The organism is Puia sp. (assembly GCF_035546395.1).
GTDB lineage: Bacteria > Bacteroidota > Bacteroidia > Chitinophagales > Chitinophagaceae > Puia.
The window spans coordinates 346,028-391,881 of record NZ_DASZXR010000008.1 but is presented as its reverse complement, the minus strand read 5'-3'; the positions used below and the strand labels follow the sequence as shown (position 1 = coordinate 391,881).

Annotated in this window: 32 protein-coding genes (1 of these 32 cut by a window edge); 21 read left to right on the top strand and 11 right to left on the bottom strand. The window is 54.0% G+C overall.

Annotation, left to right across the window (positions count from 1 at the left end; genetic code table 11):
- Positions 1-463 precede the first annotated feature (463 nt).
- From VHE34_RS09975 to VHE34_RS09950, 6 genes are all read left to right on the top strand, one after another.
- Positions 464-1,951 (top strand): hypothetical protein, encoded by a 1,488-nt coding sequence (locus VHE34_RS09975; RefSeq protein ID WP_325587303.1) that lies wholly within the window; start codon positions 464-466, stop codon positions 1,949-1,951.
- A 158-nt stretch (positions 1,952-2,109) separates the two neighbouring features.
- A complete protein-coding gene (locus tag VHE34_RS09970; RefSeq protein WP_325587302.1) occupies positions 2,110-2,553 on the top strand; it encodes a hypothetical protein in 444 nt (147 codons plus the stop codon).
- Between the two features lie 8 nt (positions 2,554-2,561).
- A complete protein-coding gene (locus tag VHE34_RS09965; RefSeq protein ID WP_325587300.1) occupies positions 2,562-3,134 on the top strand; it encodes a hypothetical protein in 573 nt (190 codons plus the stop codon).
- Positions 3,131-3,421 (top strand): hypothetical protein, encoded by a 291-nt coding sequence (locus tag VHE34_RS09960; protein WP_325587298.1) that lies wholly within the window; start codon positions 3,131-3,133, stop codon positions 3,419-3,421. Before VHE34_RS09965 ends, VHE34_RS09960 begins: the two co-directional genes overlap by 4 nt.
- Positions 3,406-4,569: a hypothetical protein gene (locus VHE34_RS09955; RefSeq protein WP_325587296.1), complete on the top strand. Its 1,164-nt coding sequence runs from the start codon at positions 3,406-3,408 to the stop codon at positions 4,567-4,569. Before VHE34_RS09960 ends, VHE34_RS09955 begins: the two co-directional genes overlap by 16 nt.
- A gap of 126 nt (positions 4,570-4,695) precedes the next feature.
- Positions 4,696-5,631, top strand: coding sequence for a hypothetical protein (locus VHE34_RS09950; protein WP_325587294.1), 936 nt, complete (start codon positions 4,696-4,698; stop codon positions 5,629-5,631).
- Positions 5,632-5,657: 26 nt separating this feature from the next.
- Here VHE34_RS09950 and VHE34_RS09945 read toward each other — a convergent pair whose 3' ends face one another.
- Positions 5,658-6,671 (bottom strand): hypothetical protein, encoded by a 1,014-nt coding sequence (locus VHE34_RS09945; protein ID WP_325587292.1) that lies wholly within the window; start codon positions 6,669-6,671, stop codon positions 5,658-5,660.
- A 162-nt stretch (positions 6,672-6,833) separates the two neighbouring features.
- On the opposite strand from VHE34_RS09945, the gene VHE34_RS09940 reads away from it, so the two are divergent.
- Entirely contained in the window at positions 6,834-9,170 is a 2,337-nt protein-coding gene (locus VHE34_RS09940) for a TonB-dependent receptor (protein WP_325587290.1), read from the top strand.
- Positions 9,171-9,175: 5 nt separating this feature from the next.
- The gene (locus VHE34_RS09935) at positions 9,176-9,970 is read left to right on the top strand and encodes a DUF4249 domain-containing protein (protein ID WP_325587288.1); all 795 of its coding nucleotides are present in this window, start codon (positions 9,176-9,178) and stop codon (positions 9,968-9,970) included.
- 16 nt (positions 9,971-9,986) lie between these two features.
- On the opposite strand, the gene VHE34_RS09930 is transcribed toward VHE34_RS09935, so the two are convergent.
- From VHE34_RS09930 to VHE34_RS09920, 3 genes are all read right to left on the bottom strand, one after another.
- On the bottom strand, positions 9,987-11,243 hold the full coding sequence (locus VHE34_RS09930) for a hypothetical protein (RefSeq protein WP_325587286.1): 1,257 nt from the start codon (positions 11,241-11,243) through the stop codon (positions 9,987-9,989).
- Positions 11,244-11,362: 119 nt separating this feature from the next.
- A complete protein-coding gene (locus VHE34_RS09925) occupies positions 11,363-12,547 on the bottom strand; it encodes a hypothetical protein (protein ID WP_325587284.1) in 1,185 nt (394 codons plus the stop codon).
- A 101-nt stretch (positions 12,548-12,648) separates the two neighbouring features.
- Positions 12,649-13,806: a glycoside hydrolase family 172 protein gene (locus VHE34_RS09920; protein ID WP_325587282.1), complete on the bottom strand. Its 1,158-nt coding sequence runs from the start codon at positions 13,804-13,806 to the stop codon at positions 12,649-12,651.
- Positions 13,807-14,108: 302 nt separating this feature from the next.
- Here VHE34_RS09920 and VHE34_RS09915 point away from each other — a divergent pair, with 302 nt between their 5' ends.
- From VHE34_RS09915 to VHE34_RS09905, 3 genes are all read left to right on the top strand, one after another.
- Complete coding sequence (locus VHE34_RS09915) at positions 14,109-15,698, top strand: alpha-amylase family glycosyl hydrolase (RefSeq protein ID WP_325587280.1); 1,590 nt, start codon at positions 14,109-14,111, stop codon at positions 15,696-15,698.
- Positions 15,699-15,918: 220 nt separating this feature from the next.
- Complete coding sequence (locus tag VHE34_RS09910; RefSeq protein WP_325587278.1) at positions 15,919-17,100, top strand: efflux RND transporter periplasmic adaptor subunit; 1,182 nt, start codon at positions 15,919-15,921, stop codon at positions 17,098-17,100.
- A 1-nt stretch (position 17,101) separates the two neighbouring features.
- Entirely contained in the window at positions 17,102-20,257 is a 3,156-nt protein-coding gene (locus VHE34_RS09905; protein WP_325587276.1) for an efflux RND transporter permease subunit, read from the top strand.
- A gap of 3 nt (positions 20,258-20,260) precedes the next feature.
- On the opposite strand, the gene VHE34_RS09900 is transcribed toward VHE34_RS09905, so the two are convergent.
- A complete protein-coding gene (locus VHE34_RS09900) occupies positions 20,261-20,848 on the bottom strand; it encodes a DoxX family protein (RefSeq protein WP_325587274.1) in 588 nt (195 codons plus the stop codon).
- Positions 20,849-20,887: 39 nt separating this feature from the next.
- On the opposite strand from VHE34_RS09900, the gene VHE34_RS09895 reads away from it, so the two are divergent.
- A complete protein-coding gene (locus VHE34_RS09895; protein ID WP_414709868.1) occupies positions 20,888-21,412 on the top strand; it encodes a DUF6933 domain-containing protein in 525 nt (174 codons plus the stop codon).
- Here VHE34_RS09895 and VHE34_RS31115 read toward each other — a convergent pair.
- The 3 genes from VHE34_RS31115 to VHE34_RS09885 form a co-directional block, all read right to left on the bottom strand.
- Positions 21,299-21,667 (bottom strand): helix-turn-helix domain-containing protein, encoded by a 369-nt coding sequence (locus VHE34_RS31115; RefSeq protein WP_414709867.1) that lies wholly within the window; start codon positions 21,665-21,667, stop codon positions 21,299-21,301. The two genes, VHE34_RS09895 and VHE34_RS31115, sit on opposite strands and share 114 nt — an antisense overlap.
- Positions 21,668-21,835: 168 nt before the next feature.
- Positions 21,836-23,416, bottom strand: coding sequence for an ArnT family glycosyltransferase (locus tag VHE34_RS09890; protein ID WP_325587270.1), 1,581 nt, complete (start codon positions 23,414-23,416; stop codon positions 21,836-21,838).
- A 131-nt stretch (positions 23,417-23,547) separates the two neighbouring features.
- Entirely contained in the window at positions 23,548-23,835 is a 288-nt protein-coding gene (locus VHE34_RS09885; protein ID WP_325587268.1) for a hypothetical protein, read from the bottom strand.
- On the opposite strand from VHE34_RS09885, the gene VHE34_RS09880 reads away from it, so the two are divergent.
- Positions 23,834-25,444 carry a TPR end-of-group domain-containing protein gene (locus VHE34_RS09880; RefSeq protein WP_325587266.1) on the top strand — a complete coding sequence of 537 codons (1,611 nt, stop codon included), beginning with the start codon at positions 23,834-23,836 and terminating at the stop codon, positions 25,442-25,444. The two genes, VHE34_RS09885 and VHE34_RS09880, sit on opposite strands and share 2 nt — an antisense overlap.
- 5 nt (positions 25,445-25,449) lie before the next feature.
- Here the strand turns inward: VHE34_RS09880 and VHE34_RS09875 are convergent, their stop codons facing one another.
- Positions 25,450-26,823, bottom strand: a complete 1,374-nt coding sequence (locus VHE34_RS09875) for a hypothetical protein (RefSeq protein WP_325587264.1) — start codon at positions 26,821-26,823, stop codon at positions 25,450-25,452.
- A gap of 151 nt (positions 26,824-26,974) precedes the next feature.
- On the opposite strand from VHE34_RS09875, the gene VHE34_RS09870 reads away from it, so the two are divergent.
- The 7 genes from VHE34_RS09870 (at position 26,975) to VHE34_RS09840 (ending at position 42,107) form a co-directional block, all read left to right on the top strand.
- Positions 26,975-29,074 (top strand): tetratricopeptide repeat-containing sensor histidine kinase, encoded by a 2,100-nt coding sequence (locus VHE34_RS09870; protein WP_325587262.1) that lies wholly within the window; start codon positions 26,975-26,977, stop codon positions 29,072-29,074.
- Positions 29,075-29,091: 17 nt separating this feature from the next.
- Positions 29,092-29,847 carry a LytTR family DNA-binding domain-containing protein gene (locus tag VHE34_RS09865; RefSeq protein ID WP_325587260.1) on the top strand — a complete coding sequence of 252 codons (756 nt, stop codon included), beginning with the start codon at positions 29,092-29,094 and terminating at the stop codon, positions 29,845-29,847.
- Between the two features lie 111 nt (positions 29,848-29,958).
- A complete protein-coding gene (locus VHE34_RS09860; protein WP_325587258.1) occupies positions 29,959-30,477 on the top strand; it encodes a hypothetical protein in 519 nt (172 codons plus the stop codon).
- 374 nt (positions 30,478-30,851) lie between these two features.
- Positions 30,852-32,303 (top strand): hypothetical protein, encoded by a 1,452-nt coding sequence (locus tag VHE34_RS09855; protein ID WP_325587256.1) that lies wholly within the window; start codon positions 30,852-30,854, stop codon positions 32,301-32,303.
- A gap of 17 nt (positions 32,304-32,320) precedes the next feature.
- Positions 32,321-36,076 (top strand): hypothetical protein, encoded by a 3,756-nt coding sequence (locus tag VHE34_RS09850; RefSeq protein ID WP_325587254.1) that lies wholly within the window; start codon positions 32,321-32,323, stop codon positions 36,074-36,076.
- A 5-nt stretch (positions 36,077-36,081) separates the two neighbouring features.
- Positions 36,082-41,427 carry a DUF6443 domain-containing protein gene (locus tag VHE34_RS09845; protein WP_325587252.1) on the top strand — a complete coding sequence of 1,782 codons (5,346 nt, stop codon included), beginning with the start codon at positions 36,082-36,084 and terminating at the stop codon, positions 41,425-41,427.
- 11 nt (positions 41,428-41,438) lie between these two features.
- Positions 41,439-42,107: a hypothetical protein gene (locus tag VHE34_RS09840; protein WP_325587250.1), complete on the top strand. Its 669-nt coding sequence runs from the start codon at positions 41,439-41,441 to the stop codon at positions 42,105-42,107.
- A gap of 260 nt (positions 42,108-42,367) precedes the next feature.
- Here the strand turns inward: VHE34_RS09840 and VHE34_RS09835 are convergent, their stop codons facing one another.
- Positions 42,368-44,854 (bottom strand): outer membrane beta-barrel protein, encoded by a 2,487-nt coding sequence (locus VHE34_RS09835; protein WP_325587248.1) that lies wholly within the window; start codon positions 44,852-44,854, stop codon positions 42,368-42,370.
- Between the two features lie 116 nt (positions 44,855-44,970).
- On the opposite strand from VHE34_RS09835, the gene VHE34_RS09830 reads away from it, so the two are divergent.
- The gene (locus VHE34_RS09830; protein WP_325587246.1) at positions 44,971-45,321 is read left to right on the top strand and encodes an AraC family transcriptional regulator; all 351 of its coding nucleotides are present in this window, start codon (positions 44,971-44,973) and stop codon (positions 45,319-45,321) included.
- Here VHE34_RS09830 and VHE34_RS09825 read toward each other — a convergent pair.
- Positions 45,269-45,854, bottom strand: the 3' end of a protein-coding gene (locus tag VHE34_RS09825; RefSeq protein WP_325587243.1) for a glycoside hydrolase family 2 protein. The gene runs 1,247 nt beyond the window's last position; 586 of the gene's 1,833 nt are visible here — the last part of the coding sequence; the start codon falls outside the window, past its right edge; its stop codon occupies positions 45,269-45,271. The genes VHE34_RS09830 and VHE34_RS09825 overlap by 53 nt on opposite strands.

Genomic DNA, 45,854 nt, shown 5'->3' with positions numbered 1-45,854 from the left:
CCATTGTAAATGTTGTTTGACGCTGACTATCAATTCTCTCGAAATGACGGTCATATTGTCGATTTTCTTTCGCTAATATAACCCTACCTAAAAAATTACTTCTTTAGTGCTATTGCTTCCATTCTTTCAAAGAACTTTTGGTCGTTTCCGAACCACCCTTTCGCTTTGAACCCGAAGGCTTTATTTCGATTGGGAGTGCAAAGGTAGGGGGGTTTGACATTCGCGCCAAATGTTTTTAAAAGATTTTTCGTTTTCAGGGGCTCAAAATCTTCTCAAAATTCTCGCCCGGCTCTTATAGTGTTGGTAATCAATAAAGTAACAGATTTTTCGCAATGAATCAACTTAACGCTGACCAGTCCTACTTCAAAAAGGGTGTTTTCACGGTGGACGCCTGCATACCATAATTTGTATTTTCAGCCGTCGAATAAAGCAGCATCTCAACTGAACATCCAAACCGAATCTTATGACCGGATTAACGGCAACAATCTTACTGACAACGCTTGTCGGATTGGCGATCTACATTATAATAGCCCAAAAACAAAAGAATGATAAGATAGAAAAATTCTTCCTTGCCGGCCGCAATATCGGGAGCAATCTGTTCGGCCATACAACCTGGGCCACCAGCAACGGCTCAGCCAACGGCATTTGGTATGCAATATGGCTGGGCTACACGATCGGTCTCGCAGGTATCTGGCTGCAGGCATTCTGGATAATCGGCATCATCCTCTACTCTTATCTGATTCCCAAGATCGTTCCACACTCAGACAAATATACCTTGCACGGCTTCTTAGGCGCGAACTTCGGCACAGGCGCCCGATTGATCGCATCCTTCGTATCCTTAACTGGTTTATTCGTATGCATCGGCTTTGAAATATCCTATGTATCAGGCTTTTATACGCAAGTCCTTGGAGTTAACAAAGAAGCGATCGTCCCCATAATCTTCGCTTTCTCCCTATTCATCTCGGTGTTTTGTACCATCGGAGGCTTTAGCGCCAATGCCAAGACAGACAAGATATCAAATATTCTGGCTACCACCTCATTACTGATACTATTCGTCCTGCTGCTCTCGCATGTCACCACTCACCATATTCAAATCAAGCACCTCACCTATATGCCTCTAATGAACAACCCCACCAGCTTCTACTGGGGTGTTGTATTCTTTGGACTCTACCAACTGATCGATATGACCAACTGGCAAACGGTGTCTGCAAATAGTTTGCATGTAGACGACAAAAGCGTCAAAAATATGCAGCGGGTGATCAGAAAAGCTGCACTGGAAATATCCGTGTTCCCGATCGTCCTGGGAACTGTTTCAGGATTTATTCTCAAAAATATCGTCGAGAATGTCTCTCAAAACTCCATTCTTTCTGCAATTTCTGTCAACTACATGCCAGCCAGTGAGGTTGTCTCGCTGGTTCTGCTCTCGTTTGTCTCTTTTAGCTTCTTTGCAGCAAGCCTTTCAGCCACAGACTCATGGCTCCTTGCGTCGTCTCAAACCCTTTCTTGGGATTTGACGGATTATCGATTGTTCAGCAAACACGCCTTTAACGTTAAGCGCCTTAGTGATGAAGAACACCAGACCGTACTCCGCAAGGCCCGAATGCTCCTGATCCTCATTGGCGTTGCTGTCACAGGCTTCATTTATTGGGTTTCCGTCCGATGGGACCAGGTTTTTGCCCTCCAATTCGTCATGTTTGGTGCGGGCCTCTCCATGATCCCCGCATTGCTATATGGACTGTTCCTTTGTAAGAATGAATCCGATGGACAAAGAATAAAAGCCTTCGCATTCATGTCGATAACAGCTGGGTTTTTAACAGCGATAGGAATTTTCATTTGGTCGATCTATATCAATGACCCCAATATCGTCAACTGCATCCCCTATGTTACTCTTGGGATATCCTCGTCAATCATCATATTCGGATTGCTAATAAATAGAATGTTTAATCGATGATAAAAAGAACTATACAATTGTTGCTACTTGTATTTGCGCCGTTGGTGACTTTCATTGTAATCAATCGTGTCACCAATCACAGCAATTCGCAGGTAAGTCTTGTGTGCTCGTATATGATATTCATTTTACTTCTGGCATATCTTGATATTGAGACTTATATGTACACCCATGAGCTTAAAGCCTATTGGGATCATGAATCCAAGAAAGACATTGAGATCCACCTGATCGATTCAACTTTTGAAAACAAAGTATTGAAAACAAAGCCGAACATCATCTGCTCCGCAAAACCCATAGACACGCTTTCCAAGGTCAAACTCTACACTACGGACAGTAATTTATTTGTGACTACATTAAGAGACAACCTGATCTGGATTCTTCTAGTCAATACGGTAGTACTATTTGCGACGTATTATATCGCGGAAGACACGATATTGCCCGGACCCAAAGACACCGGTACGCTGCCGGCGACCCTTAGCGACCTGATCAAAAAGACTCTTGGTTTTTTTGCCGTTATCCTCCAAATAGTCTTCTTCGCTTCCCAACTTATTCTGCACAGGACCCGGAATAACAGGTTGCATACCGAATTGAACACCCTGAAATAGAACTGAGAATGCCGGACTACGATATGCTGGATAAATTGGTAGTTCATCTGCAACAATATGCCTTGCAGGTCGTGTTCGTGGCAATTGATGACGACCGGGTGGCAATTGCCGAACTAACGCAACATAAGATACTGGTAAACACCTCCTCACGGGCTCCCCTGGAAATTGTCTTCACAATTGCCCATTTATTCGGCCACTATATTCAATTTGCGAACTACGAAAAATACCGGTCGCTGATTCAAAAGGTTAAGGAGGAACCGAAGCCCCTCCAACTGCCGAAGGGATTTAAGGCAGGTTTTTATGATTATGAGATGGAAGCCTTTCAGATAGGCAAGAAATTGTTGGAAAACATTCAAAAATTCGATCCGGAATTGGAGCGAAAATATCAACTCTTCTTTGAGACCGACTTTGAATTATTTTGGCAATTCCTTACCGTAGGCACCAAACAATCCGCGGAAAGCTTCAACCGGGAACTAAACCAAAGGTATGAGACAGACAAAAAAGATCGGGCACCGCTCGTCCCAATCGATTATCCATCCACGCCAGTAAATCTCCATCACATCAATTTGATCGTCTATTGAAGCAAAAAAAAGAGCGGGATTTTTCCCGTTTTTCAACCCGTAAGCCCATTATATTTTCACCGCACAATCAAAATTTAGACGGAATGAAAGCAAAAATCCTCCTCTTTGTTCTTTTGATAACCATAGGTGCTGGCGCCAAAGCTCAGGTTGGCGCTGTGGTCGCGGCCGTAGGCGGAGATTTCGTTGTAAAGGATGTCCTCAACAAATTCCGGCAGGATGCCGAGTTATTGCTAGCCAGGCCAATAATTATGGGAACGCCCTGGTCACGCGGATGGCAAACGAAATGAACGTCGCCGTAGCCAACGCAGACCTTTTGATGGAGAAAGATCTGAACAATCTGGTCAGCAAGCTTTCCGATCAGAATTCAAGGATCCTTATCTCCATAGCTCAACTTAACAAGACAGCGCAGGAGACGGTCAAGGCAGCCTATAATCTCAAGGACGCTACCGTATTGGACCTGAGAAAGATCCTCGGCGACTATCTGCCCCTCGGCAAGTCATACTTCTATGTACAACGGGTAGATGGCATCACCCAGTTGTTCAGCGCTCAGAACGACAACAAGTTCTCCATCGCCGGCATCGGGTTTGGGTTCGATTCTGAGAAGTTCAAATCCCGAATCATCTCGATCGACCAAATGAAACCCACCGACTTCACCGAAACAAAGAATGACGCAAATCTATCCGGTCTTGTTATCAAGAGGGAAAGGATCAGTGCCCTGATTCAAAATCCAATTAAGATCGCACAGATCAAATTGAATATTACCATCCAGATAAGGCGCCAGACCGGGTTAATCATTCATTCTTGGGAAACAAAGACCTTCACCCTCCCCATTACCTTGTCGATCGTTCCCGCCGTTCTACCCGATCTAAAGGTGAAATACAGCATGCCGAAGTATGACTGGGTAACAGTGCCCGGCCAGGATCCCATCTCCTACTCGCACACGACGGCGGACCATGACCAGCACGATCAGCGGCACGACAATATCCACACGTTCACTGAGGATGATGTCAGGACGATACCCAACAATTTTCGCTACGTAAACCCAAGGCCCACGTCCCCCGCCTCGGGCAACGGCTGTCCCTGGACTCACCTGGAGTTTATCCACATCGAAGAGGGAGGCACAAAGATCCACGCACAATTTTCGACCTGGGGTCTACCATGCGCCTATAATTTCGGGGCAACCGTCCAGCAGTACCAACAGGTAGGGGTCATTGAAGATAACGTCCAAAGCATCACCGGGATAAAATACGGATCGAACATCGTCGTAACCTTGCCAAAGGCCTGCCCTTATTGGGAGTTGACGGGCAGGACAATCGACAACAATGATATCAACATCATCGGCGAAAAAATGTACGGCAGTCTGATTGTCTATAGTGACGCGCTCGATGATGGCGTAAATAAGAAGATTGTCTATACCGTAGGGTATCCATTTTAGATGAAAGATTCTTGAGAATCAAGCCGCGGCGACACACAAACCGCCGCGGCATGAAAAAATTGTACTCCTTGGAATAGGGGTAAGTCGATCCTGGGTTGTTGACTTCATACAAGCTTAGAAAAACGTATGAAATACAAATCAACAATACCCTTCGCCGCGGCTTTTTTATTCCTCCATGGCCTCGCCACCACCACCACCGCGCAAACGAAGGACAAAAGCACCTTCAACATCGGCCTCGTCCCACCCCTCAGCACCAACGGCACCCACGCCACTCAACGCGCCAACTTCCTCTCCCTCAACGCCATCGCCGGCGTCTCCCGCGCCGAAACCGGCGCCACGATCGCCGGCTTCGCCAATATCGTCCTCGACCACGCCTCCGGCGCGCAGATCGCGGGATTTATGAACACCACCAAAAACAGCTCGAACGGCGCGCAGATCGCTGGCTTTATGAACAAAGCCGGCGACGCCAACGTCCAGGTCGCAGGCTTCCTCAACATCGCCAGGAAGGTAAAAGGCGTGCAAATCGCCGGCTTCATCAACATCGCCGACAGCAGCGACTGCCCCATCGGCCTCATCAATATCATCAAGAACGGCGAAAAGTCGGTCAGCCTCAGCATCGACGAGACCCGCACCGTCCTGCTCTCCTTCCGCTCCGGCGGCCGCAAACTCTATGGCATCCTTGGCATCGGCTATAACGACCGCACGCACACGCTCCAAAGCATCCAGGCCGGCAACGGCAACCTGAAACTGGCCACCGCGGAAGCCGGCATCGGCGCGCACTGGAACCTCACGGACGCCTTCCGGGTAAATACCGAGCTGGCCGCCATCACCGGAACCGACTTCGAACACGGCGACTATCAAAAGGATGTCTTCCGGCTCCTGCCCAGCCTGCATTTCCAACATTTCGAAGTATTCGCGGGCCCGACGTTCAACTATGTCTCCTCCGAAAAAGGCCTCGGCGCCGACCTCATCAAACACTACACCTGGAGCAAGAACGCCGGCGCAAAGGATTTCCAGGCGCTCTATTTCGGCGCCATCGCGGGTCTCAGCTACCGCTTCTGATCAAATGGAACCCAGCCCGTCGATGCCTACGCCAACGCGTGAAGCTTGTGCAGCTTTTTAATCGGCCCTTCAGGCCCTTTCACGGCATTGGAGTACTGAAACTGGATGGGCACCGTCCCCGTTCCGTTGGCGAGCGGCACCTCCTTCATGACCAGGCCGAGATTGCTTCCGGCCTCTTCCATAGGGAAATCCCCACACTCGTTGCCGCTGCGGGAGACCCAGCCACAAAATTGATCCTTTTTGGTGCGGATCGCATCGTCGACATCGGCATCGGTCCTGGCCTCGCAAAGTTCGTGGTAAAAAGTAGCCACCACGTTTTTCCAGGGCGCGTCGAAGGCGACGATGCCGTTGTCCGTGCCGTCGTCCCGTCGAAAGGAAAAGACGCCTATCGCATAGTACACGGCGTTCGTGCCGATACGCACCGAACCATGATACCCGCCCAGTCCCTGCAGCGAACTATCCTCGTCCTCCGCCGGAATAAACGGCTTGTGTTTTATTGCTGCTACCGGATTGTGCGGAGCCACATCGGTTGTGAGAATTGTGCCCTTGGGAAGCATGAAACAGATGACGGTGTTTGCCAGATCGAAACTATCCAGGGCATTATCGGAAAAAAGGCTGGCTACCAGGGCCTTTGCATCTCCTTCCGAGAAGGCCGCAGGCGGTGGCCCGTCGAGAATGGTAGAGGGACGAAAGTCGGCCGTGATGGGTTTATTTTCGAAATACTGCCGCATGACATTGTTCAGATGCTCGTCATTCATAGCCGCGTTGAGTGCAGCATCGATATTCTTGCGATCTGAGGGATCCCAGGCCGCCTCGCCGCCGATGTAAAAATTGGTATAGGTGAGATCGGCAATCGTTTTCCCACCCTGGAATACCAGGTTTTCCTTTGGTGTGGGTGGGAAACCCGCCGCAAGCGCTTCGGGACGCAGCGCCTCTTTTTCCACTTTTTGGCCCGAATAGCCGGCTGAAGACAAATGGGATTTCGCGGCCCGGCTACCGCCCTTGACGAATACCCGCAACGGGATAAAGGAGTTTGCCATAAAAAAGGGTTTTGTTGTTCTCAAAGGTAGTGTCGCCCGATCCCCGGTGTCAAGGGGAAAAACACCCATTAACAAACGGGGCGCAATCCTGATGAAAAAATGTATAAACCGAAATAGGGGTAAGCCCAACCTAAGTTGTTGACTACATACAAACCGACTCATATGCACTTCAACCTGGCAAAACGCCTTTTGCTGATCCTTTTGTTATTCTGCGCCCTTATCCAGGCCCACGCCCAATCCAAACACACCATCACCGGCTCGGTCCGCTCCCGCGCCACCGGCGAAAGCATCATCCGCGCCACAGTCGTCGTAAAAGATAGGAACATCGGCGTTACCACCAACGACTACGGCTTTTACTCCCTCACCCTCCCCGACGGCCACTACACCCTGATCATCTCTGCCGTCGGCCGCCAGCCCGAAACCATCCCAATCGACCTGACCGAAAACATCCAACTCCCCACCCTGCTGACCGAACAGGGCGCACAACTGCAGGACGTCACCATCACCGCCACAGCCAGGGGTCGAAGCCTGAGAGGCGCCCAGATGGGCGTAGAGCATATCACCACAAAAGAAATAAAAAGCGTCCCGATCCTCTTTGGCGAGCGCGACGTGCTGAAGACCCTGCAATTCCTCCCCGGTGTAAAGGCAGCCGCGGAAGGCAACAGCGGGCTGAACGTACGGGGCGGCGCAACCGATCAGAACCTGATCCTCCTCGACGAGGCCCCCGTCTACAACGCCTATCACCTGCTGGGCTTCTTCTCCACTTTCAACTCGGACGCCATCAAAGACGTCACGCTCTACAAAGGCGGGATGCCCGCACAGTACGGCGGCCGATTATCCAGCGTCATCGACGTCCGGATGAACGAAGGCAATAACCAGGAGACCCACGTCACGGGCGGCCTGGGCCTCATCTCCGCCAAGCTCAACCTCGAAGGCCCGATCGAAAAGGACAAATCGTCCTTTCTCCTCACGGCCCGTCGGACCTATGCCGATATGTTCCTCAAGCTCTCCAAAGACTCCACCAAGAACAAGAACAGCCTCTATTTCTATGATCTCAACGGCAAGCTGAATTTCACGCTGAGCGATCGCGACAAGCTGTATATTTCGGGCTATTACGGCAAGGACGTTTTATCCAGCGCGGACATCTTCGGGCTCAATTGGGGGAACACCACCGCCACCATAAGATGGAATCACACCTACAACCCCCGGCTCTTCTCCAACACCTCGCTGATCTATAGCAATTACAATTATCAGATCCGTTTCGCCAACAGCGGCAACAACTTTTTCGTCAACTCCGTCCTCCGGGACTTCAACGTAAAAGAAGAATTTCAATATTATCTCAACCCCCGGAACAATATCAAATTCGGTATCCATTCGATCGATCATCGATTGAACCCCGGCGCAGTCACGGGCGGCAATGACAAAACGGGGATCAACGACACGGCTTTCCAGGTGCGGTATGGCTGGGAGAACGCGGTCTATGTCAGCAACGACTGGAAGGCCACCGATCGCCTCAACATTTCCTACGGCTTCCGGGGCGAATTCTTCAGCCCCTTCGGCAAGGGGGATTTGTATACGGTCGATCCGGCCGGCAAGATCACCGATACCCTACACAACACCACCGGCAAGATCCTGACAACTTATTTCAACCCCGAGTTCCGCCTGGCCTTCAGCTATCAACTGAACCCCACCACCTCCGTTAAGGCCTCTTACGCCGGCAACACGCAGAACATCCACCTGTTATCCCCCGGCAGCATCGGCACGCCGACGGACCGCTATGTGCTCAGCAATAATATGATCCGACCGGAGACCTCCCATCAGGTTTCGTTAGGCTACTACAAGAACCTGCAGGATGACAAATACGAACTCACGGTAGAAACCTACTATAAAGCCCTGACTCACCAGATCGACTACCGCGATGGCGCCGACGTTCATACCAACGACCATATCGAAACCGAACTCCTCTATGGCAAGGGCCGCGCCTATGGCATCGAATGGCTGCTGCGGAAGAAAAAGGGCGACCTCACCGGATGGATCGGCTATACGCTCTCGAAGTCCGAAAAGAAGATCGACGGGATCAACAACGACCAATGGTACAACGCCTTCCAGGATCGCACCCACGACATTTCCATCGTCGCCATGTACCGGCTGAACGATAAATGGAATCTCTCGGCCAATTGGGTCTATAATACAGGGAATGCGATAAGTCTTCCCAGCGGTAAATACAAGTCGGACGATCGCACCATCTATTATTACTCCGAACGGAACGGTTACCGGATGCCGGCCTACCACCGGCTCGACCTGGGCGCAACCGTACAATTACAACACCGCCCGAGGTTCTCCTCCGAACTGGCCTTTGGCATCTACAATGCCTACGCCCGGAACAACGCCTACCTGATCACCTTCCGGGACAAAAAGAACGATCCCAACCAAACGGAGGCGGTGCAGACCACGCTCTTCAGCCTCGTGCCCTTTATCTCTTACAACTTTAAATTCTAAGCATCATGACCTATAAATGCGTCCTTATCGCCGCAGCCGCAACGATCATCACCTCTTGTCAGAAAGTCATCAACCTCAACCTGCGCACCGCACCTCCCAAATACATCATCGAAGGCAATGTCACCAATCTCCCCGGCCCCTACCAGGTCAAGATCAGCCAGACGGAAGCCGTGAACAGCACGGGCGCCTTCAACGGTGTCAGCCATGCGAATGTCACCATAAAAGACGACGCCGGCAATGCAGAGACACTGCAAGAAACGCAGCCGGGCATCTATCAGACCACCGCCCTACAAGGCATCGAAGGCCAAACCTACCACCTAACGATCACCACCGGCCAAAACACCTTCACCGCAACCAGCACCATGCCCCACTCCGTCAACCTGGACAGTCTCTACACCGAGCAGGTCTACAACTTCTCCAAAATGGTCATCGCCGTGGTGCCCCTCTTCACTGACCCGGTCGGCAAAGGGAACAATTACCGGTTCAACCAAACTATCAACGGCAATCTTGACAAGACCCTCTATGGGGAAACCGACGATTTCACCGACGGTAAACAATCCACCTGGTCGCTGTTGCGCCCGGACCCGGACAGCACGCTGCACGCAGGCGATCGGGTAGATATAGAGATGCAATGCATCGACCGGCCGAACTACGACTATTGGTTCAGCGTCGACCAGGCCTCCACGGGATCCAGCGACGGCAGCCAGCCCGGCAATCCCAAGACCAATATAATAGGGGGAGCCCTGGGCTACTTCAGCGCGCATACGTCGCAGACAAAGACACTGGTGATTCCCAAATAGGCAAGACGGGTGCGGGTCAAGGCAGTGATTGCCATCCATACCTGTTCCTTAGGCTGTTCAGGGAATCCAGCACCTTATTGTCTTTCAGGAAATATTGGGCGCTAAGCGACCGGTAAACCTTCGCCGAGGCGATGTCGCCCGTGATGGCTTCATCTTTCCCGAGGTACAAATTACTGGTGTATTTTACCGCCCTTCGCGCCCATTCGTCGATATCGGGTCGTAAAGCACTCCGCGATTTTGGGTCCTGGAAGGCCAGGTCCAATTCCTTTATGAATTGCCCCAGCACTTCCAGCTGAAGAGTGAGCAGTAAAGTATTGTTGTGGAAGCAGGCTATTTTCTTCTGCTTTCGCTTCTGATCGCCGAACGTTTCGCGCTCGTCGATCCCCATCTTTTTGTCCCATTTCTCCAGCGTATTCTCAAAATACCGGGGCAGCCAGATGACCCGTCCCCGCTTCTGCCGGTAAAAGATATCCCCCAGGTCGAATTGGAATTTATTCTTGATGAGAGCCTGATCATCGTTTGGGATAGAGGGGTGATTGGCCCGGTGGGGGAACAGCTCTTCATTCCAGCAAGCGAAATCATAAAGGGCATATTTCAGATCGTTGAATTCCGGCTTTTCGAGTGGATCTTTGGTCAATACCCTGGCGATATTACTGCCCTTTATGACGCTTGCCACCAGGACCGGGTCCTTCGGGAGGGCGGGACCGCTCTCGTGCTGGTCGGCTCCCAGCGCATACTGGAGCAGTTCCTGGAAACCTCTTTCGGCCAGCTGAGAAAGCGTAAGGGCTCCGTCTTCCTCTTCGATCCGATAGATCCTTCCCCTTTTCGCATTGGCAACCTGTTTCCACAGTTCCGGCACGGAATAAGACCCCTCCCACTCGATGATCACCACCAGCGATATGCTGAACGCGGTGAAATAGCCGGCCAGGTTCAGGCGTGGTCCCTCAACCGTGGGCTTTAGGTTGATCCTTTTCCGAAAAGGGACAAACCGGTCCCAGAAACCCGGATCGCCATCAGCGAGGTTGCCCGGGAACGGCACCGTGGTTTCGAGGTAGTAAGACCAGAAATGATGCTTGCTGTTTCCTTTCCGCTGGTCCCAGGGGGTATTCAGTTCCCAGTCGCCCGGGGTGTTGATCAGCTCCAGGAATTTGCGGTTGTACTGTTGCTTATCGGCGAGAAAAGGAAGCTTGCCGAAGGGGATCCCATTCAATGGCCCCTTTAACAACCGGGTCCAGGCGACCGATAACCTGAATTTTTGAATGCTGATGTCCATAAAATTGATTAGCTTTAGCGGAACTATAAAGAATTTCGGGCTTTTACAGGGTTGTCTGAAAGGAGGATGCTGAAAAAGCCTGAGATTCTTCGGCCCTCCGCGATGAGGGCTAACTTTTTCTATAAATGAACGATGTCCTTGTACTTGTTTTGAACCACAAATTCCGCCGCGGAGGAAACAAGTCCCGGATTCACATCGAAATCAACGGTGATCGCCTTTTTCCTTTTCGCCTTCCGTAGGAGTTTTTCCAATTGCTTTATGTCCTCCCCCGATCTCTTTTCCGCTTCATCGAGCTTTCTCACGAGTTCAACCACTCTCTTATAGTACCCATCGTTTGCCCCTTCCGCTTTTCCCACCTGGATCCCATAACTGTACCAATGGGCGGGGTCGCCGGCTTTGCTCATTTTATTCATGCCCAGCCTGAAAAGCAATCGATCCTTGACTTCCGGAAGCGCGCCCTGTTGCAGGAAAAAGTCCGTTCCCCGCCGGTTCAACTTTCTCAGAAGGTCCAGGGGCTTATCCTCCAGCGAGAAATCTTTGGACCGTTCGATGAGAATATATAGGGATAAGAGGATCAGCGATAGGACGATGGACCCCATCCAAAGGAAAAAGATGTCCTGGAGGCCGTACCCTATCCAGACGGCCCGCCTGGAGACCCCTGCATAGAACAGGGAAAGGATCAGGGACAACGTGATGGAGAGGACCCAAAAAAGGGGCTCCTTCTTGTCGGAAGGGACAACGATTTTATCGGATCGCAGCGGGGCCGGCAGAAAAGAAGACCAGATGACCCAAAAAAGGAATCCGGGAAGGATGAGGAAAAAAGGGATTGAAAATACACTCAATCCCAGTACGGTCATGATCCCTGATTCTCCCAGGATACCCAGTTCCACTTCCTGGGTAACCACCTTTGACGCGGTGAAGGACCTGCCGTTTTTTTTATAGTCGATCATCACCTGGTAGAGGACCATACCGGAGCCCGGGTAAACCTGGTTACCGACGCTAAGTCTTTCGACGAATACGAATCCGTTCCCCGGCGATAGGGTAGTGCTTTCCGGAAGGCTGGTGATGTGGACATTATCGGGCCCTTTGCAGATCAGCCGGACCGTCAGGCTATCGGAAGAATTGTTGGTGACCTCCAGGTAGGCCAGACCGGCGTGATTTTCCAGCAGGGTTGCCTTTACCGCATGCAATTGCACGTCCACGGAATCCCGGATGTAGGAGAAAGCAGGCGGCTTGCCGTCTCCCGACCAGGCCCGTGAGAGCATCAGCCCAAGCGAGAAAAAGATCAAGAGGGATCGTCTCATAAGATAAGTAAAGGGAATATGAATATACTTCTTTTTCCCGGCTTCTCCCATGAGCCCGATCTACCCCTTGTGGTTATCGGCATCCGTCTCGTCGTTCCCGTCTAGTTCACCTCCAATGCATCCTTCCCCGGCAACTTGGGAAACGCGGCATGCGGCTCCGTCTGGTACCAAAACACGGTCGACGCCATATCGTCCTGCAGCGGCAGATACCGTCCATCGGCCCGCCAGCCCAGGTCCTGGATCGTTACCCGCAATCCCTTCTCGAACCGGATCGGATCAGTGATATGCCAGCGATACAACCCGAACCGCTGGGAGACAGAATAATGTCCATCCCCTTCGATCACCTGCGGCAAGCCGCTATAGGGCGTGCAGAACGGCGTATACCGGGATTCCGTATGCCCATCGGCCATCTTTTGCTGCGTGTCGAAATCATAGCTCCCGCAGAAATAGTCCTCCGTCCCCGTCCCGCAGATGGTTGGGAATTCCGTATCCCCATCCATATAGAACTTGATCTCGCCCTCACCCCACCAGCCGTTATTGTGCACCCCAATGGCCAGGTAGGTCCCGACATATTGCCCTTTGCCCTGGATGCTGTCCACCAATGTATAGTTGGTTTTATACGGTAGCGGGTTCACCCGCCGGAACTGCGCATGGAAATAGGCCGCATCGGAAGGCACCTGCGTCTCCAGATAGTCCACCTGGTAGTACAGGATCATGTCTTTCGTATCGATATTCTGCATCGTGATCCGGCACTTTTTCCGAAAGGGCATCGGCCAGTAGCAGTTGAAGGCGCTCCCCGGGTTCACGCAGACGGCCAGTGACTGCAGCGGCGCATACTGCCCCCACCCCATCCCAAAGAAGTCGCCCACCGGCGCCTCGACGCTGGGCGTGGTCTCATCGTCCCAATAAAAGCGAATGATCGAATACCGCCAGTTGCCCGTCGGCGTCATCCAGATATGCTGGATCGACCCCGACCCCTCGATCTCGGCGACAGTAAAGGTCTGGCCGGCCTTGATCGTGACACAGGGACTGATCTTCCATCCCTGTCCAAGATCGCGGCCCGCACCTGCCCCCATCCCCGTGGTGGCCTTTCCCCCGGCTCCTTTGGCGCCGTTGAAATTCTCCGGGCTGATACTCCGGCTCCGGGCCGGGGAGAGGCGATAGAGGTTGGAAAGATTGGATTCGACGCCGTTGAAAGTTGATTGACCAAAGATGGGTCCGGCGAAAGCCAGAAGTGCAGGCAGCAATAGTCGTCGCATGGAGTCAATTTTATGATCCCTAAGATACGGGAAAATGATTTGCCCCTATTTTTGCATGGTTATGTGCCAATTCTGTGATTTTTTACGCGGGTCGGTAAGAATGGCGTAGAGCCATCGAGCGCGGTCCGCAATGGTTCTTCTCTGCATAAAATCATCAAAACTCCAGAGCAGGCCAAGGCTTTTATGAAGTCTTTGCAAACAGCCTAAATCAGGTTTTGAATCTGTCGCCCGACCCTTCCACCCCCAAAAACACCGTTAAAACACCTGTTCGCCGCGCCGCGTCGCCACCGTACCTTTGCTCCATGATCACGCAGGACGATATCGTCTACTTTGTGATGACCGACCGATTCGTCGACGGCGACACGGCCAACAATGCGTTGATCGACAAGACTCTTCCCAAAAAGCGCCACGGCGGCGACCTGGCCGGCATCCAAAGCAAATTCGACTATCTCGAGCACCTCGGCGTCACCGCCCTGTGGATCACGCCGGTGTATCTCAACATCCCGGGACTAAAGGATCAGAACACCGGAGATCCCGTCGCCATCCAACCCTATCATGGCTACTGGCCAAAGGATTTCGAGCGGATGGACGACCATCTCTATTCCCCCGATGGCCGCTACCCCACCGGCGACAAGCGCTACCTGAAGGATTTTGTCGACGCCTGCCACGCCCGGGGCCTGAAAGTCATCCTCGACGTGGTCGTCAACCACACCGGTTACACCGACGGCCAGCCCATCTTCGACGCCTCCTGGTACAAGAATGACGGCGACAGCGATTTCTCGGGCCTGCCCAAACTGGATCTCGGCAACTCCTCCGTCGTCGACTATTTCGTCAACAACCTCATCGATTGGATCGCCACCTCCGGCATCGACGGCCTTCGCATGGATATGGCCAAAAGCATCGGCGGCTATTCGCATAACGGCGAAACCCCCGTCCATAACCCCGAATTCAACAAATTCTGGTACTTCTATAAAAGCATCATCAAAGGCCGGTTCCCCAACCTGTTCATTGTCGGCGAGGTCCTCGCCACCTCCTCCGGAGACGTCGACGAGAACGCGACCTTCCAGAACCAAAGCGATCTGAATTCCATCTTCGATTTTCCTCTCCGCGATGCCATCAAGAACGTCATCGTCTATGACCATTCTTTCCGGGAAATAGCCCGGCCCCGGCTCAGCAGCCAGGAGCCCCCGGGGATATTGGACCTGGACGACCCGTCCAACGGCGGCTATTATACCAATTCCAACCGGCTCGTCACCCTGCTGGACAACCATGACCTCTCCCGCAGGATCATCAGCGAGATCCGGACGAAGTTCACCGGGGACGACAAAAAGGCTTTCGCCTTCCAGCTGGCAAAAATGCTGTACGCCTTCCTGTTCACCGTCAGGGGCATCCAGCAGATCTACTATGGCTCGGAACTGGGACTGGAAGGTTGGAAAACGGATAATGATGATTCCGACCTGCGCCGCGACTTTCCCTGGGCGATGATCGACGGCGGCAACGAGGTCGCTGCCGCCTCCTTCCCCCTCGAAGCGGATCTGAACCGGACCATCCGCCAACTCATCCACTTCCGCAAGAGCAACGACGCGCTGAAATACGGCGTGACGATCACGCTTTGGGTGGATGACCTGGTGTACGCCTTCCTGCGCTACTTCCGCAGCGAGGTGGTCATCGCCGTCTTCAACAACGGCTATGCCGACATGCCCAGTCCCCTGCTCATCCCCATCGGCGCCGCCGCCGACAAAGACAAGCAACCCCTTCCGGACCGCATCATCCAGTTGCTCCGGCAGACACCGCTTCACGACATCGACAACCCATCCGACACCTATTTGGTCACCAATGGCGTCCTCTCCGTCTCTGTCCGCGGCAAATCGTATAAAATTCTCAGCTACTAAGCCCAAAAAATAGCCCCCCTCAAAAGAGGAGGGCAGTGGCTGCCGTTGAAACCCCAGACGGCCACATAGTACGTGACGCCGGGAGTGAGCCCGCTGATGGCGGGCCCGCGACGGCGGTCAAACAAGCATCGGTATGAAATGAGGAAAAGCGCGGTTGAAATGTTTCCCTAAGCCACAGGAACTTGCTACATTTATCGGGCATATTCAAAACGCCTGAAAGATGAACTACACCAGAATCGCAATGACGGCCGGCTGCTGGCTCACCGTTATCTCCACCCTCTCCAGCTGCAAAGACGGAAGCGCATCTGGCGCAAGTGGCCCCATGCCACCCCCTTCTCTCCCCGTCATCACCGCCACGGCGCTGCCCGCCACCACCTACCAGGATTTTCCGGCATCGGTGGAGGGTAAACGCGACGTCGAGATAAAGCCCCAGGTAGATGGCTACCTCGTAGATATCAAAGTCGACGAAGGACAATATGTCCATAAGGGACAGCCGATGTTTTTCATCGACCGGAAGCCCTTCGAGGAACAGCTGAATAATGCAAAGGCCGCCACGCAGGCCGCGGAAGCCGCACTGGCAGCCGCGCAGATCAATGTCGACAAGATCAAACCCCTTGTCGCCGCGAAGGTGGTGTCGGACGTACAGCAGAAGACGGCCGAAGCGGCGTATAACAATGCGCTTGCGGCAGTGGCCCAGGCCAAGGCGGCCGAGCAATCCGCCCGGATCAACCTCGGGTTCACCATCATTACTGCGCCCGGCGATGGGTATGTCGGCGCCATCCCGTACAAAACCGGCAGCCTGGTCACCAAGCAGCAAAATGCCTCGCTGACAACGGTATCCGAAACAAAGGATATGCGGGTATACTTCTCCATGAGCGAACCCGACTTCCTGGAATTCAAAGAGAAATACCCCGGTAACACGGTCGCCGAAAAGGTAAAGCAAATGCCGCCGGTGCAACTGATCCTGGCGGACAACAGCATCTACCCCGAAAAAGGCAAGGTCGAGATCGTCGAAGGCCAGTTTGATCGAACGGTGGGGGCTATCCGGTTCCGCGCCAGCTTCCCCAACGCGCAGGGCCTGCTCAGAAGCGGCAGCACGGGCAAAGTGCGCATCCCCACTACTTATAAAGAAGCGTTGGTGATCCCGCAGGACGCCACCTTCGAATTGCAGGGGAAGATCTTCGTCTATTCCGTCGGGGACAGCAATAAGATAACCATCAAGCCGCTGGGCATTTCCGGCCGGACCACCCACTATTATTTCGTCTCGGATGGGGTGAAGGCAGGGGACAAGATCGTGCTTTCATCGATGTCCACCACGATGTTCGGTGGGTTGCGGGACGGGATGGTCATCGCCCCGCAAATGATCTCCACCGATAGTTTGCTCAAGTCAACACCACTGTAATATGCTAAAGAGATTCATCACGCGGCCGGTGCTGTCCACGGTCGTCTCGATCATACTGCTTTTATTGGGCATCCTGTCCCTGTTCTCCCTGCCCATCACCTTATTCCCGGACATCGCGCCCCCCAGCGTACAGGTGACGGCCGTCTATCCCGGCGCCAATGCCGAGGTCGTGGCCCGCACCGTCGCCGTGCCGATCGAAGAGGCGGTCAATGGGGTGGAGAACATGAGTTATATGACCTCCAACTCGTCCAACGACGGGAGCATGAACCTCACGGTCTACTTCAAACAGGGCACCAACCCGGATATCAACGCGGTGAACGTCCAGAACCGCGTCTCGCGGGCCAATAGCCAGCTGCCGCCGGAGGTGATCCAGGCGGGGGTGGCCACGCAGAAGATCCAGTCCAGCTTCCTGATGTTCGTAGGTCTCTACAGCGAGGACAGCGCCAAGTACGACGAGCTGTTCCTGGAGAACTATCTGCGCATCAACGTCATACCGCAGCTGCAACGGATCCCCGGCGTGGCGCAGGCCCAGGTGTTCAGCAGCAAGGACTATTCCATGCGCATCTGGCTAAAGCCCGACCGGCTGATCGCCAATAACCTTTCGCCGCAGGACGTATTGAACGCCATCAAGGATCAGAATCTCGAAGCCGCCCCCGGCCGTCTTGGCCAAAACAGCGCCGAATCCTTCGAGTACGTCATCAAATACAAGGGCAAGCGGAATACCAACCAGGACTATGAGAATATGATCGTCAAGGCCAACCCCGATGGGTCCCTGCTGCGCCTGAAAGACCTGGCTCGCGTCGAATTCGGGGCCTATACCTATGTCTCCTCCAATTATCTCAATGGCAAACCCGCTTCGGGATTCGGTATCGTCCAGACGCCCGGATCGAATGCCAACCAGATACTGGCCGAGTTGGAACGCCAGATCAAGGAATTCGATGACAACCTTCCCTCGGGGATGCATTTCAAGATCATGTACAATGCCCGCGAGTTCCTTGAAGCCTCGATCAACCAGGTCAAAGAGACCCTGATCATCGCGTTCGTCCTCGTGGCGTTGGTGGTGTTCATCTTTTTGCAAGATCTCCGCTCCACCCTCATTCCCGTCATCGCCGTACCCGTGGCCATCATCGGCACCTTTTTCTTCCTGAATCTATTCGGCTTCACCATCAACCTCCTCACCCTCTTCGCCCTCGTCCTTGCCATCGGCATCGTCGTGGATGATGCGATCGTGGTGGTGGAGGCGGTGCACTCCAAGATGGAGCGGGAACATCTGCCCGCGCGGAAAGCGACCGTTCAGGCCATGAGCGAGATCTCCGGGGCGATCGTCTCCATCACGCTGGTAATGGCGGCGGTGTTCGTGCCCGTCAGCTTCGTCCAGGGGCCCGCCGGGGTGTTCTATAAGCAGTTCGCCTTTACCCTCGCCACGGCCATTATCATCTCCGCCGTCAATGCATTGACGCTGAGCCCAGCCCTCTGCGCCCTATTCCTGAGGAACGTGCATGTCGGAGAGGCGGATAAGCGAAAAGGCCTGGGGGCCCGGTTCTTTGCCGCCTTTAACGCCGGCTTTACGGCGATGACGAACAAATATGTCCGGAGCCTGAAATTTCTCGTCCGCTACCGGTGGATCCCGATCGTCGGGCTGTTAGTTGTCAGTGCGGTGGCCGTATGGCTGGTGCAACGGACACCCGCGGGATTCATTCCCGATGAGGATCAGGGTTTCGTCATCGCGGTCACCCAAACGCCCGGCGGCAGTAGCCTGAGCCGGACGAAGAAGGCGTCGGATAGGGTGAATCAGATAACGCTGCAGGATGGGGCTTCCAGCGACGCCTGGAGCGTGAATGGATTCAATTTTGTCACGAGTAGCTTTGCCTCGCCGAATGCCGTGGTCTTCTGCCGGCTGAAGCCGCGGGAGGAACGAGGCCCGGTAAAAGATCCGCAGCAGATCGTCGGCCGGCTGATCGGCGAGACCAGCCAGGTAAAAGACGCGCTGACCTTCTTCGTCAACTTCCCCACGGTGCAGGGTTTTGGGAACGTCAGCGGGGTGGAGTTGATGTTGCAGGATCGCGCGAACGGGCCGTTGGACAAACTGAGCGGGACGGCCTGGGGCTTTATCGGCGCGTTGTCGCAGCGACCAGAGGTGGCCACAGCCTTTACCACGTTTAATACCAATAACCCGCAATATACCATCGACATCGACGAAGCCAAGGCGAAGCAGTTGGGCGTTGGCGTCAGCGACCTGATGAATACGATGCAGATCTATTACGGCAGCAGTTTCGTCTCCGACTTCAACCGGTTTGGTAAGTACTATCGCGTGATGGCGCAGGCCGATATCCCCTACCGGCTGGACGTCAATTCCCTCGATGGCATCTATGTCAAGAACAACCTGGGCGGGATGGTGCCCGCTTCCTCGGTCGCCAAATTCACCCGCGTCTATGGCCCCGAGACCGTCACCCGTAACAACCTGTACAATGCCGTTACCATCAATGCGAGCCCAAAGCCCGGCTTCAGCACGGGGGATGTCATCAAGGCCGTACGGGAGACCGCAAAAAAGATGCTACCCAAGGGCTATGCCTATGAGTTCACCGGGGTGACCCGGGAGGAGATCCGCGCGGGCAACCAGACCGTGTTCGTGTTCCTGATGAGCGTCGTCTTCGTCTTTTTCCTGCTGTCGGCCCAATACGAAAGTTATATCCTTCCCCTGGCGGTGATCCTCACGGTGCCCACCGGCATCCTCGGCGTCTTCGCCTTTGTGGGTTTCGCGGGGTTACAGAATAATGTTTACGTGCAGATAGGTCTCATCATGCTGATCGGTCTTTTGGCCAAGAATGCCATCCTGATCGTCGAGTTCGCGGTGCAGCGCCGCCGGGCGGGGATGGGCCTCGTAGAGGCCGCGCTGTCGGGCGCGCAGCTGCGGCTCCGGCCGATCCTGATGACTTCCTTTGCCTTTGTGGTGGGGATGCTTCCGCTGATTTTCACGGAAGGCGCCTCAGCCCAGGGCAACCACTCCATCGGTTGGAGCGCGGTCGGCGGGATGTTGACGGGGGTGATCCTGGGGATCTTTATCATCCCGGTGTTGTTTGTCATCTTCCAGTATTTGCAGGAGAAGGTCGCGCCGAAGCGGGATGAGGAAGAGGATAAGCTGGCGTTGGGGGAATAGCGCTCATTTCATTTTAGGATTTGTGCCCCTGCTCACAAAAACCTTCATTCCGCGAAAATGGAGAAAGAGAAGGACGACAAGGAAAACTTGCAACACGAGCGATGGTGTCGAGTTCGAAAAGGGATCGGGCATGTTCCGCGCAAAATAATTGTGATAATGCGTGTAGGTCGCGCCGGCCATGTCGACACTCAAAAGCAGTGCAGCAAAAAAAGTCGTTTGCCGAAAGAGCACCCCGATCCCGCCAATTCCCTCGAGTAGCTTGATGAAGATCATAAACGCTTCATTGTATCCCAGCATCACGAAGACGGCCGCGGCCGCTTTTATGTGCAGAAAGGAACCGAAACCCGGGATAAACGTGGTGGCGATGAATATCCTGGCCCATCGGTCAAAGGAGGGGAGATATTGGTTGGCCAGCTGTTTTACCGTTGTCCGGCGGACGGGCGCCAGCCAGGTAAACAAGAGCCACGCCAACAACTCCCCCGAAAGGAAGAAGTTCGGTGCATAGTAGCCGGTGTATTCGAAAAAGGCGAACCGCTTCGCGTCGATGAAGCCCAGCACGAATCGACCGAATCGTATCTTTCCAATTGCCAAATCATCCGAAAAGAGTAAAATTGCAGGCAATTTAAACAGGTGATCATTCTCCACTCCGTCCAGAAACTATTAAACACATCAAGGCTTGAGGCTGCCTTATACATCAGCAAGCCTCATCCGGGGCAACGTTTGCATAGTTGGTACGCCCGGCTTTTGCCCAGTGGGTTTCCCGGTAAAATGATGGTGATGTATGTGCATGAGCCATCACTGATGGTCGTTATCTGCAAGGGAAAGACGATACAGGGCACCTGGCCGGACTTCCGGGTCCGGTTGGAGCAGCTGCTATCGAGGTTCCGGTTCCCCGCAACCTTTATCAAGGATGAACTTGCCTACGCTGACGAGTACATCGTCTCGAAGACCGGGAGCCGATCCATGCTGGCTTTTATGAACCGGATCGTCTTCGAACTGAGTTATCAATGCAGTCAGTTTCCGGATTACGACAGCATTTCTTTAACCCGACTCGAAGACTGGTTGATGGATCGGCTGCATCAGACCGGCAAAAAGCAAGGCGATTATAGCAGTCCTCTCAAATACTGGCAGCGCGAGATCGGCTTCGCATCGTAGTTCGCATCCGCGAGGAACCATCTGTGCCTTAAATAAGGAGCCTTGCCTAATACGAAAAGTACCTGCGCGTAGGCGCATGCTTACATGCGTTGCACCTTTCTCTACCTGCCATAAGGTGGTGCGCATAATTCCAGCCCGTTCAGCAACTTGCGTCGTCGTCAATTTTCTGCGCAGCCGGCCCAGCTTTAAATTTTCACCCAGTTGAGCGAGGATCTTCTCCAACCGGGGCAAAACAAAACTGCTTTTGCTTACCATAATGTCCAATATAGTGGGCAAATATCAAAAACTTTCGCCGCCATGTTCCTGGCCTCTCCAAGGGAAAAATATTTCCAAAGTCCATAGACCAGCATTTCCTTCTCCATATTCGCGAACGCTCCGAAAGTACGGTCAAATGATGGAATGACCTCAATGCGCGCATATAGCTCAATGCATGGTACCACCTTTCTCGAGGGCGTTCGGCTTCAGCGTCTGAACGGTTCCCTGCGCGGTGGTCCGCAGCCTCTCCCGGTCGATCTTCTCTTTGAATGCTTTCCGGAACGCATCGCTGGGGCCTTTCAGCAGCAGGATGAGCGAGCCGTTCTCGAGCGCATACGGGTTCGCGATGCTGTCCACCAGCCGCACCGATTGGAACTCCCGGATGAAGGGGTGTTGCATCTCCTTTCTGTCGTCTGTGACGAGCAGGAGGACGTCGAACCGGTCGATGTCCCGGGGCATCCAATAGAGGAAGCTCGCGTTGGCGCTGTAGGCCGGCGGCAGATGGTATTTTGGGCCGTAATAGTTCACCGCCCCCGCTTCTCCGTAATTGTCGCAAAACAGCAGCGTATGCGCCTTCTCGGTGCTGTCGAGGCAGGCGTAGGCTTTGGCGACCTTTTGCGTCATCTCCTCCCAGGACAACATATCGGCGAAGTCCTGCGGCAGGGGATGGTCACGCTGATCTTCCCAGCGGAGGAGACCCACTTTGCGGGCGAGCGGGTGATGGACATAGTATTCGGCCAGGGTGGCCGGGGCCTTGAAGGGCAGGAGCAGCGGGACCAGGCGGATGCCGATAAAGAGCGAAAAGGCAAGCATGCCGATCCTCCACCATTTGTTGGCCCAGGCTTCCAGCCGCACGGCACCAAAAGCGAACAGGAGGGGATAGGCCCCCTGCGAGTAATAGCTTTTCCCGTGCCCCACCACCAGTAGGGCAAGGGTCACGACAAAGGCCCAGGCGAGGAAACGGTATTGTCTTGTACGCGCCGTCCACACAAGGCCGGTGACCCAGACAAAAAGGGTGGCCACATTGTACAGGAGCTGGTCGGACAGGAAGGACCCCGCGCTGACGTACTGCAATTGGTTATCCTGCAGGGTCTTCATGTGATAGACGATGGGGAAGCCGTGGCGGGCCTCCCAGAGGAAGTTCGGCAGGAAAAGCACCAAGCCTAACAGGAGAGCAAAATAGAAATGCCGATTGGCAAGAATCTTTTTGTCCCAGGTCAGGAGGAGGCCGGCCAGCAGGCCGGTGGCATAAAAGGCCATGGTGTATTTGGCGAGCAGGCCCAGGCCCAGGCCGATGCCTGCGAGGTAGAGGTGGAGGGGCTTTCCCGCCTGGGCGAATCTCGTCAGCCCGTAGGCCATCACCGTCCAGAAGAAGATGTCCAGGAAGTTCGGCTGGAAGAGGAAGTGCATCCGGAGCCAGGCACCCGTCACGAAGGGCAGCCAGGCCAGGACCAGCGCAAACCAGCGGCCGCCCAGGTGCAGCGTCATCCGGCCCACCAGGAGGAAGGTGCCGGCGCCTGTGAGGGAGGGCCATAGTTTGATCGCCCACATCGCGCCGCCCAACCCGTTGGTCAGCCACGCGAAGACCGATAGCAGCGGCGGCGCCTCCATATAGCCCCAAGCCATATGCCGCGCCTCCGCCAGGTAAAGGAATTCATCCCGGTGGGGACCCCAGACAGGGTCCTGGAGAAAGAAGGGCAGGATGAGCTTGATCCCGGCGAGCAGGTAAAGGAGATGGTTGGGTTTCATGGGGAGAAGGTAAAACGTTCCGGGCGCATGCGCGGGACATTTTGACGAATGGGACAAAATCCTTGACCTTCGTCCGCGGAAAACAGGTGTTTTTCCCGGTCCGGTTGCAAATAAAATAGCCCTACCTTACATCATCTCCCCACCATCCACTCGGACAGTGTCTGACCGGCCTTGATCGTCACGCTGGGGGCTGACCTTCCAACCTTGTCCCATATCGCGGGCCGGGCCTGCTCCGTCCCGGTGGTCGCCTTTCCCCCGGCGCCTTTAGCGCCGTTGAAGTTCTCCGGGCTGATGCTCCGGCTGCGAGCCGGCGACAACCGAAACAAATTTGAAAGATTGGATTCGACGCCATTGAAAGGAGTTTGGGCGAACACCGGCGAGACGAAGGCCGGCAAGACGGGCAGCAACAATCGTTGCATGGAGAAGATTTTGGTATCCCTAAGATACATCGTTAAATTTATCGTGCATATTCAAAATGCCCGCGTGATGAATTTCACCAAAGGATGGAAGTTCGCCGGACGAATAAGGTTCAAACTCCTGAATACCCGGATCGTTATCGCGTCCCTGGTGCTCATCGGGTCCATTGGGTTCCTTTGGTTCCGGGCATCAAGAGCAAAGCGACCGGGAAAAACCGATGGTTCAACCGGCAACCCGTCCATTGCCGTCCTTCCCTTTACCAACGTCAATAACAACCCCGAAGGGGTCTATTTCAGCGATGGGCTGGCCGAGGATATCCGCAATGATCTCGCCCGGATAAAAGGATTGAAGGTCTGCGCCCGGGCCTCCTCTTTTCACTTTCGGGGTAAGCTCACCGACGTCCGGCAGGTGGGAGTACAACTAAAAGCCAATACCCTATTGGAAGGCAGCCTGCAGACAGTGGATGATCGGATCAAGGTCGATCTCCAATTGATCGATGCGCGGACCGGCGACCCGGTCTGGACCGGGGAATATAGTGAGAACATGGAAAATGTCGGCGAACTCCAGGGAAGGATCACCAGGGTCATTGCCCAAAAATTGTCAATCGAACCGCCGGTAACATCGCCGCCAGTCCCGGCAGCAAAGTCCACGCACAGCAAGGAAGCTTATGCCTGCTACCTGAAAGGCCGTGCCCACTGGAACCTGCGTACCTTTTCCGAACTGCAAAAAGCGATCGGCCTGTTCCGGCAGGCCATTGCGCTGGACTCCGTCTATGCCGCGGCCTGGTCCGGAGTTGCCGACTGTTATACCGCCCTGGGTTACGGGAGTTTTATGGCGCCGCGAGAGGCATTTCCAAAGGCGCTGGAAGCCGCCACAAAGGCCTTGCAGATGGATTCGACGCTGGCCGAACCCCATGCGTCCCTGGGCTATTACAAATTCTATTATGAATGGGATTGGGCAGCGGCCGAACAGGAGTTCAGGGCCTCGATCGCCAAAAATGCCAACTACGAACTGGGCTATGATTGGTATGGCTATTATCTCACCGCGATGAGAAGATATGATGAGGCCCGGATCATTTTGCAAAGGGCCGAAGAACTGGACCCGCTTTCCGTAGCCATCAGCACCGATATGGGTTTTAGCTTTTATTACGGCGGCAACTACGATCAGGCGATAACGGCATTGAAAGCATCGCTGCAAAAGAATCCCCGATTCGGGCTTGCTCATCTTTGGCTGGGCCGGTCCTACCAGGCGAAGAAACAGTATCCGGCGGCGATCACCGAATATAAGGCGACCCTGGAAACCACCGCCGGCTGGCCCGTTGCCCTTGCGGCCATCGGCGATGTGTATGGGGAGAGTGGTCAACCGGAATTGGCGCGCCGGGTCCTGGACACCTTGGGTTACCTTTCATCAGGGCGGTTTGTCACCGCGTATGGCGTTGCCCTGGTCTACGCTGGCCTGGGCGAAAAAGAACAGGCCTTTGCCTGGCTGAACAAGGCCTTTGACGAGCGGTCGAACTGGCTGGTCTGGCTAAAATCCGATCCGCGATGGGCGCCCATCAGCAGGGACGCCCGATTTGCAGAAATGGTCAACCGGGTCGGCTTGCCCAAATGAGCCGCCTACAGGAAAAATTGGTATTGCAATACATACTGGCTCTTGCGGGCGGCATCCCGGATCAACTGATTGCCGGTGAGCGTATAGGTAGGCCGGTTCTGAACGTCCAGCGTCAATTTACTCTTATTCCCGCTGAGGAACCAGTTGATCCCAAGATCAAAAACGATCATTTGCCGATCCAGCCGGTCATAGCTTGCGGTTTGGATGGTGCCATAGGGCTCCAGTGCGCCGTTGTCCTTTCCCAAAAAACCCTTACTCAACAAATAACCCCATTGCGAGTAGACGACGTGACCGGTGCCATACATGGGCAAGGCATTTCCCTGGCCTCCGGCTATATAGGTTGCGGAGGCCGCAGGTCCATCGGCCGGGTTCATCACACCGATATACCGCAGATAACCCGGACCATATTGCGTGTCAAAATAGCCAAGATAGGCGCTAAGGGCCGTGCCCATGCGCTTATTCACCGGTGCATCATAATAGACGGCCACCGACCAGCAATTCAAGGGATGAACATTCACCGTCTGCCCCCCATCCGGACTCGACCAGGTGGCCCCTTTCTGGGTAAGGCCGCCGACCTCGAGATTCAACACTTTCTTCTTTCCATAATAGGTACCCGGCAGATAGGGTGTGGTATGCGGCTCCCGGTCAAAGAAATTCCAGATGAGCAGGGCCTGGTATTGCGGATCATTCCCCTGCTGAGCGAAATTGGAGTTGGGGGTGGTGGGATTTCCGGTAGGAAGATTGGCCACGCCGGCGGTGGTAATCGGAAAGGGATCACTGAGGATCAGCCGGTAATCCAGCCTGCCCAACTGGCCACGGGCATACGCACTCAATTTTCGGCCAAACTGATCGGTGAGATCGAAGGTGGGGAAAGGGAAAATAGGGACATCCATCGAAAGGATATTGAGCAGCTGTGGCTGAGTGAATCGGGACAACCCGCTGATGATGGACAGTCCGCCGCCGATGATCAGCACCTCGCTGCCCTTCTTGATCCGGTATTCCGCGAGGGCATCCTGGATAAACGGGGTAAACTTTCTGGGTGACAGGTAATTGAAGTTATCCTGGCCAAAATGAAAATAGAAAAAGGCGTGGTCCGTCACCTGGCCGTACCACTGGCAGCGGATCCTCCGGATGCCGATATCGAACGTATGGGGAGCAGGCTTTTTCAAGACGGTTGTCCCGGGGTTGCTCTCGTTATAGCGAAACCAGAGTTGGCCAAGAACGGTGAATTTCAGATAATGGGTTCCATCGGCATTGAGATTGAGCCGCAGCTCCTCCATCTCCTTCCTGCCGGCGCCGAGCGAATCCTGCGCAAACAGATGGGGTGGGAAAGCCAGGGTGACCATGGAAACGACGGCGATAACGGCATTCTTTATCATGGCGGGGATTAGGGGTTAAAAAAGGTGGAGTCCTCAAATTAGTGTGTCGAACGCGTGTGACTTCCCGGAAATGAGTGAATGGGGACCTTGAACGAGTGTTCAGCAAAATTATAATTATCTTTAATATAATCATCACCTTTTAAACCCGGTTATGCCTGGACCTGTTCATCGTTGCGGGTTGGTTTTGTTGTTGCTTTTTTTTCATCAACTCTCCCAGGGGCAAAGGGCTAAGATCGAAAGCCTGAGAAAGGTTTTACCCTTCCTGCAAGGCAAGGCCCGGGTGGATTGCATGAATACCCTAAGTCTTGCCTATACCTATCTCGACCTGGACACGGCCAGATCGTATGAGCAGGAAGCCTATGAGGCGGCTACGTCGCAGAATTATGCCCGGGGGATCGGGATGGCCCTGAATAATAAGGCCCGGATTGCCGGCATCGGCGATCACAACTACCCGCTTGCGGAAACCATCAGCCGGCAAACGCTGCAGTCCTTTAAAAGCGGCAATGATGAAAGAGTCCTTGCCGAAACCTGGATGAACCTCGCGCTTGCCCTTTTTTGCCAGGGATATTTTGATCGCTCGGCGGAGGCCTGTGACTCGCTGATCCAACTGGCCCAAAAAGCAGGGGACAAGATCAGGCTGGGCGAAGCCGAGGCCATGCTGGGTTCCATCCATTTCGAAACGGGAAGCTATGAACAGTCTTTTGCAGCCTACAATCAAAGCCTGGCGGTGTTTGAAAGCGTCGATGATTCCTACAACACAGCGATCCTCCTCGCGAAGATCGGTGACCTCTATTGCCTCGCCGGCGATGACAAGACAGGGTTGAAATTCTATTTCCAAAGCCTGCAATATCCGCTTGGGCCTACCATTGTCTGGCATCCCCTGGCCGACCTCGGCGATACCTATTACTCGCTGGAGCAGGATGAGGCCGGCGCAACGGAACGGGAGAAATATATCCAGACCATCAAATCCATGACCATCCGGAGCAACTATATGGCCTATCCCAGGGTGAAAAAAGCCGAGTCGCTTATCGGATCAACCGACTATCCCCGGGCGCTTGCCCTTCTCAACGAAGATCTGCAACGTTCAAAACAAGGAAACGACCGGAACCAGCTGATGCGCTTGTTGTTCGACCTGGTAAAGGCCTACGAAGGCCAGGGGAATGATCAAAAAGCCTTTCAGTACGCCCGTGAGCTGTTGGAAAATGCGCGTAACTACAAGGCAAAGCAATACCTGCTCTCGGGCTATAAACTGCTGTACACGCTGTACGACCATCAGCACCGGGCGGATAGCTCATACGCCTACTTCAAAAAGTACACGACCCTGAAAGACTCGATCGCGATCGGCGAATTCGGGAAGAAGATGGAATTGTATACAGCCGAGAAAGAGAACGAGCGAAAGCAGGCGCAGATCGAACTGTTGAACAAGGAAAAAAAGATCGGCGAACAGCGATTGCAACTGGGCAGCCAGCGGCTGAAAAGCGAGGCCTTTCAAAAGAAGATGCTGATCATCGGCGCCGCGGTACTGGTCCTGCTCGGGGTCTTTCTATTCGGCTATATCCATCTGAAACGGAAAAATGAGGCCATCCGTCATCAAAAACAGGCGCAGGACCTGGAGATGCAGGCCCTCCGGGCTCAAATGAACCCGCATTTTATTTTCAACTGCCTGAATTCGATCAACCGGTTCACCATCAGGCATGACGCAGCGAAGGCCGCCGACTACCTGACCAAGTTCGCGAAGCTGATCCGGATCGTTCTTCAGCAATCGGGGCTGCCCTTTATCCCGCTGGAGGAGGAGTTGAATAGTTTGCAGCTGTATATGGATCTCGAGGCGCTGCGGTTTGAGCAACCCTTTCGATACAGCATAGGAACCGGGGACGTCCCTGTTTCCGATATAAAGGTACCGCCGCTGCTCTTGCAACCCTTTGTGGAGAATGCGATCTGGCATGGTTTACATCCAAAACAAAATGGACCCGGCCTGATCCGCATCGATTGTACCCTATCCGGTGAACACCTGGATTGCCGGATCTCCGACAATGGGGTCGGCAGAGCAAAGCCGAATGGAACGGCGCCCGGCGGCAACGGGGAAAAGAAAACTTCTCTGGGGATCAAACTCACGCAGCACCGGCTCGAGCTGTTCGAGACCTCGCTGAAGGAGCGGAAGGCCGAGATCACCATCACCGACCTGACCGATGAGCAAGGGGAAAGTGCGGGTACGAGCGTGCTGATCAAAATTCCTATCCGATCGGTCTAAATCCATTATATTTAAGTATGCTTCGGGTAGTGATCGTTGACGACGAGCAGCACTGTTGCGACAACCTTCAATGGCTGTTGAACGAGTATTGTCCCGGGGTGGAGGTCGTGGGCGTGAGCAATGGGGCGGAAGAGGGTCTGCTGCAGATTCGCCAACTCCAGCCGCAGTTGGTCTTTCTCGATGTGGAGATGCCGGTAACCGATGGCTTTGCCATGCTGGAGCGCCTGTCCGGGATCGATTTCGACCTTATTTTCACGACGGCCTACGATCAATATGCCATCCGGGCCATCCGGTTTGGCGCGCTGGATTATTTATTGAAACCTGTTGACAAGGATGAATTACAGGCGGCCGTTGCAAAATCCCTCCACCGTCCTTCCCCCAACGCTCTCGATCGTCAGCTCGCCGCCCTGCTTACGCATGTCAGGCAAAACAATGCCGGTATCCAGAAGATCGCCTTACCGACCCTGCATGGATACGAGCTGGTGCCCGTCGACGATATCCTGCTTTGCGAAAGCAACAGCAATTATACGGATATCCGGCTGACTGACGGCCGCCACTTCCTGATCTCCCGGACGCTTAAGGAAGTCGAGGAATTGCTCGACGGCGCGCCTTTTTTACGGGTTCACAATTCCTTCCTGGTGAACCTCGATTATGCCATCCGCTATATGAAGGGAGAGGGCGGTTCCCTGGTTTTAAAGAATGAGGTTACTGTTCCCGTTTCCCGCAGCAAGAAGGAAGAATTGCTGAAGCGCATCACCCATCTCCCGGCCTGATCGCGCCAAACGCTCGTTCATTTCCGCAGTCCGCTCATTGGCGGATTCCGGAGCCGGTGGTTCGCCTTAGATTTAGGTGAACGATCAAATAATCATCAAAAAACTATTGTTATGAAAACAAGATCCACGCGGTCCCGTAGGATCGCCTTCGGAGTCGCCTTCGGGCTGATCTGCCTGGGCATCGGCTGCATCAAGAATCTTCCTTTTGGCGGCAGTACGCCGGTGAACCCCAAACCGGTGTACGATCTCGATGTCCTGCTTTTGGGTTTGTCGAATTCAGAGGGGACCGGCTTTATCAAATTCCGCCAGGATCCCGATTCGGCCGGCATCATCACCCTGGCTACCTCGGTCAACCATCTGGAGCCCGATCACGCCTATATCCTCGAACGGGCGGTAAACCCCTTTGCCGATACGACCGGTTGTTCCAGCACGGCCTGGCTAAAGCTCGGGGCGGGACTGGCGCCCTTGTCGATCCATACCGATGCGCACGGCAATGGCGATGCCGGGCTCTGGCGGGATGTTTCCGCGATCCCGGCAGGCACGGCCTTTCACATCCATTTCCAGGTGGTGGATTCGGCGAGTTCGGCGACGGTGTTGGTCAGCGACTGTTATAATTATGTGGTGAGATGAGCTGGTCGAGTTCGAAAAGGGATCGGGCATGTTCCGCGCAAAATAATTGTAACAGTGTGTGTAGGTCGCACCGACCATTTCGATGCTCAAAAGCAGTGCGGCAAAAAACAAGATCATAAACGCCTTATTGTATCCCAGCATCAATTCAACGGAATGGAAGAGAAATTCAACATCCCGGATACGCATAACGGTTGATTGAAAAATTATTTGGCGTTTAAATAAAATTAACAGAGCTTTAAATACTTCTTCCCATTCTACCATCTCAACACTGAGCACTTCCTGATTCGTCCTCTATCTCAACGTTAGTGTAACTATTTTACCTTGCCATGAAGGTGCAATTGACCACTGCACCCGACCCAAACCGTATTGTCTTCATGCGACGCCGACTGCTGCCAGCCCTTATTCTATGCATCAGCATCTGCCTTGCCCATGCGCAGGACAGCAGCTCCACGATCGACAGGATCACCAACTTCCCCAACAGGCTTTTCGGCAAAATAAACAAAAAGGCGAACCGCCTTGACGAAGACCTCACCCAACAAACCGAAAGATATCTTCAAAAACTCGCCCGGCAGGAAGCAAGGCTACAAAAACAACTACAGCAACAGGATTCTTCAAAGGCAGCCGCCCTGTTCGCCAACAACCCCCAACAACATTATCTCGATCTCATCCAGAAATTGAAGAGCCAGGGCCCCGCGGACATCCATTCCATGGGCCCCGAATACCTGCCCTATGCCGACTCCCTCCAGGGCACGCTTTCCTTCTTAAATAAGAACGGACAATACCTCAACACATCGAAAGTCCTTCCCGCCGAGGTCGCCAACTCGCTCGCCAGCCTGCAACAGCTGCAATCAAGGCTGCAAAGTACCGAGGAGATCAAACAGTATATCCAGCAGCGCAAAGAGCAGATCCGGCAATATCTTTCCGGCTACCAACAATTGCCGGCCGGCGCCGGCGCCATCCTCAACAACTACAACAAGCAGGTCTTCTATTGCCAATCCCAGATCCGGCAATACCGCGAGATGCTGAACGATCCGGACAAGATGCTGCGGGAGGCCCTGGTGCTGTTGAACAAACTGCCCGCCTTCGCCGACTTCATGAAACAGAATTCCTTCCTTGCCGGGCTGTTCACCGTGTCACCCAACTACGGCTCGGCGGACGCCCTCGTAGGCCTGCAATCCCGGGACCAGGTGCTGGCGATGATCCAGAGCCAAATCGGCCAGGGCGGACCAAACGCCGCCTCGACGATTCAAAGCAGCCTGCAGACCGCGCAACAGGATATCACGAACGTGCAGAACAAACTCACAAAACTCGGCGCGGGCAGCGGGGATATGGACATGCCCAATTTCAGGCCCAACACGCAAAAGACGAGATCATTCTGGCAACGGTTGGAATACTCCACCAATCTCCAGACCCAGCATGCGGCGTACTACTGGCCCAGCCGGACGGATTTTGGGCTCGCGGTCGGGTATAAACTGAGCGACAACGCCTCCATCGGCATCGGCGGATCGTATTCCGTCGGCTGGGGCACACCGATGCAGCATATCCATATCAGCCGGCAGGGCGGCTCCCTTCGTAGCTATCTCGACGTGAGGGCCAGGAAGAGCTTCTTTGTCAGCGGCGGCTATGAACGGAACTTCCTGCCCCCGGCCTTACCGGGCGGCAGTTGGATCTCGCAGCCCAGCGGGTTGATCGGCATCAGCAAGATCGTCAGCATGCGCTCGAAGGTGTTCAAGAAGACCAAGCTCCAGTTCTTCTGGGACTTTTTGAGCTATCAGCAAGTTCCGAAGACAGCCCCTTTCAAATTCCGGGTAGGTTATAATTTTTAGATCTCTCAATCCCATATATGTCATTGACCGCCATCAACCTCCGTAAAAAGAACCGCCGAATCGGCCGATCACTGGTCCTCGTCCTGGCGACCATCGGTTGGACCACCCAGGCCGCCGCCCAAAGCAATGCCAATAGCCCTTATATCCCGAACCTCATTCCCCCCTCCCCCAATGCGGCCGCGTTGATGAAGTTCACGGATGTGCCCGTCAGCACGTATACGGGAACGGCGGATGTGACGGTACCCCTCTACAATATCAGTCAAAAAGGTTTCCAGCTGCCGATCAGTATCGCTTATCACACCGGCGGCATAAAACTGAAGGAAGAAGCCAGTTGGGTTGGTCTTGGCTGGGCGTTGAACGCGGGGGGAATGGTTTCCCGGACGATCATGGGGAAGGACGATTTCGGGACCCAGGGATATATCTATTTTGGAGCGCCGGTACCCCAGCTCGCCGGTGATCTCAGCTATACGCAGCCGGTCCAGGCGCAAAATGCGCCGGTGATCAGCCCCTGGTTTTTCGACTTTTATTGCAATTACCTGGTGAGTACGACATCCGGAACAGAAGACTTCTGGGAGGCTTTCACCGGCGGCTCGGACGTCTACGATATGGAACCGGACATCTTCAGCTATAATTTTCCCGGGCACAGCGGCAAATTCATCCTCACCCGCGCAGGCAAGGTGGTGATGCAGAAGCAGGATAACGTCAGGATCCAGTACCAGGGTGGCAGAAACACCGTCACCTTCACCATCACCGATGACGAAGGAAACAGATACTTCTTCAACAATACCGAACTACAGGTGCTTGGCAGCCAGTCCTCGATCACTTCCTGGCTGCTATCGAAAGTGATCACCCAGGAGATGGACACGGTGACCTTCAATTACCAGAACGGGGGATCCACGACCAGCGTCGCGGCAGACTATAGCCAAACCTGGGGGACCTCCTATTGCACAGCCATGAACGGGCTCTCGACCACCCTCGGCAACCCTCAGGCCTATACGAACCAGACCCTGAAAAGCATCGACTTCTCCAATGGTCAGGTCCAATTCATATTCGATTCCACCCGGAACGATCTCACCGGCGCCTACCGGCTTGACTCCATCCGCATCTTTTCAAAGAACGCCGCCGGCGCCCTGACCTATCTGAAACAGGATAATCTTTACTATTCCTGGTTCAACCCCACCTACGGCGCGGTCGCGACCAACCCGGCGGAATATTACCGGTTGAAACTCGACAGCGTCAAAGAAGTTTCCGGGAGCTATTCCGCCCGGCCTTATTCCTTTGTCTACAACAATCCCGATCCGGGGAGCAATACGGCAAAACACTCCTATAATGTTGACCACTGGGGATATTATAACGGCGCCACCAATAGCGTGCTCATTCCATCCACGCAGGTGGAATACGATCCGATCGTCAACCAGGTCGGCTTCGGGATCATCGTCAATTATTCGGGGGCGAACCGTCAGCCCGATACCACTGCCATGAAGACCTTTTCGCTGCAACAGGTGACCTATCCCACGGGGGGTAAAACCGTCTTCGCCTATGAGGCCAATGATTATGACTATGCCAATTCGAGTTCCAGCAGCGGTTCGGCGATTCCCTATATCCAGACCATATCCATGGACAGCACGATGAGCTTCCAGAAGCACGGGCTGGTCAGCGGGACGATTGACCTCAGCAATGTCTACCCGGTGCTACAGCCGCTTTCCCCCTCGACCAATGTCAACGTCAGCATCGCCTTCCGCTACCAGAACAACAACACTTCCACCTACCACAATACGGTGGGGAAGATCTATTTCACGCTTGGGAGCACGAGCTGGGATATCAACGGGGCCACCTGCCAGCCCAATCAGCCGGTGTGCACATCCAACCTGGCCCTGAAGATGAACAACGCCGTGTACAACTGGTCCGCTTATATCGACCCGAGTATCGACACGGCCACCGTTTTCGCCGGTATCTATGTTTCGATCACCTACCAGGAGACCCAGCAGGTGTACAACCAACAAGAGAACAACAGTTTCATCTCCCCCGCCGCCGGTCTGCGGATCCATAGCGTCACGAACTACAAGGACGCCACCGGCATCGCCAGCAAAAAGATCTACACCTACACCTATCAACAGGATAAACTCGGAACCGGCACGCCCCAGCAATACAGTTACGGCCGGTTGATGTCGATCCCCTCCTATGCGCGGTACGCGATCACCAGCACCAGCCAGGGCGGGTACTGCCATCAGCTGGCCTTATTCGGCAGCAGCATCACCTCGCTTACCAGCATCAATACCGGGAATATCGTCGGCTATGACCAGGTGACGGAAACCACCGTTGACCCCGTCAGCGGGCAGGATATCGGCAAGACCGTCTACACCTATCACAACCAATCGGACACGATGATCCAATACAACGGGTACAGTATCCCCGGGGTTCAGAATATGGGCGACAACCTGAACGGCCTGCTCGTCTCGAAGACCGATTACTCCAACATCGGCGGGATCTATAACAAGGTAAAACAAACCAATAATTATTACCATAATACCAACCGGATCGTCTATTACAGCCCCAAATACCAGTTCTATGGCACCTCCGGCGCGGCGGGCTGCGTACCGGATACCGGCGTGGAGCACCAGACCGCGGCCTGGTTCTATCCGTCGATAAAATCCGAACGTATCCTGCTGGACTCGACCTACAATTATACGTATGACCAAAACAGCCCCGCCAATTTCCTGGTCACCGTCACCCGGAATTATTATGACAACCCCGCCCACTACCAGCCCACCCGGGAAAATGTCCAGGACAGCAAGGGCAATACGCTGGTCACGAAGCTGACCTATCCACAGGACTATATCCCCAACGGGAATACCTGGACAGGCAATACGGTGCTCGATACTATGATCAACCGGAACATGCTAGCCAGCAATATCGAGAAGCGGGACAGCCTCTATTATTCGGGTTCCCAAACCGGGTATGTCACCGGCGGCCGGTTGAACCTATACAAACTAATCACGGCCAACAACCATACCGTCGTGCAGGACAGAATCTACAAACTGGACCTGCAGGCGCCGGTGACCAATTTTCAACCCTTCTCCTTCACCGGCAATACCCTGAGCATGGACAGCCGGTATCGGCAAATGGTCAGCTTCGATAGCTACGATCCCCAAAACAACATCCAGCAGTACACCGGCGTGGATCAGATTCCAATCGCCATGATCTGGGACTATCGCAACCGTTACCCGATCGCCCAGGCCAAAAACGCGGCGCTCGCCGATGTAGCGGCAAGCAGTTTCGAGGCCGACGGGAAAGGGGGATGGACCTTTAGCGGCGGCCCTGTTGCCGATGCCACCGCGCCGACCGGTTCGATGTGTTACGGGCTTGCCTCCGGCAGCATCAGCAAATCCGGGCTGACCAGCGCCACGAGTTATGTGGTGTCCTATTGGAGTAAGACCGGCGCCAGTTACACCGTGACGGGCAGTACGGGCGTGAAGCAGGGAAAAACGATCAACGGCTGGACCTATTTTGAACATACCGTTACGGGCGTCGCCAGCGTCACGGTGTCGGGGAGTGGAAGCATCGACGAACTGCGGCTCTATCCTTCTACGGCGCAGATGACGACTTACACGTATACGCCCCTTGCCGGCATGACCAGTTCCTGCGACCCCGGCAACAGGATCAGCTATTATTTCTATGACGGGCTGCAACGGCTGAAATGGATAAAGGACCAGGACGGCAATATCATCAAGAGTTACCAATACCATTATATCGGCGGCAACACCCAATTTTAACAGTCATGAAGACCCCTCCTTCTATCAATATTTGGCGATCGCTTGCGATCCTCCTCGTACTCACCGGTTCGCTGTTGAGTTCCGTGCAGGCCCAGTTCTCGATCACCGGGCCCACCTGCGTCACCGCGGGCGTGCAGTACACCTATACCATCGCCGGCCCCTGGACCTCCGGCACGAATATCAACTGGTTTCAAACCACAGGAACCATCGTCGGCAATGGCAGCGGCACCCCGCAGCCACAGGTCACGGTCGTATTCAGCAGCAGCGGCGTGGTCAAGGTGACTACCACCAACCCCACCGGCTCCGCCACCCTGAATGTCAGTGTGATGACCGCGCTCGGCGGCGGCACGGTGAGCAATCCGGCACAAACCATCAACTATAACAAAATTCCGGCCTCCATTTTGTGCCCTGTGGCCACCGGGGGCAGTTGTTCCACCCCCAACTACGCCTATCAGTGGCAATCCAGTCCCAACAACAGCACCTATACCAATATCACGGGAGCGACTGGACAAAACCTGGTCTTTTCCTCTCCAATAACCGCGACGACCTATTATCGCCGGCAGGTGACCGAAACGGGTTCGGGCAGTACCGCCAATTCGACCGTAGCGACCGTAACGGTTTACCCGGCCCTGGTCACCGGGACGATCAGTCCTTCGAGCCAAACCGTCAACTATAACACGGCCGGGGCGCTGCTTACCCTCTCCGGCGTCTCGGGGGGCAGCGGAACCTACAGCTATCAATGGCAATCTTCCACGGATGCCATCATCTGGGTCCCCGTCGGGGGCGCCACGACGACCAGCTGTACACCGGCGCCGGCCACCATGAAAACGTATTACAGGGTGTCGGTGAAGAGCAATGGGGACAGCACTTCCAGTGCAAGCGCGACGGTCGACGTTTATCCGCAGGTGCTTGGCGGAACGCTTTCACCGGCCTTTAGCTCGGTGGCCACCGGCACCAGCCCCGGCGAGATCACCTCGACACCTGCCACCGGCGGCGCCGGCGGCTACACCTTCCAATGGCAAAGCTCGACAGACGGGGTCAATTTCACCGATATCAGCGGCATAACGACCCAATACTATACTCCCGGAGCCCTCAGTGCGCCGATTTGGTACCGTAGAAAGGTCACCTCCGCGGGCGACGTCGAATACTCCACCGTCGCGCAGGTGGTGATCGGAACCACCGCCCCCGACCTGAATTATATCACCAGCCGCACGGTTCAAAAGGCAGGTGTACCCGATTCCGCCAGCTTGTTAGCGCTCAGCAGCCCTTATGATGTTGCCCAGGTGAACCAGTATTTTGACGGCATCGGCCGGCCGATCCAGACCGTGGCCAAACAGCAGACGCCGCAGCAAAAAGACCTGGTGTCCGTCCAGGTGTACGACAATTACGGCCGGGAGGTCAACCAGTATCTTCCCTATCCCGCGTCCACCGCCGATGGGAATTACAAGGTCACGGCGATGGGGGATCAGTTCAATTTCAATAATGCGCAATATCCCGCGGAACAATTTTATTACGGGCAGGTGAGGATGGAGCCCTCGCCGGTGAGCCGGCCGGTGGCGACCTATGCTCCCGGGATCAACTGGGGTGGTTCACTCCGGGGGATCGTTCAGCAATACCTGCTGAATCAGGCGGCCGACAGTGTCCGACTCTGGAACATCGCCGCCGCGGCCGGCAGTATCCCCACCAGCACCGCGACCTATGCGGCAGGGACGCTGTTCAAAAATGTGACGACCGACGAGGCGGGCCATCAGACCATTGAATACAAGGACAAGTCGGGTCATACGATGCTGAAGAAACAACAGCTGGCGGCCAGCCCCGGTACGGCGCATGTCGGCTGGCTGTGTACGTATTATGTCTATGATGATGAGAATAATCTCCGGTTTGTGATCCCGCCTAAGGCCGTACAGCTGATCAATAGCAATTGGTCGATCTCTACCAGTATCTCCTTCGAGCTCTGTTTCCGATACGAATTCGACGCGCATGGTCATATGATCGTAAAGAAAAATCCGGGAGCGGGCGAGGAATGGATGGTGTACGATATTCGCGACCGGTTGGTGATGTCCCAGGATTCGGCGCTTCGCGTGTTGCAAAAATGGCAATACACCAAATACGATTCTCAGAACAGGCCGGATTCGACGGGTTTGATCACCGATCCCACGAATTACAATCATCTGACCTATTATGATACTACGGCCTTCAAGTCCAATAATTTTCCGGTGGTCGCCTCCTACACCAACGAGCTGCTGACGACGATCTTTTACGACAACTACAACTGGGTACCCGGAACCGGTCTTTCCGCTACGATGGCCACCAACGAGACTTCGAATGCGAACTACTTCTACACGACCTTCAATACGTCGCCCGTGTACGCCGTATCACTTACCCCCTCCTATATTACGCGGGGAATGCCCACCGGGGCCATGAAGAAAGTGATCGGGTCGGCCAGTCAATATCTGTACAGCGTCAACTTTTATGACGATCGGGGAAGGACCATCCAGACCCAAAATAGCAACTACACCGGCGGAATAGACACGCTGACCACGCAGTATGACTTTACCGGAAACCCCATCCGGACGCTGGAGGGACATCAGAAGAAGGGAAATACGGTGCAAAATCATCTCGTGTCGACAAAAATGGATTACGATCAGGCCAGGCGCGTCCGCCATCTCTATAAGAATATCGATAATGCGGTCGCCGATCAACTCATAGACAGTCTGCAGTACAACGAACTGGGTCAACTCCGCATAAAATTCCTCGGGAACAAGGTGGATAGCGTCATTTTCGACTATAATATCCGAGGTTGGGTTACCGGCATTAACAAGAGCTATGTAGCGGGTACGGCCAATCACTTTTTCGGGATGGAGTTGGGCTATGACAAAACGGCGTCCGTTGCCCAGGGAAACACGTATCTGGCCCCACAATATAACGGCAATATCGATGGCGCAGTATGGAAAAGCGCGGGTTCGGGCATCAATAGAAAATACGATTTCACTTACGACTATGTAAACCGCCTAACGGGAGCGGGCTACTTGCAAAATACGAGTGGTAGCAGCTGGGATAAGAATCAAATCGACTTCTCCGTCAGCAACCTTGCCTATGACGCCAATGGGAACATTTTGAGTATGAATCAGAATGGGTTCAAAGTGGGGGGGTCTTCTGCGATAGACTCGTTGGTGTACAGCTATCAGGCGAACAGCAACAAGTTGTCGCAGGTAAATGATCTCGCCAATAGCCCGACCACCCTGTTGGGGGATTTTCACTTTACCGGCACGAAAGGAAGCTTTGATTACACCTATGACGGGAATGGCAATTTGAACCTTGATAACAACAAGGCCATCGATAAGATTTCCTATAATTATCTGAACCTGCCGCAACTCGTACATATGAAATCCAAGGGCAACATTACCTATGTGTACGACGCAGCGGGAACAAGGCTTCAAAAAATAGTTGCCGACTCTCCAGCCAACAAAAAGACGGTAACAACCTACCTTTCGGGCTTCGTCTATCAAAGTACTTCAACCTTAACGGGCAGTGGGATAGATACTTTGCAATTTATATCACATGAAGAAGGGAAGGTGAGATGGTCCTTCCATAAATATCTATCCGGTAGCACAGCCTACAAATTTGAATACGACTTCTTTGAAAAGGATCATCTTGCCAACACAAGAATGGTGCTGACGCAGCAAAGAGACACTGTAAACTATATGGCAACCATGGAAGCGGCCTATCGTACGACGGAATCGCAGCTGTTTGCCAACATCGCCGCATCCTGTTATCCGCGCTCATCCGTCAGCGGCTATCCAACGGACAACACAACGGTGCCGAATGACAGTGTTGCCCGGGTAAACGGCAGCGGACAGCGCGCTGGGCCGAGCCTGCTGCTGAAAGTAATGAGCGGGGATACAATAAGCATGGCCGTAAAAAGCTTCTACAAAACAGGAACAAATTCCGCCCAAACCAGCTCCTTCAATGACATTTTGACCTCGTTGGCAAATGGGCTGGTGACAGCAACCGGGGGCTCACACGGGACCATCGCCAACCTTACGGCTTCCAACAGCGCGGTGTTTGCGGGCTTGACAAGCTTCCTGAACAGCGACGACCCGAATCCGGGAACCACCTACCCGAAAGCCTACCTGAATTGGATCTTCCTGGACGATCAGTTCAACTATGTAAGCGCCCTGAGCAGCGCCGTGGCGGCGGCAAGCAGCACGTACCCCGCCGGCCAACTGAATACAGTGGCGCCGGGCTCCGCCCTTAACATAAATCGCAACGGTTATTTGTATATTTGGGTGAGCAATGAGACGCAGGGTTGGGATGTGTTTTTTGACAATCTTTCCGTCTCACACCGGCAAGGCCCGGTACTCGAAGAGAATCACTTCTACCCATTTGGGCTCACGATGGCGGGAATCAGCGATAGGGCATTGAAAGCCAACTACAATGAAAACAAATATAAGTTCAATGGAAAAGAACTCCAGAATAAGGAGTTCTCCGACGGAACGGGGCTGGAATCGTATGATTACGGGGCGAGAATGTACGATCCTCAGATAGGCAGAATGTGGACCATTGATCCTCATACAGACCGGTATCAAGGCTGGACGCCCTACAACTACACGTTCAACAACCCTGTTATCTTTACCGATCCGGACGGCAAAGACGGTGAAGTGACCTACACGCAGGGCCAGGGAACAAAGAAAGACCCGAATGTCATTACGATCAAAGCCAACTACTATTATAATACGAATGATTTATCGGATAAACAGGTCAAGGCCTTGAACGCTTCAATAGCCGAGTACAACGGCACTACAACCACAACGGGTAAAGCAAAGGATGGCACTTACACGGTGATAAAATATGAACTTAGCGCGAAAGGATTTGATAATGCTGCAGATGCAAAGAAAGCTGCCGACGGGGATACCTTTACCAACTCTTTTGGAGGTGGAGGAAAGTTTGGGAATATCGTCACGACGACCAACGAGGAGCCAAAAGAAACGGAGGAAGGCAAGACACCCCTGGGCAAAGCTACCGGTTACAGGATCACGTTATTCAACGCAAATATTAAAAAAGCCGCCGATGCCGGGAATGACGAGGATAAAATGCTGCAGAATATCTTTAACCATGAAATAGGGCATAATTTAGGAGCAGAACATGGCGATGCCAGCCCGATGGCGGCCACCATGAACTTTGGGATGAAAAAACCGGACTGCGTGCTAGGTGATTGTTGGGTTCCTAATGTCCCTGATGCGCCGGTTTCGAGCAAATTAGCCCCGATCTTGTTGAATAGAATCGACCATCCCATCGATAGAAAATATCTATTTTATGTTCAGGGGGCAGCGCCTCCTCCCGGAAAATAAAAGACTAAACGATGAGAAGAATCTTGATGCTGTCTTTACTGGTATTGTCGGCCCGCATCTTTGCAATCGGCGCCGATACCACCAGGGAAGCAAGATGCGGTTGCACCGATAGTTTGTTCTTTGACGGATACTACGTCGTGCTTTATACAAAAGCCGACATAAACAGGATGGGAAAAAACAGGAAAAGGCGGCTGGAGGGCAAATCGTTTCAGGTGCCTTATGAGTCATCGGCACTCCGTTTTTTTGTCAGTAAAGACAGCGTAGCGGACAGAAACTTTGCCGCGATCATCGATGAACTGCCAAAAAGGGATAAAAAGGAGGTTTTTATCGAGTGCACGGCGGACTATGCCGAGGAACTCGGGAAAGCATTCTGTGGACAGGCCGGCGGCGGGATCCGCTGCGCGTGGCCAAATCTGCCGTCCGGCAATCGCTATTTCACCGCCGGCAAAAAAAGCCCCTATTGCTTTCGGCTCTTTGAACTCTCCGGGTGGTTTGTAAGACTCCGGATCGACAACGAGGATAAACGGAATGCAGTCGGCAAAAAGTTGCGGTTGATAGACCCTCGTTTAAAAAACTTTGATGCCTATTTTTTCGTAGGGTATACCCACTTTTCAGCGGGGGCTCCTTCCCTGGGCAACCAGGTGCATTTTTGGAAGGAAGTGCTTCCCATATTCGATTAAAATAGCAGAACTTCCCTTCTTCGATTCGGCCTGCGCTTTGGCGCCCCAATCGATCTTTTGGATACCGTCTCCGCTGTCAGTTTCGCCGCCTCTCCAGGGTGAAATTTCCATTCGTTCCGTAGCCGAGCAGCCGTTTACCACTGCCCGCGGCCGATTGCAGGTGCGACAAAGGTCAGGCGCCCGGGGTGCTGATACATAGCTGACATAATTGGCATCAGGGCTAATGGCCGCGGGCAGCAGCTCAGTAAACACGCCCCGCATCATTTCCTTTTCCATTTATGATCAAACCGATACGCCGCGCCAAGCAGCCAATACCGGCCCAGGATATTCGTGGAAGTTTGGGTAACGATATTTCCGGTATTGGACCGGCCGATCCCCGCATTGCTGTTCAGGATATTGTTGAACTGGAACCTGACCTCCAACCGGTTCTCCAGGAAATTCCGGCCAAGGGCGGCATTCCAGTAAGCCGTCGAGGTACTGGTTGGGAAGCTGGCCGATCGCCCCTGCGCGTTGTAGACAAGATTGGTGGTCAGATTGAAATCTTTGATGAGGAAAAGACTGAAGTTGGCATTGTAGTTTTGTGTCCAGTAATGAACGGGCGCGCTGGCATTGACACTGCTCTTCTGGCTGAAATATCCATAGTTGGCCCCTAGTTGCGCCGAGTACTTCCCCGTTACATAGCGTCCCAGGTTGACCCCGCCCGCGCCGTTGAAGGCCGTGTTGCGGTTGAGGTCCGCGTTCACATAGTTGACCGACCGGCTAACGTTCGCGTTGCTATGCAACGAAACATCGATATCCCCGAATCTGCGGTCCACGGATAGGTTAAAATTGACCGACCGGCCGCCGTCGACATTCACGGGCTGACTGACCTGTCTGCCCAGGGTATCGGTCGTCGTCTTTGTGCTGATGGCATTGCTGGCCAGCGCCAGGTTGCCGGAGATGTTCAGGTTCCAGGTCTTGAAGCGGTGAAATTCCCATTCGATAGTCTGGTTGAAAGCGGGACGAAGGTCCGGATTGCCCAGGGTCAGATGCAGCGGATCGCTATTGTTGGTCACCGGCTGCAGCTGGGTGATCGCCGGTTGCTGGGTGGAGGCCGAATACCCGAAAACAAAACTTAAGGCCGGATTCGGCGTGTAGGTGAGCCGCGCCCGCGGCGCCCAGTTCCAGTAGTTCCAATGCTGGAGCGACTTGGCCAGCAGGTCTTGTTGCCGGTAGCTGAACCCCAGCCAGCTATTGCCTATGCTATAGCTCAATACCTTATTGCTTCCTTGCAGGATGATCGCCGCATTTTGAATGACGGTTTTCGTCTGGTAATAACTGCTCAGGCTATCGATGCGCAGATCGTATTTGCCCCCGTTCCGGCCGTAGCTGGCCTGTAACGGTTTGTCGCCCGATAAATAGGCCCCGTAGCTAAATCCCAGGGTCGCATCTTTCCACAGGGGCTCCGCATAGTTGAGTCCACCGCCGAGGTTGGTCGTGTGGCTCGCGATAGCCTTGCGCTGATCCACAGTATCCTGGCTTTGAACGCCGCCATTTTGATAAAATCGGTTCAACGAATAAAGATACCCGTCCGTCACATTATCGATCCTGCCGCCGCCAAAATTGAACGACAGCACATGGTCCGCGTTTTTCCCCATGCCGATGCGCCACGACATGCCGGTGTTGAAATGTTGCCCATTCACCTTGTCCCGGATGGTCCGCTCGCCGCTGTTTTGCAGCGTATCATTGAGACTACTGCCGGTCCTGGCCTCCAGTTGATTGATGCCATTGGACTTACTCGTTTCAAAAGTCATCTCCAGCGCCGTTCGCTTCGAAGACGCCCAATCGAACATGCCATACAACAGTTGCTGATCCTGCGTGTTATCTGAGGCGCTCCATTGGGACTGGCCAAAAATGCCGCCCGGAAGGGTTTCAACGCTGGTCGTCGTCGTCAGCGGCTCCGTGGCGGAATGACTGAACTGGTAGTTGGTCGTAAGATGATCCTTGCTGTCCCGCCAGGCATTCCCGTAGTGGGCGGCAGCGGCCTCGTACCGGGGAATACCCGCTCCCGCCGACGCGCCCAATGGATCGCCGATAATATTGTAGCTGATGATCCGCCCTGAACCGGTCCCGTTGATATCCATTCCCGCTGCTCCGGTATTGGCGGCCTGACCAAGCACCATGAATTGCTCCTTATCCCGGAATGCTGCCAGGAACCCATCCGCGCTATGGTATCCTTCGGTGTCGCCGCCCGCCTCCCCCTTACCGAAATAGCCGTTCTTTTCGCTTTCCTTCATGATAAGATTGAGCGTCTTCGTCCGGGTCCCGTCGTCGATGCCCGTGAAACGCGCGTGGTCGCTCTTTCGGTTGAGGATCTGGACGCGGGCGATCTTGCTTCCGTCGAAGTTCCGGGTAATCAGCGTTGGGTCGGAGGCGAAAATGTCCTCGCCGTCCACCAGTAATTTGTCGATTTTCTCCCCGTTATAATAAACGGCGCCGCTGGGGTCGATCCGCAGGCCGGGAAGCCGTCCCAGCATATCCTCCACCGTTGCATGCATCCGCAGCCGCATATTCTCCGTATTGTATTCTACGGTATCCGTCTTCACCCGCGGACGGGGCTTCGACGAGACGATCACGGCGCGGAGGCTGTCGATCCTGGGCAGTGTAGTATCCCGTGGATTGTTTGGAATTGGCCTTCCCTGTGCCCAATCCAGCAGACTGGCAAGGACCAGGAATAGGAAGAGGGAAAAATGCCTGAGTGGAAACACCTTTTTTCATTCAGGCCGCCAAACTAATTCATCTCGCTGCGAGTTCAACGCAGCAGCTACGCTTACTTTTCCGGCGCAATGCGTGCTCGGGGTTAGTAGTAGAAAATCAGATGCTAATGAAAAGAAAAGATGCGTTGTTGATCGAAAAGATCAGGGACTATCTGGATGAGAACCTATATGAAGAGCATTCAATACAGGACATCTGCCGCCGCTTCACCATCAACCGGGAGAAGCTGCAGACCGGATTCCATGCTCTTGTCCATCGAACGGTTCATTCCTACATCATTTACCAGCGCATAAGCCGCGCTGCCCTTCGGCTATTGGAAACGGATGATTCGATCAAGGCGATTGCCCTTGACAGCGGTTATAAGAAACAACGCAGTTTCAACAAGACCTTCAAGGGCATCTATAACCTTACTCCCGCCTCGTACCGCCGGCTGCATCAGCAACGTGTGGATTCGAAGTGATGGTAGAGGGTACGAGCAACCGGTTGGCGGCCCGCAAGCTGTCCACCGGGATCTTGAATACTTCCCGGTCGTAGGTGATCAACCCGTTCTCTTCAATCTCTACATCAAAAGGTTGAGTATAGATGGAAGCCGACAATCCCTCCTGCTCGAATATTTGCAAATGCCGGAGCAGGAAATCGTATTTTCTGGCGATCTCGGCCTTGCTTGTCTGGATATAGCCCCAGCCTTGTGTGGCGTTCCATTGATGGCCCGGCGTGGGCACCCGGACGCCGCCCCATTCTCCCAGGGCCCTTGCTTTACCGGGCAGGTAGGGCGCAATACCGGGACCGGGATATTCATGGACATCCGTTAGATCGGAATCGAACCATTTATAGGCCGGGTCGGCGGGCGCCGTTTGATCATAGTTCTCACCGGTGTGGCCATCTACAAGACGGCTGGGATCCGTCTTTTTAACCCACTTGGTCAGTCGCTCCTGGTCATATCGGTTCCAACCTTCGTTGAATAATACCCAGCAGACGATGGAAGGAGAATTG

Bases quoted from the DNA above. Each gene is read 5' to 3' on its own strand.
- VHE34_RS09975 (WP_325587303.1), top strand. From the start codon at position 464: ATGACCGGATTAACGGCAACAATCTTACTGACAACGCTTGTCGGATTG.
- VHE34_RS09970 (WP_325587302.1), top strand. From the start codon at position 2,110: ATGTACACCCATGAGCTTAAAGCCTATTGGGATCATGAATCCAAGAAA.
- VHE34_RS09965 (WP_325587300.1), top strand. From the start codon at position 2,562: ATGCCGGACTACGATATGCTGGATAAATTGGTAGTTCATCTGCAACAA.
- VHE34_RS09955 (WP_325587296.1), top strand. From the start codon at position 3,406: ATGGCAAACGAAATGAACGTCGCCGTAGCCAACGCAGACCTTTTGATG.
- VHE34_RS09950 (WP_325587294.1), top strand. From the start codon at position 4,696: ATGAAATACAAATCAACAATACCCTTCGCCGCGGCTTTTTTATTCCTC.
- VHE34_RS09945 (WP_325587292.1), bottom strand. From the start codon at position 6,671: ATGGCAAACTCCTTTATCCCGTTGCGGGTATTCGTCAAGGGCGGTAGC.
- VHE34_RS09940 (WP_325587290.1), top strand. From the start codon at position 6,834: ATGCACTTCAACCTGGCAAAACGCCTTTTGCTGATCCTTTTGTTATTC.
- VHE34_RS09935 (WP_325587288.1), top strand. From the start codon at position 9,176: ATGACCTATAAATGCGTCCTTATCGCCGCAGCCGCAACGATCATCACC.
- VHE34_RS09930 (WP_325587286.1), bottom strand. From the start codon at position 11,243: ATGGACATCAGCATTCAAAAATTCAGGTTATCGGTCGCCTGGACCCGG.
- VHE34_RS09925 (WP_325587284.1), bottom strand. From the start codon at position 12,547: ATGAGACGATCCCTCTTGATCTTTTTCTCGCTTGGGCTGATGCTCTCA.
- VHE34_RS09920 (WP_325587282.1), bottom strand. From the start codon at position 13,806: ATGCGACGACTATTGCTGCCTGCACTTCTGGCTTTCGCCGGACCCATC.
- VHE34_RS09915 (WP_325587280.1), top strand. From the start codon at position 14,109: ATGATCACGCAGGACGATATCGTCTACTTTGTGATGACCGACCGATTC.
- VHE34_RS09910 (WP_325587278.1), top strand. From the start codon at position 15,919: ATGAACTACACCAGAATCGCAATGACGGCCGGCTGCTGGCTCACCGTT.
- VHE34_RS09905 (WP_325587276.1), top strand. From the start codon at position 17,102: ATGCTAAAGAGATTCATCACGCGGCCGGTGCTGTCCACGGTCGTCTCG.
- VHE34_RS31115 (WP_414709867.1), bottom strand. From the start codon at position 21,667: ATGGTAAGCAAAAGCAGTTTTGTTTTGCCCCGGTTGGAGAAGATCCTC.
- VHE34_RS09890 (WP_325587270.1), bottom strand. From the start codon at position 23,416: ATGAAACCCAACCATCTCCTTTACCTGCTCGCCGGGATCAAGCTCATC.
- VHE34_RS09880 (WP_325587266.1), top strand. From the start codon at position 23,834: ATGGAGAAGATTTTGGTATCCCTAAGATACATCGTTAAATTTATCGTG.
- VHE34_RS09885 (WP_325587268.1), bottom strand. From the start codon at position 23,835: ATGCAACGATTGTTGCTGCCCGTCTTGCCGGCCTTCGTCTCGCCGGTG.
- VHE34_RS09875 (WP_325587264.1), bottom strand. From the start codon at position 26,823: ATGATAAAGAATGCCGTTATCGCCGTCGTTTCCATGGTCACCCTGGCT.
- VHE34_RS09870 (WP_325587262.1), top strand. From the start codon at position 26,975: ATGCCTGGACCTGTTCATCGTTGCGGGTTGGTTTTGTTGTTGCTTTTT.
- VHE34_RS09865 (WP_325587260.1), top strand. From the start codon at position 29,092: ATGCTTCGGGTAGTGATCGTTGACGACGAGCAGCACTGTTGCGACAAC.
- VHE34_RS09860 (WP_325587258.1), top strand. From the start codon at position 29,959: ATGAAAACAAGATCCACGCGGTCCCGTAGGATCGCCTTCGGAGTCGCC.
- VHE34_RS09855 (WP_325587256.1), top strand. From the start codon at position 30,852: ATGCGACGCCGACTGCTGCCAGCCCTTATTCTATGCATCAGCATCTGC.
- VHE34_RS09850 (WP_325587254.1), top strand. From the start codon at position 32,321: ATGTCATTGACCGCCATCAACCTCCGTAAAAAGAACCGCCGAATCGGC.
- VHE34_RS09845 (WP_325587252.1), top strand. From the start codon at position 36,082: ATGAAGACCCCTCCTTCTATCAATATTTGGCGATCGCTTGCGATCCTC.
- VHE34_RS09840 (WP_325587250.1), top strand. From the start codon at position 41,439: ATGAGAAGAATCTTGATGCTGTCTTTACTGGTATTGTCGGCCCGCATC.
- VHE34_RS09830 (WP_325587246.1), top strand. From the start codon at position 44,971: ATGAAAAGAAAAGATGCGTTGTTGATCGAAAAGATCAGGGACTATCTG.